This window comes from Paenibacillus lacisediminis (assembly GCF_046567315.2).
The window spans coordinates 1-57,671 of the sequence record NZ_JBKIAX020000020.1 but is presented as its reverse complement, the minus strand read 5'-3'; the positions used below and the strand labels follow the sequence as shown (position 1 = coordinate 57,671).

The following is a 57,671-nucleotide window of genomic DNA, read 5'->3' as shown; positions in this document are numbered from 1 at the left end:
TGCATCTCACTTACTCGTTAATAGACTAGAACATTGTAGCATAGAACTTGCGAATCCGTGAGCAAAAAAGAACTCCTTCCCCAAAAACCCGAGAAAGGAGTCTTCCCAAACTTTCTTAATGCGTAACCATGGAACGAAAATCGCCCCGGCTCGATTGGTCCGCGTGGTAGAACACAACATCCCCGTCCATCAGCGAAAGGGTCCGTCCATACAGATCGGCCACGCTGCGCTTAAACCCTTCCATCCCGTACCACTGGTTCATCAGCGGGGCATCGATATACTGAAGGTGGGGCTTATCCGTGTTCCCATCCCGCACCGTCTCGATGTTGAAGTTCACGACAATGTATCCATCCTTCAAAAAAACCGCCGACTTGTCCGTAAGCCCGCCGTGCGTCCGCCCGTATTCGGCCACATTCGTACCCGCCGCCACCGCGTACAGGTCAGCCGGCAGGCTGTATTCCCCGTACCATCTTTGCACCGCGGCATTGGCCCGGGCTGGATCGACGCTGAACGGCAGATCCGTTTTGGGTCCGATCAACGTCCGCACGCCTTCCGGCAGCCGCAGCAGGCTGAAACTGCCCACGGCCGTCCGCTGCTTCGTCGTTTTGCGGATAAAGTTCTGCACGAACTGGCTTCGCCCGATCCCGGCCACCTGGCTGAACGTATAGTTGTGATCGTATTTGTACAGCGCCGTATCGGTCAACTCTTCGGTCGGCACATTCCGCAACCGCTCGTTCAAAACGACATAGCGCCGCACTTTGTCGGAAGGTGAGCCGATTTTGACGTAGCTTTTGCTGCTGGTATGGTAGTACAAATCGACGGGAGTCCGTGTACCTTTTTTTGCATCGATAAAATAAAACGCCGGTGTAATCACGATCTGATCCTGCGCCCCAAACATATTCCCTTTCGTTTTGAGGTCAAATTTGAAATGGTAGCCCTTTTTGATGACAGCGTTGCTGTACAACGGATGGCTGCCTGGACGGATCGGCAGCGTGTAACGGCTCGTATTGCCGCGTGCCGCTCCATCAATCCCGTTCAAACCTACCCAATAAGACGCGCCGGTCGGCGTTCGCCCACCTTTTTCGGACCGGAACACATTTTCCCAGTTATAGTCGGCTATATCCGTCACGTGAAAATCGTACACGCGCCCGATCGCATCCACCGGCACGGTATCGTAAGCGATATGATGCTTGAGATTCAGGTTGGCATTAGTTTGATCCGTGGCCCCGGATGGCGCATTGTGCGCGATCGTGCGAAACTCGACGTCATAAAAGCCTTCATCCACCCACACCGGCAAGAAAAACGCAAACGACTCCTTGCTTTTGTCCACTTCGATCCAGGTATGTTTCGGATAAAAAGCCGATTTCGTTCCATCGTACACGTCAAACGGGAAACGCACCTGCTTGCTGCCTATGTATTTGAGGTAGTCCCGGTTCCCATAACCGAGATAGTTCGCATGCTGCCCACTGTTTGGCATCTCCACGGTAAAAGGCCGATCGAGAATAATCGCGGAACGCCCCTGGGCTGGAGCCGTTTTTTGGTTGTGAGCCCGGTCGTCCGAGACGCTGGGATAAATCACAACCGGTGTATGCACAGTCACCGAATTGATCCCGTAGATTGGGAAGTCTTTACTCACGTCCCCATCGGTACTCCCGGTCATGATTTCGTAGTAAATCCTTCCGCTGCTCGGCTGGTCCGCTTTGTTCGTTTTGCTGGTTGGAATGGCATGGTTTGGGCTATACAGTACATCGTTATTAATGATGTCCGCTTCCGGAATTTCACCCGGCATTTCCGTTTGCCCCTCTGCCCAGCCGTCATTGATAATTGTTTGACCTTCAAATTCCAGTAAATCATTTCGGACAAGCAGCTTGGGCGCACGTTTACTGCCTTCTGCTTCCATTTCCCCTCGCTCGTGTGTATCGTTTTCAATATCCGGCCTTTTAGTTCCGCCATCGATGTCCTTATCCCTCAGTACAATGGTTTTAATCTGTGGTGGGGGTTGGATATGGGTAGTGTAAGCCGCTAATACAAAATCGGGCGGATCATATCCAGTTGGCAAAATCGAGATTCCACCACCATCAAAGGCATAGTTCAAAAGCGTCGACCTGACTATCTCATACAACTGAAATTCATCTACTGCCCAGTAAGCATAGGGCTTCGTAACCTTAACATCATAAGTCAACGTTACATCTTCAGACTTGTGCTTATAGCCGACACCGAATACGTATTCTACCCAACGCAGATTAAAATCTCTTTTTACTGGCACAGTAAAGGTACAAGTCCCTACCATTTTATTGTATTTGTAGTTATACAAATATTCTTTCGCTGTGACATTACCATACAAACTTTCCGAGGTCGGTATGCCATCCGCTACATCGAATCGTTCATTTCCCCGGCTGTCTGCTTTAATGACTGCGCTTGCGTTAGGGTTAAAATCCTCGCCGGCCATAGATCGCTCAGGTGATGGATTCGTACATTTTACGCCTGGCGGCTCTTCCGGGTCTCCAGGACCCTCGGGATCCCCGCCAGTTCCGACCGTAATCGTGGCCGCTCCATACAGCCAGTACGGTCCTTTTTTCCACTGTGCGGTGATCGTAGCCGTTCCTTTGGACTTGGCGGTCACTTTCCCTGAAGCATCTACAGTAGCCACCGCATTATTGTCAGACGTCCATACCGTTTCGGAAGCCGTCGTGACGTCATACCAATTGTCATTCCAATCCGACATATTATACTCCAGCGTCGCTACCTGAGCTTTCATCTCCTTGGTCTGACCCACCGCCAGCGCGGCGTTGTCCAGCACGCGCATTTTCTTTTTCTCAACCACGTACCCTTTGTAATTGACGAGCATTGGGATATAATACTCGGCCATAAACTTGTCCGCCCCGTCAGCGCGGGTGGCGTATTTGTATTTTGAGTTAACTGTTAGGGGGTATCCTGTTGAAACTTTAATAGTTGCCGTAATGCTTCCAGCTTGAAATACTGGTTTTACGCCGACGGGTTCATAGCTATTTTCGTTCTTCCAATCCATATCTTCAATCATTAACTCTTTAATGTAAGCCTTGGAAAATGGGTTATTCTGACTGTCAACCATAGAAGAGGGGGCATAACTTGTCATATCCAGTTCAAAATCTGTGCGCTTTATTAATGGTAATGCGCTTACTCCACTGCTATGGGTGCCAGTCTCTATACGGGTTCCGTCACCAAATGTAGCAACCCAAATATCGGTATCGCTTTGAACCCAAATGACCTTTGGCAAAGCATCGGCTTCCCCTTTCACTTCCACTTTTACAGATTGCATTTGCGCCGGCCCATCGGGAGTAACCTCTATCCCTTCACTTGGGTATCCATTAGTAAAAGCAGCATAGGAATAGTCAGTAAACGGGATAATAAATAAAATCGACAAAAAAGAAGCAACAAACCGTTTTTTCATATTGAACCGCTCTCGATCAATTCTTTTTTATTGTTGCAAAAGAGCCATCGTCTGTCGTGATTTGGCCGCCACTTGATTCGGTATCCAAGTATCTTTCAACCCACAAAGTAACCTCTTTATTGATATACTTTTCAAAAAATTCCTTTGGCTCCAAATACGGCAGTGTATGATATCCATACTTTTGCATAAGATTTTCATTTACGACTCTGCTCCCCCTGACTACACCATCCCCCACTCCAGTCATATAGTGGTCAAGGTCAAACTCTTTCGTTTTCGGATAAATAGTAATCTGAATATACGCTCTAAATGCACCTGCCTTATCCAACCTACTAATATAATCCGTCTCATCAACAAACAACGGCGCATAGATACTCTCAATATCCTTGAAATCTTCAGTATCAACTACAATATAATTGTGCAGCTTTAGACTGCCAGCGTGGTTTCGGAATGTGAGCGTTTTTTCCACCACATCGTTTAAAGAGGTATTGCCGGTTGTAAACGGGCTGATCGTTTCCAGATTGGTCCGCTCCGTGCCGACCTGGCGCAGTTCCTTAAGGCCAAGGAAGCTGTCGGCCTTTTGGCCGCTTACTCGTTCCAGATTCATCAGGATCGTGGAAGCTTCCGCCCGGGTTGCGTTTTTGTCCAAGCCGAAGGAGCCATCCGGATAACCGCTCATTAATTTTGTTCCTAAAGCTACGGCGATATAGGAGGACTTGGTTTGCGGTATGCCAGGGTTAAAATATTCCTTCACCGGGATCACCGTGGTCTTCGTATCCTCCAAAGCTTGCTTGTAATCCGCATCGGCCGCCGCCAGCCCCGAGGTCATCCATTTTGACATTTCAAACCGGGTAATCGGCGTACTGGGCCTAAATCCATTCGAATAGTCGCCGGGCTGAATAAATCCGCGAGACACGGCGCGCTCCACCTCGGCTTCGCTCCAATGACCTGTCAGATCGGAAAACGTATGACCGGCCCCGGCAGAAGCTGCTTCAATTGCATCCCCCTTTGCCACTCGCGCCAACAGCGCGGCAAATTCGGCCCGGGTCACGGTTGCGTTCGGTTTAAAGGTTCCATCGGCATAACCTTTGAAATAACCTTTAGCGACCGCCGAATCAATCGCGTTTTTTGCCCAGTGGTCGTTTTTTACGTCCTTAAAGATGGTTGCGGCCGCATCCGCCGTATCCACTGTCGTTTGAAAACCGAACAGAATAAAAGCGCTTATCAAAGTCCCGGCCAACAGAAATGACAGCCATTTTTTCATCGAATTACCTTCACCCTTTCTTTCTATTCCTTTACACTAATCACAGAAAATACTCTTTCTAAATTATTCGCCCCATTTTCACCGCCTCCTCCCGTAACATACCTTTTTTGTGAAAATACCCCATTTTAGGCAACAAAAAAAAGCACACCTCGATCATCGATTTACGATATCAAGGTGTGCTTCACCTGTTTCCATTATATTACACTTTGCGGATTCGTAAAGACTTTTCACGAAAAAAATTCAAAGGCACCTCATTCCGCCCTGGAATAAGATGCCCATAAATTTCACTGCATGGAGGGTTATGTACCCGAAGCTTACCCGAACCAGCTTTTGATCATGATGGCGTCGGACACCAGAAACACGAGCAGGCTGATAATGCCGAAGCCGATGGCAAACAGATTTTTCTTCGGACGTTCTTTGAACAAGCGGACCACGCCGATCAAAATGATCACGGTGAACAAAATCATAAAAATATCGAATCCGTTAAACGTCGTTGTCGTTTCTCCCGCTGCGGCGAGCAACATCGCGAAACCTCCTCTTGAAATCCACGAAATTACATATCTTCTTCTATGTTATCTTCCCGCCCCGCCGGATGCAAGAGGAAAGACAAAAAATTGTCAAAAAAAATAACGCCAATGGTACGATTTTCACCCCACTTTACGGATTTGTTCATTGACATCTTCATTATTACCTGAACTTTGCTTTTCCATAAGGAAGTCTTATGTCCAAAAGTCCTTGTATCAGTTTACGCTCCTGCATAACTATGGTACCATAATGTTACTTATATCATAGTTATTCTGTCGGAATTATAGATTTGATCATACAAGGAGGGTAACGCATGGCATATGAGCCGATTTGGACAAAAGAGCCGGAGAAATTAAACAAATTCGAATTCGTTAAACTGGAAAAAGACGGCCTGGACGTCATTCGCACCATTATCGAGGAATACGCAGTCCAAGGGTATGACTCCATCCTGGCGGACGACATGGACCGCTTCAAATGGGCCGGCGTATATCAGCAAAAACCGAAGGACGGCCATTTTATGATGCGCGTGCGAATCAACACCGGGATTATGAATACCAAGCAAGCCCGGGTGTTAGGTGAAATCGCCAAGTTGTACGGACGCGGGCTTGTAGATGTCACGACCCGTCAGGCGATTCAATTCCACTGGCTGCGCGTGGAGAATTTACCGGATATTTTTAAGCGGCTGGAGGAAGTTGGCCTTTATTCGTTTGAAGCCTGCGGCGACTGCCCGCGCACGATCGTCGGCAACCCGCTTGCCGGCATCGATAAGGATGAACTGATCGACACAACGGACATCGTGGAAGAAGTGAACACCTTTTTCCTGCTGAACCGCGATTTTTCCAATCTGCCGCGTAAATACAAGATGTCCATCTCTTCCAATATTTATAACAACGCGCAGGCGGAGATCAACGACCTGGCCTTCGTCCCGGCTGTCAAAGTGATCGATGGCGAAGAGGTGGTCGGTTTTCACGCATTCGTTGGCGGCGGTCTTTCGGCCAAGCCGCATCTGGCGAAACCCTTGGACATTTTCGTGAGACCGGAGGAAGTGCTGAAGGTGGCGGTCGGCGTGACGACGATTTTCCGGGATTACGGATATCGTGAGAAACGCCATCAAGCCCGCCTGAAATACCTGGTTGCCGATTGGGGCCCGGAAAAATTCAAAGACAAGCTGATCGAATTGATCGGCGACCTGCCTACGCGCGGCGAAGACAAAACGGTGGGCTGGCAAGCCGCCTATTTCGACGGCGTCCATCCGCAAAAGCAAGCAGGCTTGAACTACTTCGGCCTGAATGTCCCCGTCGGCCGTCTCAATGCGGATGAGCTGGTACAGTTGGCCGATGTGGCGGACCAATACGGTGAAGGGAAAATCCGCACCACGATGTCCCAGAACATTTTGCTCAGCGGCATTCCGGACGATAAAGTGGAGGAAGCGCTGAAAGCTCCTGTTCTGCAGCGGCTGACACCGTTTCCGAAGCCTTTTATGAGCCGCACCGTCTCCTGCACGGGCAATGAGTTCTGCAATCTTGCGATCGTGGAAACAAAACGCCGCGCCGCCGAGGTCGCCGAATATTTGGACCGGAACGTCGAACTGGACGAAAAAGTGCGCATCCATTTCATCGGTTGCCCGAACGCTTGCGGCCAAAAACATGTCGCCGACATCGGTCTTCAAGGCTCATTGGTAAAAACGCCGGAAGGCATGGTCGATGCATTCGACATCGCCGTGGGCGGCACTTTGGGCGGCGGGCCAAACGGACCGCAGGCGCAGTTTAACCAAGCTTTGAAAGGCCGCGTCAAAGGCGATCAAGTGGCTCAAGTGTTGGAGCAACTCCTGCTGTTCTATAAAGAGCAGCGCACCGCCGGGGAATCTTTCCACAGCTTTGTGCTCCGGGTTGGCGCTCCCGCCTTCCAGGAGAAACTTAGCAGCATTTTAGCGGCCGGGGTTGCTTCGTGACCCATTCTAATTCCTGCTCTTGATTTGTAACAGAAATAGGTCGATTACCTCCCAAATGGTGCGGCCTATTTCTTTTTGTTTTCACTAGAAAAGACAGTCCCCCGACCATCGATTCAATCGATCACTGGGGAACTGTCTTATTTCAAAGTTAGCTTGCTTATTCGCTTAACCCACTTCCCGGCTCTCCACTTCCAGCTTTTCGAGCTCCTTGGTGCGTTTCGTGTCGCGCTCTAGAACCGGGGCCAGGTAACGGCCGGTGTAGGAGTTTTCCACCTTCACGACCTCTTCCGGCGTGCCTGTGGCGATGATCGTACCGCCGCCGCTGCCTCCTTCCGGACCAAGGTCGATGAGGTAATCGGCCGTTTTGATAACGTCCAGATTATGCTCGATGACCAGCACCGTGTCGCCGGAATCGACGAGACGATGCAGCACCCTGAGCAGCCGGTCGATATCGTCGACATGCAGCCCGGTGGTCGGTTCGTCCAGGATGTAAATCGTCTTGCCGGTGCTGCGGCGGTACAACTCCGAAGCCAGCTTCACGCGCTGAGCCTCCCCGCCGGACAACGTCGTCGCCGGCTGTCCCAGGTTGACGTAGCCCAGCCCGACGTCAAGCAGCGTTTGCAGCTTGCGGTGGATTTTCGGGATGTTTTGGAAAAATTCCGTCGCATCCTCCACCGTCATCTCCAGCACATCGGCAATGCTTTTGTTTTTGTATTTAACTTCCAGCGTTTCGCGGTTGTAGCGTTTGCCTTTGCACACCTCGCAAGGTACATACACGTCCGGCAGGAAGTGCATTTCAATCTTGATAATACCGTCGCCGCGGCAGGCTTCGCAGCGGCCGCCTTTAATGTTGAAGCTAAAGCGTCCTTTCTTGTAACCGCGCACCTTCGCTTCGTTCGTCTGCGAGTACAGGTCGCGGATGTCGTCGAATACACCGGTGTACGTGGCCGGGTTCGAACGTGGCGTCCGTCCGATCGGCGACTGGTCGATGTCCACGACCTTATCGACGTGCTCCAGCCCTTTGATTTCCTTGTATTGACCAGGACGGACTCTCGCCTTGTTCAAGTCGCGAGCCAGCGTTTTTTTCAAGATTTCGTTCACCAGCGTCGATTTGCCCGAACCGGATACCCCGGTCACGGCCGTAAATACGCCGATCGGGAATTTGACGTTGATGTTCTTCAGGTTATTCTCTTTCGCTCCCTTGATCTCCAACCAGCGTCCGTCCGGTTTGCGCCGCTGCAAAGGCACCGGAATGAACTTCTTGCCGCTCAAGTATTGGCCTGTCAGAGAACGAGGATCATTCATTACTTCCTTCGGCGTTCCTTGCGAGATCACCTCGCCGCCGTGAATGCCCGCGCCCGGTCCGATATCAATGATGTAATCGGCGGCCAGCATCGTGTCTTCATCATGCTCGACGACGATCAGCGTGTTGCCGATGTCGCGCATATGCGCCAGCGTGGAGATCAGCCGGTCGTTATCCCGCTGGTGCAGGCCAATGCTTGGCTCGTCCAGAATATACAGCACGCCCATCAGGCTTGAGCCGATTTGCGTCGCCAACCGGATGCGCTGCGCTTCGCCGCCGGACAACGTGCCTGCCGCCCGGCTGAGTGTCAAATAATCGAGCCCGACGTTTACGAGAAAACCAAGCCGATTGTTGATTTCTTTCAGGATCAGGTGGGCGATTTGTGTTTCTTTTTCGCTAAGCTCCAGCCCGCTGAAAAACTCCATCGCTTCGCCGATCGACAGCGAGGTCACATAAGCCATATTTTGCTCGTTGACCGTGACGGCGAGGGTTTCCTTCTTCAATCGATGGCCTTTGCAGCTGCCGCAAGGTTTGCTGCCCATAAATTCCTCGATGAACTCGCGGATGCCTTCCGAAGCGGTTTCCCGGTACCGGCGCTCCAGATTCGGGATGATCCCTTCATACGTCACGTAAGCGTCCTTGCTCATCCCGAAATCGTTTTGGTAACGGAAGCGGATTTTCGTATCACCCGTTCCGTACAGCAGCTTGTCCATTTGATCCTTCGTCAATTCAGACACCGGCACATCTTGCGGAATGCCGAAATGTTCGCAAACGGATTTTAAAAACTGCGGATAGTAATTCGATGTACCTCCGGCCCACGCTTCAAACGCACCGTCCTCGATCGTCTTCGACGGATCGGGAATAAGCAGATCGGGGTCGATGATCATTTTGACGCCAAGCCCGTCGCATTCCGGACAAGCTCCAAACGGGCTATTGAACGAAAACATCCGCGGCGACAGCTCTTCGATGCTAAAACCGCAGATCGGACACGCAAAATTAGAGCTGAACCGCAGCTCCTCCTGGCCGATGATGTCGACCAAAATTTGGCCGCCGGACATTTTCAGCGCCGTTTCGATCGAGTCGGCCAACCGGCTGCGGACATCCTCCTTGACCACGATCCGGTCAACGATAACTTCGATGGAGTGCTTTTTGTTTTTTTCCAGTTCGATGGTTTCCGACAAATCGCGCTGCTCGCCGTCAACCCGCACCCGAACAAAACCTTGTTTGGCGATTTCGCTGAACAAGCTTTTATGCTCGCCTTTTTTCCCGGAAATGACGGGGGCTAAAATTTGCAATCTCGTGCGTTCGGGATATTGCATAATGCGGTCGACCATCTGCTCGACCGTCTGGGACGTAATCTCGATGCCGTGCTCCGGGCAGTGCGGATGCCCAACCCGGGCGAACAGCAGGCGGAGATAGTCGTAAATTTCCGTCACCGTTCCGACGGTGGAACGGGGGTTGCGGCTCGTCGTCTTCTGGTCGATAGAAATCGCCGGAGACAAGCCCTCGATCGAATCGACGTCCGGCTTCTCCATCTGTCCCAAAAACTGCCGCGCATACGCGGACAACGACTCGACGTAACGGCGTTGTCCCTCGGCGTAAATCGTATCGAAGGCAAGCGAGGATTTGCCCGAACCGCTTAAGCCCGTCAACACCACGAATTTGTCGCGCGGAATCGTGATGTTGATATTTTTCAAATTGTGCGCTCTGGCGCCTTTGATGACTATATTCTCACTAGCCACGCTTTCATCTCCCTTTAAGGTAGTTCAAAAATCGTCTTTTGATCACGAAGCTAATTTCTAAGATGATGATTCGGCGTCGAATCTTGAATTCAGGCCGGGCCTTCCGTTGCTCACGTACCCAAAACGTACGCTCCGCTACTCAGTCCCTAGCTTCATCCAACCTTCTCGGTGCTGAAAAGCCGATTTTTGAACCTTTATTTAACTGAGGTAGTTCAAAAATCGTCTTTTGATCACGAAGCTAATTTCTAAGATGATGATTCGGCGTCGAATCTTGAATTCAGGCCGGGCCTTCCGTTGCTCACGTACCCAAAATGTACGCTCCGCTACTCAGTCCCTAGCTTCATCCAACCTTCTCGGTGCTGAAAAGCCGATTTTTGAACCTTTATTTAACTGAGGTAGTTTAAAAATCTTCTTCTGGTCACGATGCTAATTTCTAAGATGATGATTCGGCGTCGAATCTTGAATTCAGCCGGGCCAAGCATATGCTTCTGAAGCTGTTTTCCAAAAATAGCGGAACATTATGTTCTTATTTTCCGATTTGAACTTGTTCATCCCCATTAGCGGCATTTTTTGTCCTTATTTTCAATGAATGGAGCGAAAATTGGCCATTTCCCTGCGACTGGAGAAAATAACGGCATTAAATGCCTTTATTTCACTCGACATGGGGGATATCGGTAAAATAGCGACATTTTTTGTCCTTATATTTTCGCCAGAGCTTTTCAACAAGGCAACTTTTGCAGTTCTTCACTCCACAAGAGGCGCCGCCGCCATATTTTACATCGGTGCCAAAAAGCATATTTTAAGCATCTATTTAAAACTGAGGCAGTTCAAAAATCCGCAAAATCGGATTTTTGAACTGCTGACTCAAGCTGCTTTATCCTTTAATTCCCATCCGTTGCCGCTTACTCCGCCTTGAGCTCCAGAATCGCGTCGCGCAGCTCGGCGGCCCGCTCGAACTGGAGGTTTTTGGCCGCTTCCTTCATTTCGGCTTCCAAGCGGCGGATCATCGCTTCGCGGTCGCGCTTGGACATCTTGACCTTGGCGGCGTCGGCCAGATACTCGCTCTTGCTTTCCGCCACCTTGGTCGCTTCGATAACGTCGCGAACTTTCTTGCGGATCGTCTGCGGCGTAATGCCGTGCTTCTCGTTGTAAGCGATCTGGATGCTGCGCCGCCGCTCGGTTTCCTTAATCGCCTGGTCCATCGATTCCGTGATGCTGTCCGCGTACATCAGCACCCGGCCATCCGAGTTCCGGGCCGCCCGCCCGATTGTCTGGATTAAGGAGCGCTCCGACCGCAGGAAACCTTCCTTGTCGGCATCCAGAATCGCCACCAGCGACACCTCCGGCAAATCCAGCCCTTCGCGCAAGAGGTTGATGCCGATCAGCACATGGAACGTGCCAAGCCGCAGGTCGCGCAAAATGCTCATCCGCTCCAGCGTTTTAATATCGGAATGGAGGTATCTTACCTTGATGCCGATTTCTTTTAAATAGTCAGTCAAATCCTCGGACATTTTCTTGGTCAAGGTCGTCACGAGCACGCGTTCGTCTTTATCGATACGGTCGCGGATTTCGCCGATCAGGTCGTCGATCTGCCCCTTCGTCGGCCGCACCTCGATCACTGGATCCAAGAGGCCCGTCGGCCGGATGATCTGCTGCACCATCGTATTGCAATGCTCCAGTTCGTAAGGCCCCGGCGTCGCGGATACGTAAATCAACTGCTGTGCCTTGCCTTCGAACTCCTCGAACCTGAGCGGCCGGTTATCCAGCGCTGAAGGCAGGCGGAAGCCGTGCTCCACCAGCACCGTTTTGCGCGCCTGGTCACCGTTGTACATCGCCCGAATTTGCGGCAGCGTCTGGTGGGATTCGTCAATCACGATCAGGAAGTCGTCGGGAAAATAGTCCAACAGCGTATACGGGGTAGCCCCCCGCTCGCGGAATGTCAGCGGCCCGGAATAGTTTTCGATCCCGGAGCAGAAGCCGACTTCCTTCATCATCTCAATGTCGTACCGCGTCCGCTGCTCCAGCCGCTGAGCCTCCAGGAGCTTTCCTTTCGAGCGCAGGTCCTCCAGCCGCTCCTCCAACTCACGCTCGATATTGGTAAGCGCGATCCGCATCGTCTCCTCCTGCGTAACAAAGTGGGATGCCGGGAAAATCGCCACATGCTCGCGCTCGCCGACCAATTCGCCGGTCAGCACGTCAATTTCCGTAATCCGTTCGATTTCATCGCCGAAAAATTCCACCCGAATGGCGTGCTCCCCTTTGGAAGCCGGGAAAATCTCCAGCACATCTCCGCGCACCCGGAACGTACCGCGCACGAAATTGATGTCGTTCCGCTGGTACTGGATATCCACCAGCCGGCTCAAAATCTGGTTGCGCGGCTTCTCCATCCCGATCCGCAGCGACAGCACCAAATTGCGGTATTCCATCGGCGAACCGAGACCGTAGATGCACGATACGCTCGCCACGATAATGACGTCCCGCCGTTCAAACAGCGAACTCGTCGCCGAGTGGCGCAGTTTATCGATCTCTTCGTTGATGCTGGAATCTTTCTCGATATAGGTATCGGAGGAAGGAATATAGGCTTCCGGTTGATAGTAGTCGTAATAGCTGACGAAATAGTCTACCGAGTTGTTGGGGAAAAATTCTTTAAACTCACTGGCCAACTGCGCCGCCAGCGTCTTGTTGTGGGCGATGATCAGCGTCGGTCTGCCAATCTGCGCAATCGTATTGGCGATCGTAAACGTCTTGCCCGTTCCGGTTGCGCCAAGCAGCGTTTGATGCCTTTTCCCGGCGCGCACGCCCTCAACAAGCTGTTTCACCGCTTCCGGCTGATCCCCTTGCGGAGTGAACTCGGAGACGAGCTCGAATTTATTATCGCTAAATACAATTTCACTCATTGTCCAACATCACCCTATCGTCTAAAATGAAATACTAGAGGAGGATCCGACAAGTTACTCCATAATTCTACCTAGTCTTATCTATATATAAATGAGACCAATTTCCTAATCGTGTCCGTTCATTAAACAGGATCGGTCATGATTCCGATGAATAAACTATACACCTTCCTTAATTTACAAAATAGGAATGCGTGTTCCCATGTATTATACCTTTTTCATCTTATAGATGCAAACGGTAAGTTGAAGAATAGGAGTTGTACACACTCGATGGATATCGCAACGTTACTTGGCATCATTATCGGTTTAGCCGCCCTGATCGGCGGTTTTTTGTGGGAAGGCGGGGAGCTTGTCGGGCTCATGCAGATCACTTCCGCCCTTATCGTGTTTGGAGGTACGATCGCCGCAGTTATGATCAGCTTTCCGGTCTCCAAGCTGCGTACGGTGCCGAAGGCGCTGGCGCTCGCGTTCTCTGCCCGGCACCAGGACTCGGGTGAACTGATCGAAGACATCGTCGGCATGTCCATGGTCGCCCGGCGCGAAGGGGTGCTTGCCCTGGAAAAAAGAGCGGCGGATTACCCGAATCCTTTTTTGCGCGAAGGGATTCAGCTTGTCGTGGACGGAACCGAACGGAGTATGGTCCAGCAAATCATGAACCTTGAAATCGACGCTTTGGAAAAAAAATATGAAGGCTACGCCAAAGTTTTTGAAGCGGCCGGCGGTTACGCGCCAACGATGGGCATCATCGGCACGGTCATGGGCTTGATCCACGTGCTCGGCAGCCTGAGCGAACCGACGGCGCTGGGGCCGTCGATCGCACTTGCTTTTACCGCCACGCTGTACGGGGTGGCCAGCGCCAATTTGATTTTCCTTCCGATCGCCTCCAAAATCAAAGCGCGCAGCGAAGAGGAAGTGGACCGGATGGAAATGATGATCGAGGGCATTTTGTCGATTCAAAACGGGGACCATCCGCTGCTGGTGCGCCGCAAGCTGGAATCGTATGTAGCCGACGCCCGGACCCCGGGTCAGGGGACGGAGGCCGCGCTCGGCCTGAATACGCGGTTCAACGCAGATTCCCGGGAGAATGAAATATGATTAGCCCGGGATCGCCGAGCGGCAATCACAAGCCTGAGGTTCCGGGTCATGGGAGACAGCGGCGGCAGCGCCGCGCGGTACAGCAGGATGCCAAGGACCGCTGGATGATTACATACGCGGATCTGATCACGCTGCTGCTTATTTTTTTCGTCATCATGTACGCGATGAGCCGGCTCGATGTGGAAAAATACGAAGTCGTCACTCAGTCCCTGCAAATGACCTTCAGCAATGGGAACTCCATTCTGGATAAAGGCGCCGGCATCACCGGTTCGTTAAACAGCTACAACGCCAAAACTCCGGCCTCCACCGCCCAGAATGGCAAAGGTAGCGGCAGTGCGGGCCAGAACGGCAGCAGCGGGAACGGCGGCCAGCAAGCGTCCGCTCAAGCCAGTTCCGGCCAGGCTCCGCTCACCGAACGCGAGCTGGCGTTCCGCAAGCAGGAGGAAGAACTGAGCAACCTGATGCAGTTGATCGAGGCGTACATTAAGGAGAACAGTCTAGAGGATCAAATTCATGTGGCCGATCTGCCGAAAGGCATCTCAATCACGCTTAGCGATCGCTTCCTGTTTGACACTGGCAAAGCGGATTTGAAAAGCGGTTCGGCCAAAACGCTGTCCAAGCTCGCCAGCCTGTTCGGGCAGCTCGACACCGTCATCAGCATCGAAGGCCATACGGACAGCCAGCCGATCGGCCGGTCGTCCAAATTCAAGGACAACTGGGAGCTGTCGGGGGCCCGCGCATTGTCGGTGCTCCGCTTTTTTGTCGACAAGGAGCAGCTCGATCCGCAGCATTTCCAGTACGCCGGCTACGCCGACACCCGCCCGGCCGCCGACAACGACACCGCCGCAGGCCGCCAAAAAAACCGTCGCGTAGAAATCACCGTGCTGCGGCAACTGCAGCAGTGATAGAGGGGCTTCCGGCACAAAGACCGCCGAAGGAATTCACACCGGCGGTCTTTTGATGCGCCAAAACAATGCTCTGCCGGAAATAGAGACAATTTATGTCTTTATTTCGAGATTTCTCCCTTCCTGACGCAAATATAGAGGAGATTTTTTCCGTTATATGAGAACTAGGCTTGGAAAAAGCCTCCGTTCGCCCCCAACTTTCTATATATAGAAGTAAAAAATCCCTCTATTTTTGCTGCTCCCCTTTTTTTCACAAAAATAAGACCCTTTTTTACCGTTATTCCCATGACTTTCATAAAAACGCATGAAAACCAACGCAAGGAAGGTCAAGCATGGGTTTAACAGCGCTGGAATGCGGGGCTTAAAGCCGCTATTCGGGAACTTGACACTTTTCGGGAATTTGAACGTGCTGAAGCTTTGCGTGGAAGGAAACTGTAGATCACTCCCACCACTTTGCGATAAGAGGAAGAGAGGGAAACCCCACGAAAGGCAAAAGTGCAGGCGAATTTCGTCGAACTTCCTCGAAATGGGCGCCTCAACTGCAAAAGCGCATTTCATTTCCGGTCAAAAGCTGCTTTTTTATCGGATAGTCTCAAAAGAGATGCACTTTTGCATTTCAATCGCTCTAAAGTGGCAATTTACGGAATATAGAATGCACTTTTGCAGTTGATCCCATCGGGCCGTCCTTCTTCCCATGACAATTTTAAATCTTAGAAACACACGCCGTTCCGATGCTTCCCCCTGTCCCCGGGTTGCCGCAATCGAAACGGCGTAGTCAAAAAATCAAGCCAGTTTAATAGTGAGCACGGGATCTATACCGACGGCAGCTGCTCCTTCATGCGTGTGAACTTCTAGCACGACATCAATTCCTTCAGGAACGATAATCGGCGTTATGACCGGAAGTCCGGCTTCAACAATCCGGGCGATATCAAACTCCAACAGCAATTGCCCCGCCTTGATCCGGTCTCCGGTCTCTACCCGGGGCGTGAAGCCTTCCCCTTTAAGCGAAACTGTATCGATGCCGATGTGAATCAGGAGTTGAGCGCCGGAATCATGTTCAAGGATTACGGCGTGTTTAGATTTGATCAGTTGCGCGACAACTCCATCAAACGGAGCATACACTTTTCCTTCGGACGGCTCAATCGCAACTCCCTCGCCCATCATCCGCTCGGCAAATGCCGGGTCGGGCACACGATCAAGAGGTACCGCCATCCCGTTGACCGGCGTGGTTATTACTAAATCCCCGGCTTGTTTTTTGCTTTTTTTGGTCCAAGGCAACATAGACTTCATTCCTCCGCTTTCATAAAATCAAAAATAAAAAAGCCCAAAACGAAATAAAGAGGATCGCTCTTTATCATTCGTTTTGGGCATTGCCTGCTAAAAACAGTAACAAACCCCGATATTTTAGAGGTTGCTCAAAAAGTTGTTTTTCCTGTAAACCCGACTTTTTGATCTCGCACTTTATTGGCAAACTTATCTTACTTGAATGCGTTTTTCTTGTCAAACCGTAAGATAGATTCCCGAAAAAAATGAACCACGGTTAACCGTCAAGCATCCGCCGTACAGCGGAATCCGGCATTTCCGGACGAGCTGTCAGGCGAGTTCCGGCTCCGTGCCGCAACCCGATACCGATTGCAATAAGAGTGGTGGCACAGATACGAACCGCCCCGCATGGATTTCACGCTCCCCTTGGACGGCCCTTTCGGATTTACGTTGTCTTGGGTCCGGTGGTAACGCACGTCAAACCAATCCGCGCACCATTCCCAGACATTCCCCGCCATATTGTACAGACCGTAGCCGTTAGGCTCGAACGCATTTACCGGAGCGGTCCCCGCGTATCCGTCCAACGCCTCGTTCTGAACGGGAAATTTCCCCTGCCAGATATTGCACATATGCTTGCCTTCGGGGGTGAGTTCATCCCCCCATGGATATTTTTTCTGCACCAGCCCGCCGCGCGCGGCATATTCCCATTCGGCTTCCGTCGGCAGCCGTTTGCCGGCCCAACGGCAATATGCCTCCGCATCATGCCAAGAGACATGGACCACGGGATGATCCATCCTTCCTTGAAGCCCGGAAGCAGGCCCTTCGGGATGCTGCCAATCGGCCCCCTCGATCAGCCGCCACCACGGCGTTTGCATGACAACATTCGTCGTATCGGCCAGCACATCCGGCGGCAGGAACAGATGAAATACAAACGAGTTGCCGAATTTCTCCGCATCGGTACGGTAGCCTGTAGCCCGGACAAACTCGGAAAACTGCCGGTTGGTTACCGCGTAGGAATCTATATAAAACGGGGACACCGTCACTTCCCTTACCGGCCCTTCGCCATCCGTAGGGAAGCCTTCTTTGTCGTCCGTGCCCATCAAAAACGTCCCGCCCTCCAAGCGGATCATGTTGCTTTGCACTCCCGCCGCCTTCACTTCAGCCGCTTTAGGGCGCCCGCCGTTCGCTGAAAATGCCGCGGCTCCACTGCCCGACCGGACAGCACCCGGTTTTGCACGTTTTGGAGCACAGCAAGAAGGTGTGGCTTTGTTATGATCTTGGTCCACGTCCTACCTCTCCTTTCTGAGCTGATAAAGCTAATCTGCGCTGGTAAAGCTAATGTTATTATATCAGCTTAAATTCATTTTGAAAGAAACTTAAATAAATTATTTTCTAGCAACCGGGTTGATTTTTGGGGAAATCCAAGATTATAGTATACCTAATTCCGTTTTGGCGGCATGAACTGACTGTTCTCCGGGAATATTAGCTTTAATTGACGCCTGGATATGGTTGTTTATACCAAAACGAACTAAAGACTAGGAGCAAGATTCATGAAAATCAGCCGTGTTCTGAACAATAACGCCGTTGTTGTAAAAGAAGAGGACAGCGAGAAAATTATTATGGGGGCGGGAATCGCGTTTCGGAAAGGGAAAAACGATGTCATCGATCAGAGCAAGATCGAAAAGATCTTCGTTTTGAAGGAGGAGGGCCACAAGTTCCAGGAGCTTCTCAGCACCGTTCCCGAAGCTCATATTTCCGTAGGGGAGGATATTATCTCCTATGCGGAGCAGCAGCTCGGCATGAAATTGAGCGATCACATTCATATTTCCTTAACCGATCACCTGACCTTTGCCATCGAGCGTTTGAACCAGGGCATCGAAGTCCGGAACAAGCTGATGAACGAAATCCGCATTCTTTACCACGAAGAATTTAAGATCGGGCAGTGGGCGCTCCGCCATGTCCAGGAGAAGCTGGGGATCACCTTTCCCGAAGATGAAGCGGCTTTTATCGCCCTGCATATCCATACCGCCAAAATGGGCGACGCCCATATCGAAGACTCGATCAAAAAAGCGCTGATTCTGTAGGATGCCAGCGATTTTATGCTTAAGGATCTGGGCGTAAGCATCCGCAGCGACAGCATTTCCTATCATCGGCTGCTGACGCATCTGGAATACGCCATCCACCGCTTTTACGAGAATAAACCGTTTCATACGCTGGACGACGATATGCTTAAAGTCATTAAGAAGAAATATAAAAAAGGTTACAAAACCGCGCAAAGTGCCGCAGCTTTTCTCCAACAAAAGTACGGCGTTGCTTTTCCGGAATCGGAAATGGCGTATATTGCCCTGCATTTGCAGCGCATCCTAGAAAATATTTAAGGCTTGACGAAAAAATTTTAACCGTCTACAATGTAACCGTATCCAATGAATTTCATATCGGGGATTGTTACTGGAAAGCAGGCAAGACCTAAAATGTTTAAGAGCGCTTAAAGCCTTTTTACTCTTGAACGTTTTAGGTCTTTTTGTTTTCCCGGAATCATTCACAACTTAGAAAAGAGGGGACCATTATGCTTAAAAGCTTGTTCAGCAAATTCCAGGTCTTCGGCAAAGCGATCATGCTGCCGATCGCCGTACTCCCTGCCGCCGGGCTGCTGCTGGGGATCGGGGGAGCCTTCACCAACCCCAACACAATAGGCAACTATCCGTTTCTTGACCAGCCGTGGCTGCAGGCTATCTTCACCATTATGAGCTTTGCCGGGCAAATTATTTTCAGCAATCTGCCGATTATTTTCGCCATCGGGATTGCCGTCGGACTGGCGAAAGCGGACAAAGGCGTAGCCGGGCTTGCTGCGCTGCTGGCTTATCTGGTGATGAATGCGTCGATTAACGCGCTTTTGGTGGTTACCGGGAAGCTGGCCAAAGAAAAACTTGCCGACGTAGGCCAAGGGATGATTTTGGGCATTCAAACGCTGCAAACGGGCGTGTTCGGCGGCGTCATCGTCGGCCTGTTGACCTACTATCTGCATAAAAAGTTCGGCAAAGTCAAACTGCCGCAATGGCTCGGTTTTTTCAGCGGCTCCCGGTTTATTCCGATCGTTTGTTCCTTCTCGGCCGTACTGCTGGGGATGGTCATGTTTGTCGTCTGGCCGCCGGTACAATCCGGGATTGCCAGCATGGGCGGCATCGTCGACCGCACGGGTTATTTCGGCACCTTTATGTTCGGATTCATTGTAAAATTGCTGGGGCCGCTTGGACTTCACCATATTTTCTATCTCCCGTTCTGGCAAACGGCGCTCGGCGGAAGCATGGTTGTGAACGGGGTTGAGGTGCAGGGAGCGCAAAATATATTTTTCGCCCAGCTTGCGGATCACAATACCCAACAGTACTTTGTCGGCGTCTCCCGCTTCATGAGCGGAAAATATTTTCCGATGATGTTCGGTCTGCTTGGAGCAGCGCTGGCCATGTATCATACCGCCAAACCGGAAAACAAGAAAAAAGTGTTGGGCCTCCTGCTTACCGGAGCGATCACTTCCTTCCTGACGGGAATCACGGAGCCGCTGGAATTCGCCTTTTTGTTCGTGGCGCCCTTGCTTTTTGTGATTCATGCCGCGCTATGGGGAGTCGCCTATATGCTGGCTCACATCCTTAACATCACGGTCGGCATGACGTTCTCCGCCGGGCTGATCGACTTTACGCTGTTCGGCATCCTGCAGGGCAACGCCAAAACGAACTGGATTCTGGTACCGCTTGTGGGAATTGGCTTTTTCATCGTTTATTATTTCACATTCCGTATTTTGATCACAAAGCTCAACCTGAAAACCCCAGGCAGAGAAGATGAAGACATATCCGGCGATGATCCTGCCGCGGCCGGTTCGTCCGGAAATGCCGATCAACAGACAGTGGCGATCCTGTCGGCGCTGGGGGGCAAAGCCAATATTGAAGATTTGGACTGCTGCGCAACACGGCTTCGTGTTACGGTCCGGGATGAAACCCAAGTATCCAAGGAAGAGCTGCAAAAGACCGGTTCCAAAGGCGTCATTGTAAAAGGCAACGGGGTGCAGATTATTTACGGCCCGCATGTCGCCCTGATTAAAACGGAGCTGGAGGAAATGATCCAATGATAAAGGAGCTGTCACCGCAATGAAGCAACCGAACATTATCTTCATGATCTCGCATGACACGGGACGATACCTTAGCTGCTACGGCCATCAAGTGCCGACCCCGGAGCTTGACGAGTTGGCCGAAAAGGGGATCCGCTTCGAGCAGTATTACTGTCCGGCCCCCCAATGCAGCCCCAGCCGCGGCAGCATCTTAACCGGCAAATATCCGCACAATAACGGTCTGATCGGGCTGGCCCACTTAAACTTTCATATCCGCGAGGACGAGTCCACCTTGCCGATGGAATTGAAAAAAGCCGGTTATGAAACCGCGCTGATCGGCTTCAGCCATGAAACGATCGGTGCAACCGAAAAAGGAACCTACAGTTCAACCTACAAGCTGGGGTATGAGCGATATATGGAAGTCGAAGGCTCCAGAGCCCCCGGCGTAGCGGACGCGGCGATCGAATATTTGCGGGAAAAGGCTGCAGCGGCCGAGGGAGGCCGCCCGTTCTTCGCCAATATCGGTTTTTGGGAGACGCACCGCTCTTTTGACGAATATGACGATATCAAAGACGACATAGACAACGTGCAGGTACCTTCTTATTTGCCGGACACCGAAAATATCCGTTTGGACTTTGCCCAATTTCACGGTTCCGTTAAAGTGCTTGACGAAGCCGTAGGCCGGATTAAGGCCGCGCTGAAGGAGACGGGGCTGTTAGAGAATACGCTGATTATTTACACCACGGATCATGGCATCGCTTTTCCGCGGGCGAAAGGAACGATGAAGGATGCCGGACTGGAGACGGCCCTGATCATGTACGGGCCCAAGTGGATTCAAGGAAACGGCAGAGTCATCGCCGAGCTTCTGTGCAATATCGACATGCTGCCGACGTTGCTCGAGCTGGCGGGTGCACCGATTCCCGAAGACATCGACGGCATCAGCTTCGCCCCCCTGCTGCGGGGCGATGAGGCGCCGACCCGGGAGGAATTTTTCTGCGAGCTGACCTGGCATGACAAGTATCACCCGATGCGCGGCATCCGTACGGACCGCTACAAATACGTTAAGAATTTTATTGACGGTCCGAAAATTTACATGCCCGTAGATATCCATCGCAGCATTTCCGGTCCGGACGTGCGGGAGCAGTTTTATGTCGCCAACGAACCAGAGGAGCTTTACGACCTGGAAAAAGACCCGCTGGAATATACGAATCTGATCCACGATCCCGGCTACGCGGAGATTGCCGAAGAACTGCGCCGCAAAGTAGAAAATTGGATGACATCCACGAACGATCCGATCTTAAAAGGTCCGGTTGCCGGAACCGAATCGGCCAAATGGGCCGAGGAAGCCCTTCACGGCAGAGTTTACGTGCCTAGGAACAGCGGAAACAAATAATATGAACGCAAACAAGGAGTGTTCGGGAATAACCCGCCGACTCCTTGTTAAGTTTCGGCGCGGCCACCTTAATCAACCCCGTTTGTCTACACGCTTAACTCTTTTTTTAGTAAAGAGTAGTGGTATTGATCGCAAACTGAACCGTCGCTAAACCAATAATGCTCCCTGTAAGCGCCCTCGAATTTAAAGCTAAAACGCTCCAATAGCTTGATTGAAGGTTTATTGTTAGCTGCAGTCGTGGCATAGATTTTATGTAAATTTAGTTGTTGATCATGGAACACTTCTTCCAAGAATAGCTGAACCAAGCGGCTTCCCACGCCCTTCCCCCTATGCAAAGGTGGGATATAATAGCCAAATTCCGCACTGCGATTCCTCGGATTGTAATCAAAAAGACTTATTTTGCCGACAACCTCGTTCCCCTCTACATCTATTAACACGTAATGGATTTGTCCATGGCTTAGACCGGCAGTCATCTTCTCTTTAAAAACCTCGTAACTATCCATTTCTCTGATCGGACGGCAAGTATGGTACTCTTTTTCAGTCTCGTCGGCAGCCCACTGAAAAATCACAGGCAGATAGGTAGGCGCGTTGGCCTCGGTTAACTTTAATAGTTTAAATGTCATTTTCTAGCACGTCCTTGTTCTCCTCTTGAAATTGAAGCCTGTCGCCCTTGAAGTCCTTTTTTGTTCCTCATTCGGATGATGTTGGCCTTTGTTCTCTTACACCATCACGCCATCCACGGTTCGCATGGTATCTTTAGTAGGTATTAGACATTTGATTCCGAAATCCTCTAGTGCCAAGCTGTACGGTCCGTTGGAGTTCAATTTTTGCGAATTCCCCATCCTTGTTGCCTGAACATGGAAATAACGTTAAACTATATTTGAATAGGTCGTGAAGCACACGCCGTTTCGATGTATCTGCCCTGTCCGGGTTGATGTGTCGAGGCGGCGTTTTTTGTTTTTACTAGTTGATAAGGGAGTTGAAATTTGGATGCGGTTTGAGCAAGTTTTTGAGGAATGGATGCGGCTCAATATTGCCGAAGAGACAAATCACAGACGGATCGAAATACTTGAGCATGGTTTGGGGCACGGAACAATGGAGTTTTTACGCCTAGTCTGGTTTCCTGCGGTTGGGAATTTCGATCATTTGTATCCGGAATGGGAGGTGCGGGATTTCACCAACGGCTACCGTTATTTGGATCTGGCATATATGCCGGACATGGCAAAAGGAGGCATTGAAATTCAAGGATATGGCCCACACGCGAGGGATCTCGATGTAAGACGCTTCAAGGACTTATGCTGGCGCCACAGTTTGTTGGCACTTGATGGCTGGACTTTTTTGCCGATTGCGTACTTGTCGATTACGGACGAACCCAAGCAATGCCAGCAGTTAGTGCTCTCGTTTATCGGAAAATTTGTTGCCGTCGATGCGCAATCAGACCTAAATTGGTTGGAGGCGGAATCGGTTCGGTTCGCACGCCGTATGTTGCGCCCCTTTACGCCTAACGAGTTGTCGGAACATCTCCGAATATCGGTTCGTCAAACCAGACGCATTTTGTTGGAACTGGTCGATAAGCAAATTTTGATTGTAGCCGGTGGAAATGTCCGATATCGCACGTATCAGCTTAAGTGGTAAGCTAGTTACACAAAACCTGCAAGGCTAGCGATGCAAGCCAATTTGGGAGTAACGTAGGGTGGACATAAGACCAACGTGTGACTGCAAGTAGGCGTGATGGTTAGTGTGTTGATTGATGCGTTGATTGAAGCGTTGATCGGTGTTGATTAGTGCGCAACTTATGTACTCATAGCATTCAACTGGCGTAAAGTTAAAGTGTCGGTAAAGGTGAGGCGAAGTATGCCTTTAACGGACGGCCAGTAATGGACGGTCCCTAACGGACTGGAAAGACCTTATTTGTTATTTCCCGCGTCATTTCCCAGGCTAAAGGACAGAGGAGATCTTATTGAGCGCCAAACTCGTGATTTAGCATCAGTTTGAGTGAAATAAGTGCAGCTCAGTCCGTTAGCGTAAAAAAACAGGTGTTTTCAGGCAAATAAGGGCTGCTGTGTCCGTTAGGGCAGCCGATCCAAAAAACCTCCTGGATGGACACCATCCAGGAGGTTTTTTGGCGACGCGCGTGGAGAATATTACACGTTAAGACAAAACCGTGCAACGGCCTCGGGGCCGGGCACGCGCCTACCACGGCGGGAGGAATCACAGGCATAGGGCGCTCCCGCCGCGGGCGCTACACCTCGGCGGCCGGGCCATCCGCCGCCGAGCCGCCCTGCCGCTGCGCCGCCCGCGAAGCCGGCGCAGCGGCTCCCGCGCCGGCCCCGCCCGCTTCCGCCGGGCCCGCGCCCCCCGCGGCGGCGGTGCTTCCGCCACCGCCGCCGCTCGCACGAGCGCCCCGTACCGCGCGGGCGCTCCGCCGCGGGCGCACAAGCTGCAGCAGCGACAACGGCTGCAGCCGCACCGCCGCCGGCGCCAGCTCGTCCGGCGCCAAAATCGCGCCGAGCTGGTGATGATCGCCGGCGTAAATCGCCCGCTGGAGGAACTTGCTCTCGCCCGCGAGATTCCGCACCTCCAGCTTGCAATAAGCCGGGTTGATCCGCAGCGCCGCATGCAGATCTTCCTTGGTCGGCACCGGCGTGCCGTTCACTTTGACGATCGTTTCGCCGGCCCGGATACCAAGCTCATCCGCCGGGCTCCCCGGCAGCACCGCGAGCACCTTCACCCCGCCCTGCGGGTTCACGAACAGCGGACTGCGTTGCTGCTCCTCGTAGCGGCTGTACCAGACGAGCCCTTCGTGCAGCAGAAACGCCGCCAGCGCCGCCACCAGCATCAGCGGGCTCCACCACGCGGCGGCCAGCGCCAGCACCAGTACGGCCGCGCCGTACGCCAGCAGTCGCCCGGACGACACACGGGCCTTGTCCTTCGGCAGCAGGCCCATCGTCATCTCCGAGAATCCAATGATGATCGGCAATCCAATCATCCCGAAACCGCCCTGCCAAGCTTCTCCGCCAAAAAACGGCGTCCACGGCAGCACATTTCCCGTCGTCTCCATCGGGACCAACAAAAACAGCGGCACCGCCCACAGGCTCTGCATTTGGTAGCCGCCGACCAGCTTGCCCCGCTTGCCTTCATAAAACAGCGGACCGGCAAACGAAGCCCCCTGCCAGCGGACAAGCAGCCCTTCCGCAATATGCAGCAGCCCAACCAGGCATAGCAGCGCCGGAATATTCAGCTCTCTCACAATGCGCACGATTTCGGCGGCCCATCCCGTCCCGGCAAAGCCCGGAAACAGGTTCAGGCCAAACTGCACGATCCCCAGCAGCCCAACCGAGTAGGCAAGGCATAAATACCGGACACGGAACAGCAACAGTACAATCGTCACGACCCATATACAGACGATGCCTTCCAGCGTCAGATCCATTCCGAGGAAGGCAAATAGGACGGATACCGCAATGCCCGCCAGCAGGCCGGCTATAACGGTACGCCACGTTTGGGCGCCCCAGCTATGCAGACGCGTATGAAACAACTTGCGCTCCAGCAGCACCTGCCGGCGATAAAGCAGCGCGATCATGATGATGGAAATATAGTAAAAAGGCTGCAAAAACAACTGCGCTACCGCTTCCGCCAAACTCCACAATCCTTCAAGAATGAGATCCAAGGGGTGTTCACGCTCCTTTTCGCAACAAGCGGACAACTTCGGACCGTTTCCCGAAGCGTCTTTTTCTAGGTGTATTTGTAATCTGTTCAAAATGCAAACAAGCAAAGAAAAAAGAAGGCCTAAGTTTCAGCCTTCTTATGGATTCGACGCTTACGAAGCGATTTCCTTCCGGATTTCCTCTACCGCCCTTTTTAACTGCATATCGTTTTTCGGATCGCGGATATGCTTGATGACGCTGTTCTCCAGCGCTTCCGCCGTTTTGGCGTCCAGCACGCCGGTCGGCTCCATGTTTTGGCTTGTTTGGAAATTCTTCAAGGCGCTCTCCGTCTTCTTGTCGAAGTATCCGTCCTTGCGCCCGGGGTCCAGTCCCAAACCATTCAACATCGTTTGCGCGCTTTTGATGTCGTCGCCCAGCATATCGTATTTGAACGTTTTTTCTTTATTGATCGGCGCTACCGAAAAATAATCCGGCTGCGACACAGCGACGTCCGGCTGAATGCCCTTTTTGTGAATCCACTCGCCGTTTGGCGTCAGCCACTTGGCGATCGTAATTTTGAGCATGCTGCCGTCGCCCATCTCCTGCGTGTAGCTCGATTGAACCGTACCTTTGCCGTACGTCGCCTCGCCAACCAGCTTCGCTCCGGCCGATTCCTGCAGCGCCCCGGCCAAAATTTCCGAAGCGCTGGCGCTGCCCTTGTTCGTGACAACTACGATCGGATACTTTTTGCCGCTGCCGTTCGACAAGGTCTGATCGCGGCGTTTGTTTTTATCTTCGACCTGCACGATAACCTTGCCTTTCGGCACAAATTGTTCGGACATATCCTCGACGACGCTCAGCACGCCGCCCGGGTTGTTGCGCACGTCGATGACCAGCCCTTTCATCCCCTGCTTCTCCAGAGAAGCCAACTCCTCCTTGAAGCGCTCCGCCGTGTTCATCGAAAACTCGGTGACCTCGATCACGCCAACGCCGCCGTCCTCCATGCGGGAATATACCGTTTCCAGGGCGATATCGGCGCGGACGATCGTAAACTCGAGCGTTGTTTCCGAGCCGGCCCGTTTTACCTTGATTTTAGCTTCCGTCCCTTTCGGGCCGCGGATTTTGGCCACCGCTTCATTCAGACTAAGCCCCTCAAACGATTCGCCATTCACCGACAGCAAAATATCCTTCGGCTGAATCCCGGCCTTTTCGGCTGGGGAGCCTTTGATCGGGGACACGACCACCACGTTGCCGTTTTCCATCGACACTTCCGCCCCAATGCCGGTAAAAGAGCCTTCAATTTGCTCCGAGAACTGCTGCGCCGTGTCCGGCGCCATATAGGACGAGAAAGGATCTCCCAACGCGCCCATCATACCGTCGATCGCCCCGTCCACCAGTTTCTTCTGATCGACGTCTTCGACATAATTCTTTTCCACCAAGGCCAATGCCTTTTCGATTTTCGCGATGCCGGCTTTGCTGTTTTGCCCGGTGCTGTCGGCAAACAGCCCGCTGCGCAGCGGCGCCGAACCGGCGAAACTCCATTCGCCCGTCAAAGTTAAGGTCAGCAGGCAGCTGACCAGCATGGACACCACGACCAGTAATGTAACGGTACGTCCTTTAAACATAAATAAATTCACCGCCTCCGATTGATCGGCCAAACAGTAGGTAAGGCCCAGCAAGTCCAAAAATGGAACGTCCCATAGTATATGTTCTGTCCATGATAAATATTTACCAATCCCGCATGAACAACGGAAAAACGGATAATCCGTCCCGGCCGGGCGGTATCCGTTTTTTTCTATTCCATCATAACGCTATTTTATTATAAATACGGCATCGGGTCTACCGGGTTCCCGTTAATCCGTACCTCAAAGTGGCAGTGAGGCCCCGTGGAATTACCGGTGCTGCCGACTTCGGCGATTTTTTCGCCTTTTTTGACCTTCTGTCCTGTTTCGACTTTAATCCCGCCATTGCGGATATGCCCGTACAGCGTCCATACGTTGTCGCCATGGTCGATGATTACCGCGTTTCCGTAACCGCTCCACCATTCGGCGACGATCACGACGCCATCTTCCGCGGCATGAATATCGGTCCCTTGTGGTGCCGCAAAATCCACCCCGGTATGCTTCTTCCTCACCCCGGTAATCGGATGGATTCGCGTTCCGTACCCTGAAGAAATCCGCGCCCCGTTCACCGGAAGACCAAACTCGCCGCCGTTCCCCTTAAAACCGCCGGAACCCGAGGAGCTTTTTCTGTAAGTATAGACCTGCGCCGCCTTGAGCTTGTTCTTCTCCTTTTCAAGGGCAGCCCGTTTGGTCGCCAACTCAACCAGCAGCTTTTCCTGTTCTTCGCTGATACCGTCGGATTCTTCGATCTCTGAACTATATTGGGCGATCAGTTGCTGTTTCTCTTCTTCTTTGGTCTCAAGCTCGCTTTTGCGGTCCTCGGCATCGGCATACAGCTGTTTGACCTTCTTATAGTCCTTCTCAAGCTGCGCCTGCTGCTTCGCGATCAGTTCCTTGTCCCGTTTATGCTCCTCCAGCAAAACTTGGTCCTGATTAATAATCGCCTGCAGCGAATCGGCGCGTTCCAGAAAATCCGTAAAACTCGTCGAGGACAGCAATACATCCAAATAGGAGACCGCCCCGTCGGTATACATCAGCCGAACCCTGGTATCCAGCAAATGCGAGCGCTCCTTGATCCGCGCTTCCGTTGTTTCCATCTGCTGCCCGGTGTTGCGCAAATCCTCTTTCGTTTGATCGATTTCGACGGCAATCTTCGTTAACTGGTTGCTGACCACTTCAATTTGCCCCAGCAGCTGTTGGAGGTAATTCCTGTTTTTATTGACGTAATGCTGTGCTTCCTGCTTTTGGCCGGCGGCCTTTTCCTGCGTCTTTTTGGCTTCGGCAGCCTGCTGCTGAAGCTGTTTCAGTTCTTTGTCGATTTGGCTGATCGTTTTGGCGGAGCCTTCGCCAGGCTGGAAGATCAAAGCGGCTAAGGACACTACGGCGATCGTGGTTACCCATTTCTTCAACTTCGTTTCCCCATCCTTCTTATAGATGTTGTCAAAAATTCAACTTTTGATCGCGAAGTAACTCTGGGAGTGAGACCGACATCGAATCTTGAATTCAGCCGGTCGCTCCGTTGCTCACGTAGGCCAACCAGCAAATGCTTACGAAGCCGTTTTCTCCGAAAACGTTCAGCTCCGCTACTCACTCCCGGCTTCATCCGACCTAAAGCGTTTTGAAAAAACGCACTTCGTAAGCATCCGCTTCGGCGCTGAAAAGTCGAATTTTTGACTCGGATTATAATTCAACTTCAACTTCTTATCGCAAAGCTTGCTCGCACTACACCTTCAAAAACTTACGGATCGACATCGTGCTGCCCCAAATGCCGATGAGCAGGCCCAGGCCGACGATCAGTCCGCCGAGCTCCAGACCGATTTCGCTGACCGGCACGAGCCGGAATGCCAGCGTAATGTCCGCTTTCACGGACTGAACCAGTTGATCGTAGCTGAAGTACAAAATCGCTACCGTAATGAGCGAGCCGATCAAGCCAATCAGTGCGCCTTCCACGAAAAACGGCCAGCGGATGAACATGTTCGTCGCACCAACCAGCTTCATGATACCGATCTCGCGGCGGCGGGCCAAAATGGTCACGCGAATCGTATTGGAGATGAGAAACATCGCCATCAAACCGAGGCCCGCTACAAACGCAAAGCCGATGTTGCGGATCAAACGCGTGATTTTGAACAATTTCTCGACCGTACCTTGTCCGTAATTGACCTTATAGATCGGGTCACCGTCATATTTATCGTTAAGCGCCTGGATCTTGCTGGCCACAAAGGGGATCGTCGTCGGTTCGACAACTTCCACCTGGAACGTATCGGGAATCGGGTTCGTCTTTTCGTTGTAGCCCTCCAGCAAATCCTTGCCTTGTTCCCCCAGCTTTTCCTTGAAATCCTTCAAACCCTGCGCTTTGGGGATCAGGGTCACCCGGCTGACTTCGGCCATCGAACCGATATCATTGGAAAGCTGATTGCGCACAGCTTCGGTGACGTTGGAATTCAGGTAAGCCTTGATCTGTACCTGGCTGTCCGCTTCGTCGACAAACGAGTTGACATTGAGCACTAACAGGATAAACACGCCGAGAATCAGCAGCGAAACGATGATGGAAGTAATCGACGCCACCGACATCCAGCCATTGCGGAACACGTTTTTAGCGCCTTCTCGCAAATGCCGGAAGAAGGTGCTAATAGTCATAACCGTATTCCCCTCTCAGCTGGTCTCGCACGATGTTGCCGTGTTCGATGGCAATCACGCGCTTGCGCATGGTGTTGACGATTTCTTTGTTATGGGTGGCCATGACGATCGTCGTGCCGCGGAAATTGATCTCATCGAGCAACTGCATGATACCCCATGACGTCTCGGGATCCAGGTTGCCGGTAGGCTCGTCCGCAATGATGACGGACGGACTGTTGACGATCGCTCTCGCAATTGCGACGCGCTGCTGCTCGCCGCCGGAAAGCTGGGAAGGATCGCGGTTTGCTTTATTTTTCAGCCCAACCAGTTCGAGCACTTCCGTCACACGCTTTTTGATTACTTTTTTGGGAGCTTCGATAACCTCCAGAGCAAACGCAACGTTTTCGTACGCCGTAAGCTTTGGAAGCAGGCGAAAATCTTGGAAAATGACGCCGATATTTCGGCGAACATACGGAATTTTGCGGGGTTTAAGCTTGCCGATGTTAAAACCATTGACGGAAATTTGCCCTTTGGTGGGCACCTCTTCCCGGTATATAAGCTTCATAAAGGTCGACTTCCCCGCACCGGAGGGTCCAACCAGATAAACGAATTCATTGCGGTCTATTTTGACCGATACCCCTTTCAGGGCATGGGTTCCATTCGGATACGTCTTCCAGACATCCTGCATCTCTATCACTTCATCACGTCCTAAACCTTGATTCCGAAACCTTATTTTCTAAACATTAGACAGCCCTAATTTACATTCGACACGTTCTTGCCAAATCCTTTAAAACCTGAGCAATTTCATTTTAGTCCGATTTACATTGTAACAAAGATGTTACTTTTTGAGTACCCGAAAGTTTCCTGATTTCCATCATATATATGGTTGTACAAAGATTTTTCCAGGGAAAGTAAAGATCAAACCGTTGAAGGAGCACGATATGAAAAAAATTCATGTGGCGATGATCGCCATCGGATTGGTCATATTTACCGGCTTACTGCTGCTCGGCGGGCTGCATTTATATGCAGGTCAGGGCACGATTCCTCGGGGGACGGTTGTAGCCGGTCTCCCGCTGGGTGGCCGCCAGAGCGCTGATGCGCTGGGGCTGCTGGATGAAGAGATTGGCCTGGTGTTGAAGAAAAAGGTGATTTTATCGGCAGGTGAAAGCGAAAAAACACTAACCTGGCAGGAGACCGGAATCTCCTTCGACACCTCCTCCTTTCGTGCGGCTGTCCGGCAGTTGGGGACCGGAACGCTGTGGGAACGGGTGCAAACCCGCAAGAATTTCCCAAATCAGTGGGAGCTCAGGATTACTTTAAATGAAAAAAAGCTGCATGCGGTCTTTCCGTCCTCCTGGGAAAAGTCTCAATTCGGCGATCCTGCGGACGCGGTCCGAACGATTACGCCTGACGATCAAATCCGCTACTTGCCCGAAAAAACGGCGCTGCGTGTCGATTGGGAACGCTTTGCGCCCGCGCTGGCTAAATCCGCTGAAACGGAATGGAACCGCAGGCTCGCTGACCAGCGGCAGCAGCCCGAGTCCGGAGATGGGGCCAGCCCTGGAGACGGGAACGCTCCCGGCGAGATGGGCCCAGGCGAATATGCCCCCGGCGCTTCCGCTCCCAGCCGCCTCGTTGTCCCGCTGCGCACGGTTCAGCCGAAGGTTACGGCAGCAACCTTGAAAAAAGAAGGCATTCGCCGCAAAATCGCGCAGTTTTCCACCGGGCTGCTGACCAGCGGCGCGGGTAGAATCCATAATGTCGATGCGGCCGCGCGGAGCATTGACGGCAAAGTGCTGGCACCGGGCGAAATTTTCGATTATGGTAAGGTGGTGGAATACGCCGAAAAAACGTACGGTTTTCGCGAAGCGCCGGTTATTTTTGCGGGCAAGCTTGTGCCGGGGGTGGGAGGCGGCATCTGCCAGGTATCCAGCACATTGTACAATGCGGCGGTGCGCGCCGGGCTTGATATCGTCGAGCGCCGCAACCATTCCGTGCCGGTCAGCTATTTGCCCAAAGGACAGGATGCTACGTTCGCACAGGGCCACATCAATTTCCGCTTTAAAAATACATCCGGCCACCACCTTCTGATCCGCGCAAAAGTCGAAAACAAACGGCTGACCATCAAGTTGTTTGGCGATCTGCCCGAAAACGTCACCTATACCATCGACTCGCGCACAACGGAAGTGATCCCCGCGCCGAAAAAATACGTCGTTAACGGAGCGCTCCCTGCGGGAAGCAAGGAACTGGTCTTGCAAGGAAAACGGGGATACGTCGTCGAAACGTACCGGATTAAAAAAGTCGACGGCCGCACCGTGGAACGGATTCGCATCTCCGAAGACATCTACCCGGCGCAGCCCGCGGTCATCGCCGTTGGCGGAACCGAAAACTTTTCCGGAAGCAACGGCAGTACTTCGAGCAAATCCGCCCCTAAGCAAATTTTGGAGGACGGGGTGCAAGGGCCAAATTTCCGCTGATGTAGGCGAGATTGTATCCCCACCTCCTTCGGAGCAAGTTGTGGTGACGCGAATTATACGGCGGTTGCCGCGAATCAGGTTGTGGCAGCCGCAGGCTTTTCGCACCACACACAAGTTCTTAGTTCGCGATGTTGTGCTGCATGTCAGCGACCATAAACTATGTTGCGGTAGTCCCGGATTAAGCAATAACGAAAATTAGCGGAATTTTATGGCGTTATTTGAAAAATTCATCCCCTGGAGCAAAAATAGCGGAAATAAATGGCGTTATTTTGCAATCTCCCGCATAATAAGGCACCTGCATAGCCCGTCTCCATAAAATAGAGACATTTTATTCCGTTATTTCCCCGGAAATTGTCTCCTTCGGTCAAATAGAGACATAAAAGGGCGCTATTTATCAGCGGAACCAGCCAATCGCTTGTCCCACTCCGCTTTTTCCCCTTTCGCTCGTCCCCTTCGCTCGTCCCCTCCACTTGTCCCACTCCACTCGTCCCCCGCCCCTCTTCCCATCTCAGCCACATCGCACACCTGACACACCTGGCATACGTGACTAGATCACAAATCGCTTGCCCTCCATACTGAGCCGATAGGACCGAATCCGCTCGCTGCCTCTAGCTGGCTCAATCCAATTTTTACTTGCCATTTGGCGGAGCCACTTTCTTGCCGTTTTGTTCTCCACCCTCATATGCCGGCAGATTTCGCCTGGGGTGAGCGGGTGTCCCGTCCGCAGAAACAAGCGAATAATTTCTTTCTCAACGTAATCGATCTCCGGGACTGGCTTCCCTTCGCCAAGCCATCTCCCCATAAACTGCTGCAGCGTCTGCTGGCAGTAGCGCGGACTATCCTTCACATCGTCGTAGGTAAACCGCAGCACTTTCCAGCCATCCAGAATCAGGTCGTTTTGCCGCCGGCAGTGATCCGAAAACTGCAGCCGGCTGATGTTGCGCAAGTGGGGCCCATACCCGTCAATCTCCACTGCCAGCAGCAGGCCGGAACGGATATAAGCAAAGTCGAGATAACGATACCCGTCCTTAAAATCATTGACTTCATATTCCGGGTGCAGATGCTCCAAACTCCAGAATGACGGCCACCATACTTTTTCCACAAACAAACTTTCCGCGTGGCCATGCCCCTCCTCAAGCCTTCTTGCCCGCTCGCCTTGACGCGAAGCCAAATGCCTAGCGATCCATTGTAAATACAACTCCTCAAATGCCATTGATCACACCTCCATGAAAAAATAAAACGCCTTTCGTCTACGACAACGTTCGTAAACAAAAGGCGTGCGCTTCACGGCCTGACTTGCTGCCGACTGGCTTCTGGGTCCCCGTTAACCGCCGCAGCAATTTAGATATTAACTTTGTTAATATTTTACCATATTACGGAAAGTACGCAATAGCAGGTTACCGAAAACATCGGAAATCGGCGCTTGACAGCTAGCTACTGAAATGACAAACCGTCGGCCTTCAAAATAGCGGAACTTTATGTACTTATTGTTCGGAGCCAGGCATGCTCATCCCCGTTAGCGGCATTTTTTGTCCTTATTTATCTATGAGTACACCTGAACGGGGACATTTCCTTGCGATTCGAGAAAATAGCGGCATAAATTTCCTCTATTTCTCTCAAATGGCGGGTATCGCCGTTATAGCGACATTTTTTGCCCTTATGTTTTTCACTGAAACTTCTTAAGCGAGCATTTTATTTAAGGTTTAACAACCGTATCAAGTAAAGTATACTGGAGTAAGCGTGTCTATGTGACAAAAACCGCATCAAAGGTACAATATAGGATTCAAACTACAAATAGCGGCTTCACGATTCGTTTTTCTTCCAAGGAGGGTTCAACATCAATGCATAAAACAACGACCGTTTCAGGGGGAAAAGCCGCCGGGGATCAAACCGCCGGAGCGCGCAGCGCCTCGGCCGGGCTGTTTGTCGCCGCCGTACTGCTAACCGCCGCCACGCTGCGTTCGCCGATCACCGGGGTCGGCGCCATGATCGGCCAAATCGAGGCCGCCACCGGCTTGTCCCATACGCTGTCGGGCATGCTGACGACGCTGCCGCTGATCGCCTTCGCCGTTTTCGCGCTCGCCGCGCCCAAATTGTCCGTTTGGTGGGGCATGGAGAGAACGCTTTTCTATAGTATGGTACTCATGACTTCCGGTGTTATCATCCGCTCGCTGCCCTCTGTTGCGGCGCTTTTTGCGGGAACCGCGCTGATCGGGGTAGGGATCGCCGTGTGCAACGTGCTGCTTCCGGCGCTGATCAAGCGGAATTTCCAGCAGCACGTTGGGATGATGACCAGCCTGTACACCTCGTCCCTCAATCTCTGGGCGGCGATCTCCTCCGGCATTAGCGTTCCGCTCGCCGCGACCGCCCTGGGATGGCGAGGAGCACTGGGCAGTTGGGCCTTGCTAGCAGCGGTAGCGGCTTTGGCGTGGGTTCCGCTGCTTCGCCGCCGCCCCGCGGGCTCTAGCGAGGCCAAGACCCGGCATTCCCGGACGACGGCAAGCGTTCCCGCACGGCGAGGCGGAATTTGGCGTTCCAAAACAGCCTGGCTCGTCACCATTTTTATGGGCTCACAGTCGATTATGTTTTATGTGAGCGTTTCGTGGCTGCCGGATATTTTGCAGGTGAAAGGGATGAGTCCTGAAAAAGCAGGCTGGATGCTTTCGCTGATGCAGATCGTCAGCATGGGCGGCTCTTTCCTGATGCCGCTCATCGCCGCTCGGACGGATAACCAAAAGTTGTTAACCGCAGCTTCGTCGGCCCTGTTTTTCATTGGATTCGGCGGTATCTGGCTTGGTCCGGCGGCTCTCACCCCGCTGTTTATTATTTTGCTCGGTATCGCCAGCGGTACGACGTTCAGCCTGGTGATCGTCTTTTTTTCGCTGCGGTCGCGTACGGCGGAGCAAGCCGGACAACTGTCCGGCATGGCTCAATCGGTCGGATACCTGGTGGCGGCGTTTGGGCCGGCATTGTTCGGTTATATTCATGACGTCAGCGGAGGGTGGAACGCGCCGCTGGCCGCGATCATCGCATTTTCGGTGCTGACTACCCTGTTCGGGTATGCCGCCGGGCGCAAGGGTTTTGTCGATACGCGCTGAAAAAACAAGCGTCCGGGATCGTACGTCAGACTGCACGCGTTTCGGTTAATTCATGTACTAAAAAACTGTCCCCAGATCCAGGATCTGATCAGGACAGTTTTTTGTTGTGCTGCCACGAGCGGCGTTGTTTCTTTCACTCATGATCGCTGCCTCCGCCCTTCAGGCATTCTTTTACTTCTGAGTGCGAATCCTGATGATACTGTTTCGTATATTCCACGAGTCCGATCCGGCAGCCGGGACCAATCGTCACATCACCTCCGCGCACGACGCCACAGACCGTATTCTCCAACCGGATCACATCGCCTTCGATAACGTTGGCCTGCAGTTCCGGCGTTCCCTATGACTTCTGCAAGGGCATTAGCCCCCAGGAAATTTGCGGCGCAACGCTGATCCGGCCGCCTACGATTTCTGCGGCACGGGCGGGACCAAGCAGCCACAGCTCCACCTGATCGGCATTGATGGTCCCTTCGGTCTGGACGGCCCCTTTTACGCGGAAATGCTCCGCCTGACAGCCGCGCCGGACCGTGCATTTTCCCGTGATTTGAATGTTGTCGCCGGAGATGCCTTCCCCGATTCGAATATCGCCGTTAAGCCGTGATTTGACGACGCGCAGTTCCCCGCTGATGTCCTTGACCTTGCTTGCTGGACCGGCCAAACTCAGGCTGATCTGTCCTGCGTTAAGCATCCCGGCGACCTGGATATGTCCGTGAATGTCCATTTCTTCAAATTCGGCGCTGCCTCCGAGCTTCATACCTCCGTTGATCTCGGCCCGTTCGCCCGACGAGGAGCCTCCGGCCTGCAGCATCCCGTTAATTGTTAACGTCGTGAACTTAACGTCCCCGCTCAGTTTGAGAATACCGTCCAGCCGGAAATCTCCGCCGCTCATACCGCAGGTTCCCGGCCCGTTGCCGTTTAACCGGAAGCGGCCGGCCTCCAGGGAGCCGCCTTTTACTTTCAGTGTACCGCTGGCGGTTAAAGCCGAGCAGCTGATATCCCCGTTTAACGTAGCGATTCCGTCGGTTGTCACATTGCCGTATACGCCGCCTGACGCCTACCCGGCACCGCTGATCCGCAAATCCTTCAACTTGGGCTGCTCCATTTATCCTTCACTTCCCCCCACCAATAATTTCAATTCCTCCGTACACCGCGCAAGCGATAACCTTGCCACCGTCCTGACGCTGCGATCGACGTAAATTTCGCTGTCGCCCGGCACCAGAATAAACGCCGCACACCCATTTTGCGGATCAAGTGAATGCCGCATTCTCCGCCGGTCAGAGCGGGAAGCCGCTCTTCCAGCGTCCGCACGAGCAAACACCCCTCCTCCAGCGAAATATCGCCGCTCAGCAGCAGTTTATCCAGCATGTAAACGACCAGGATTTTATCAAAACCGAACATCGGCGACTCCGCTCCCGGAACACTAGGCAAATGAGAACCATCACCGCTGGCGAAATTATTGTCGTTCAATCCCATACGTTGGATGCGCGGAAGGGATGTCTAACGGACCTCAGCGACCTTATCCATCTATTTCCCGAGTATTTCCCAGCCTAACGGACCCACATGACTCTATTTCGCTCTAAACGAGCTCGCCCGGGCCGATTCGAGGTAAATAGGGGCATCTCTGTCCGTTACATTTTGCAAACCTCCGTTTTTCCGCAAATAAGGGCTCTGGGGTCCTTTAGCCTTCAGCCCCCCCCCTTCTCCTCACTTCTATACCTGCCTCTTCAGCCTCTACCCGGCCTGAATTTTTTTGGAGTTCCGGCTTTAATCAAAAAAAACGTGCGGCCCTTTCCTTTGCAGGAACAGAGCCGCACGCAGCGTTATGGGTATGAGTTTAAAAGAATGCCGTTTAAAGCTTAAACCGTTCGATTTGCGCATTGACATCGGCGGCCATCCGCGCCAGGCCTTCCGAAGCCGAGGAGATCTCTTCCATCGAAGCGAGCTGCTCCTCGGTGGCGGCGGTTACGCCCTGGAAGCTTTCCAGGCTTTTCGCCGAAGTTGTCGCGATCTGCTCGACCGAACTTGCGATTTCGTCCGCGCTTGCCGACATCTGCTCGGTAATGGCCGACACTTCATGGATTTGCTCCGAAATGCGCTGCGTCGAGCGCTCGATTTCGCGGAACGCTTGCTGGGCTTGTTCGGTAACGGACATGCCCCGGTCCACATTCGCGTTGACATCTTGCTTGATCATTTGGTACGCCTTGCCGGTAAGCTCGGTCATCTGTTCGATATGCTCCTGAATGCGGTCCGCCGTAGCGCGCGACTGCTCGGCCAGCTTGCGCACCTCGCCCGCCACGACCGCAAAGCCGCGGCCTTCTTCGCCGGCCCGGGCCGCCTCGATCGCCGCGTTCAGCGCCAGCAGATTCGTTTGCCCGGCGATGTCCGAAATCGAGCCGCTCATCTCGGCGACTAAAGAGCTAAGCTCGTTCATCTGCTGCATCATCTCCGCCGATTCGCGGGTGGAGCGGCGAATTTCTTCCATTTGCAGCCCGACCTGAGCAACCTTCTCGCTGCCGTTCTGCACATCGGATACCGTCTGCGAAGACGACTGGACAATGGTAGACGAAGCTTCGGCGATTTTGCGAATACCCATGGACATTTCATCCATTGTTCTGGCGCTCTCGGCCGAGGACGAAGCCTGACTTTCCGCATCGCCCGACGCCTCTTGCACCAGTTCGACGACATGCTCGACCGCTTTCGCGTTTTGCTCCGTTCCGGCCGTCAGTTCTTCGCTCGAAGCAGCGAGTTGACTGGCGGTTTCGGACATTTCCTGCACCATGGTGCGCAAGGAGGCCAGCATGCCGTTATAATTCGTGGCCAGCTCTCCAATTTCATCCTTCCGCTTGGTTTCGACGTCTTCGTTTAAGTAGCCTTCACTAACCCGGCGCGCCGAGCGGTTCAACCGTTCGATCGGACGGGTAATGCTGCGGATGACGAAAAACAGCACGATACCGGCAACCACCAGTGAAATCCCTAAAACGATCAGGGATGTCCATAAAATCGGCATTGAGGCCTCGCTAAATTCCTGTAGTTCCAAGACGCCGACGACCTTGAATCCCGTAAGTTTGTTCGTTGTGAAAAATACGCTTTGCGGCAAATCTGTCTTCGGGTTAACATACTCCATAAATCCCGATTCCGTCCCCTGAATTTTGGCGATTTGATTTCCGCTCGCTTCTTCTCCAATGCCGTTTGTCGGATGCGACACAAACTTGCTGGTCCGGTCCATGATATAAATGTACCCGTTTTTGCCCAGACGTATCGTTTTAACCATTTCGTTCAACTGAGCCAAATCGAGGGAAACCGTGATCGCACCCTTACCATCCGCCAACGCGCGGCTAATGAACAAATTGTAGTGGCCGGTCGTAGACGAAGTGAATGGGTCGATGATTACCGTCTCCTTTGGAGCCTTCATTGCGGCTTTGTACCAGTCTCTATCCCGCGGGTCATAGTCCTGCTTGCCGGGATCCGGCGCTTTCATCCACGCCCCGTTTTGATTCCCGGCGGTCAGGACCTCCAGCTCGGGATGTTTCTCCATATATAATTCCAGCAGTTCCTGGACTTCAGGCGACTTCGCGTCGATTTGCGCCGAATCAATTTGCATTACCAATTGTTCGACGTTGCGGCTTTCCGCTTCGATGATTTGATTCAGCGTTTCATCCAGCAGGTTTACGTTCGATTTGACGCTTTCCTCCATTTTGGAGCGCAGTTGCCCGCTGGCGCTGGTATAACTGGAATACGCGACAACTAGGTTCGGGATGATCAGCAAGACGGCAAAAATAAGGAGCATCCGATTACGCAATGTCCTGACTTCAAATAAACTAAGCAGACGGTTCCAAAAAGCCTTCATTAAATTCTCTCCTTTGCGGTATGTGTAAAAATTAAAAGTAAACTGAATTGATAGGGATGACGTTTGATTGAGGAGGGAGTTAAAGATCATTCACATAAAGTGGCATAATCTATATTTCGACAATTTACAGCACTTTTTATAGAGCATTTCTGAAATTTCAATGAAAAAAATTATATTCCCTTTCATTTTTTCACACAAAAATGGGATGGTTTAGGAGTGCCGCTCGCTCACAAAAAAAGCAACCGCTCGTCAATGACGAGGGCTGCTTTCGATTAACCGGATCATCACAGCATCTACCGGCTAATTATTTGCTTTTGTCCGCGTACTCCTGTACCCATACCCGGCCGCTTTCCAGCTTCTGCTCTGCGCGTTCGATCGCCGCGGCGACCTGCTGTGAAGCCGTGCCTCCATAAACATCCCGCGCATTTACTACGCTTTCCGGCTGCAGCACCTGATAGATGCTGTTGTCGAACAGCGGCGAAAACTGTTTGAATTCCTCCAGCGTAAGGTCCAACAAATATTTGCCGTTTTGGATGCAGTACAGCACCGTTTTGCCGATGACCTCATGCGCCTGACGGAACGGCAGGCCTTTGTTCGCCAGGAAGTCGGCGATGTCGGTCGCATTGGAAAAGTCCTGGTTCACCGCTTCGCGCATCCGCTCCTTGTTTACCTTCATCGTGGCGATCATCGGAGCGAACAGCTGCAGTGCCCCCTGCAGCGTGGCGACCGTGTCGAACATGCCTTCCTTGTCCTCCTGCATGTCTTTGTTGTACGCCAGCGGCAGCGACTTGAGCACGGTGAGCAGCCCCATCAGGTTGCCGTACACCCGCCCCGTCTTGCCACGTACCAGTTCCGGAACGTCCGGGTTTTTCTTCTGCGGCATGATGCTGCTGCCCGTGCAAAACGCATCGTCCAACTCAATAAAGCGGAATTCGGTGCTGCTCCACAGCACCAGCTCTTCGCTGAGACGCGACAGATGCATCATCAAAATCGAAGCGTCCGCCAAAAATTCGAGAATAAAGTCGCGGTCGCTGACCGCATCAAGGCTGTTTTCATAAACGCCGTCAAAATGCAGCTGCGCGGCCACGAAATGCCGGTCGATCGGGAACGTCGTCCCCGCCAGCGCCCCCGCCCCCAACGGCAGTACATTGATGCGCTTATAGCTGTCCTGCAGGCGTTCGATGTCGCGCTGGAACATGGATACGTACGCCAGCAAATGATGGGCGAACAAAATCGGCTGCGCCCGCTGCAGATGGGTATACCCGGGAACGATCGTATCCTGGTTCGCCTTGGCTTGTCCCAGCAGCGCCTCCTGCAAATCCTGCAGCAGGGCGACGAACTCGACAACCCGTTTGCGCAGGTACAAATGCATGTCCGTCGCCACCTGATCGTTCCGGCTCCGCCCGGTATGCAGCTTCCCGCCGACCCCGCCGACCTCTTCGATCAGCTGTTTTTCGATATTCATGTGAATATCTTCATCCGACACGGAATACTCCAGCTCGCCGCGCCGGATTTTGTGCAAGACGGCATGCAGGCCTTCTTTTATTTTCTCTACGTCCTCCTCGGACAGAATCCCGCATTTGCCCAGCATCGTCACATGCGCCAGGCTCCCCTGCACATCCTCCTCGGCCAGCGCTTTGTCAAACCCGATGGAGGCGGTATATTCCTCGACTAAACGGTTGGTCTGCTTCGTGAAGCGGCCTCCCCACAGCTTGCTCACCTGATCCACTCCCTTATCTGCTATAGAAGTAACTTATAAAGCTCGTTCAACGACCTTACTTGCTTTTGTTCTGTTCCACGCCGGAGCTTACTTTAAGCCGCAGGGCGTTCAGATGAATAAAGCCCGTCGCATCGCCTTGATCATACGCCTGGGTCGGATCTTCCTCCATCGTGGCGATGTCCGGATTGTACAGGCTGACCGGGCTCTTAACGCCGGCGGCGATGATGTTGCCTTTGTACAGCTTCACGCGCACCGTGCCCGTCACGTTCTTCTGGCTTTCGGTCACCAGCGCCTGCAATGCCAGGCGTTCCGGGGCAAACCAGAAGCCGTTGTAAACGAGCGTGCTGTAGCGTGTGATCAGGCTGTCACGCAGGTTCATCACTTCACGATCCATCGTCAGCGACTCCATTTTGCGGTGAGCCGTGAACAGGATCGTGCCGCCCGGCGTTTCGTATACCCCGCGGCTTTTCATGCCGACGAAGCGGTTTTCCACCATGTCGACACGGCCGATGCCGTGTTTGCCGCCAAGTTCATTCAGCTTCTCCATCACAGCCAGCGGATCCAGACGTTCACCGTTCAGCGCCACGCAGTTGCCCTGCGCGAATTCCAGCTCCAAATATTCCGGCTGGTCCGGCGCATCCTCCGGCGACACGCTGAGCAAGTACATATCTTTGTTCTCCGGCGCGGCCGCGTCAAACCACGGATCCTCCAGCACCCCGCTCTCATAGCTGATGTGCAGCAGATTGCGGTCCATCGAATACGGCTTCGCCGCCGAGGCTGTCACCGGGATGCCGTTCGCTTCGGCGTAAGCGATCATTTGCGCGCGGCCCGGGAAGCGGTCGCGGAACTCGGAAAGCCGCCATGGCGCGATCACTTTAATCTCCGGCGCCAGCGCCGCGGCGGCCAGCTCAAAACGCACCTGGTCGTTGCCTTTGCCGGTAGCGCCGTGCGCAATCGCCGTCGCCCCTTCGGCGCGAGCGATCTCAACCATACGCTTCGCGATCAGCGGGCGCGCAATGCTCGTTCCGAGCAGGTACTGTCCTTCATACAAAGCCCCTGCCTGGAACATCGGGAAAATAAAGTCTTTAGCGAACTCCTCGCGCAGGTCGTCGATATATACTTTCGAAGCGCCGGTGGCCAGTGCCTTCGCTTCCAGCCCATCCAGCTCTTCCTTCTGGCCGATGTCGGCGGTGAACGCAATGATCTCCGCGTCATAAGTTTCTTTTAACCATTTCAGAATAACCGACGTATCCAGTCCCCCGGAATAGGCCAGCACGATTTTTTCTTTTGCCATGATCCTGATATCCTCCTCATTGATTGTCAAAGCGAAACCCGGGCTCCCCCGGGCATCTCCCAAATTATCCGAGCAAAGCCGCCATCAGCGCTTTTTGGGCATGGAGCCGGTTCTCGGCCTCATCAAAAATAAGCGAGTGCGGGCCGTCGATCACGCCTTCGCTGACTTCTTCGCCGCGATGCGCCGGTAAACAGTGCAGAAACACGTACTCCGATTTGGCGTATTTTACCAGCTCTTCGTTGACCTGATAATCCTTAAAAGCGAGCTCCCGGGTTTTTTGCTCCTCCTCAAAGCCCATGCTGGCCCACACGTCCGTATAAATAGCGTCGGCGTCCTGCACGGCAACCTTAGGATCGCGGACCACTTCAATCTGCGCACCCGTCGCTTTGGCGATTTCTTGCGCGTCCGCCACGATTTGCGGATCCGGCTCGTAGCCTTCCGGGCTCGCCACCGACACATGAACCCCAAGCTTCGCCCCGCCGATCATCAGCGAATGGGCCATGTTGTTGCCGTCGCCGATGTAGGCCAGCTTTAGCCCTTGAAGCGTTCCCTTATGCTCATAAAGCGTCTGGAAGTCGGCCAGCACCTGGCACGGGTGAGCCAGATCGCTCAGGCCGTTAATGACCGGCACAGTGGCGTAGCGGGCCAAATCGACCACTCTGTCATGGCCAAACGTACGGATCATAATGCCGTCCAAATAGCGGGACATCACTCCGGCCGTATCGGCGATCGTTTCGCCGCGCCCGAGCTGGATATCGTTTTTGCTCAAAAACAAAGCATGACCGCCCAATTGATAAACTCCCACTTCAAAAGATACCCGCGTCCGCGTCGACGATTTTTCGAAAATCAGCCCGACGGTTTTGCCTTTGAGCGGTTGGTACACCTCGCCGTTCTTCTGTTTGCGCTTGAGTTCGACGGCCAGGTCAATCAAATAGTGAAGCTCTTCCGTAGTATAATCGGTTAATTCGATAAAATCACGTCCGCTCAGGTTAATGCTGCTGCGTTTCGCCTGCTCCAGCAAACTCATCGGTTATTTCCCCTCCTTGGCGGTATATGCTGCGATCACGTCGGCCAGCGTAGCTACGGCCTGATCGATTTCGTCCTTCGTCACTTTCAGGTTCGGCAGCAAACGGATGACGTTGGGTCCGGCCGTGACGAACAACAGGCCATGTTGCTGGCCAAGCGTCACGATATCCGCGACCGGTCCGGCGCATTCGATGCCGATTAAGAGACCTTTGCCGCGGACTTGCTTCACAAACGGAACAGCTTGGAACGTTCCCTCCAGGCGGCTGACCAGGTAACGGCCCATCTCGCCTACGTGCTCGGGAATCCGCTCCTCCTTCATCGTTTCGAGCGTGGCGATGATCGCCGCCGCCGTCACCGGATTGCCGCCGAAAGTGGAAGCATGGGTTCCCGGCGTAAACGCCTCGCGCAAATACTCCTTCGCCAGCATCGCACCGGCCGGGAGACCGCTGGCGATACCTTTCGCCGAAGTGAAAATGTCCGGCTCAATGCCGTAATGCTGATGAGCGAACCATTTGCCGGTCCGGCCCATCCCGGTTTGCACCTCGTCGATGATCAGCAGCAGCCCCTGCTCCCGGCACAGCGACGCAACCTCCTGCACAAAGCCGTGATCGACCGGGTGTACGCCGCCTTCGGCTAGAACCATTTCCAGCATCACTGCAGCGGTGTGCGGGCCGATGGCTGCTTTGAGCGCGTCCAGGTCATGCAGCGGCACGGTTTTGAACCCAGCCGGCAGCGGCAGGAAGCCGTCCTTCACCTTTTGCTGGCCGGTGGCCGTCAGCGTCGCCAGCGTCCGGCCGTGGAACGATTGCTCGAACGTAATAATCTCATAACGTTCCGTTCCCTTAACCTTCTGATGGTATCTGCGCGCCAGTTTGATCGCCGCTTCGTTCGCCTCCGCGCCGCTGTTGCAAAAAAACACCACATCGGCGCAGCTGACTTCGGTCAGCATCCGGGCCGCCGTCTCCTGCTGCGGAATATGGAACAGGTTGGAGACATGCCACAGCTCGTCGAGCTGGGCTTTCACCTTGGCCTTCACTTTTTCCGGCGCATGTCCTAAGCTGGTTACGGCCAAGCCGCTCATAAAGTCCAAATAGCGGTTGCCTTTATCGTCCCACAGCCAGCTCCCCTGGCCTTTAACAAGATGAATCGGATACCGGGCGTAGCTTGGGAAAACCGTGCTGGGGGTGGAGCCAAAGCTCGCACCGGAGTTGGTGCTTGCGCCGGGGCTTCCGGCCGCAGAGGTATTTCCGGCTGTAGCGGCATCCCCCGCTCCTCCGGCGGCAGCGTTCGCAGGTTTCCCCGTTTCTTTCACATCACTTTGTGCCATAAACTTTTTCACTCCTGTCTATGATTGAGAAATAAAATCGATCGGCTCGCTGTGCAGCCCCTTTCGCGGCGCCACACGCAACATAACGGTAAAAAATGTCGTTATTTCGGCGATATCCCTCACTTTGCGTGAAATAGAGGAAATTTATGTCGTTATTTTCCCGAATCGCAGAGAAATTACCCTTTTTCACACCGTTCCTTGGAAAATAAGGACAAAAAAGTCCGCTAATGGGGATGAACGTGCTCGAATCGAAAAATAAGAACTTAAAGTTCCGCTATTTTGACGGGTCCGCGTTATCTTAGCGCAAACAGAAACAATGGCGCTACTGCATCCGGACGATTTTGGTGCCGATCTTTTCGCCGGACAACACTTTCCCCAGCACGCCGGGTTCGGCGCCGTTGACGATGACGACTTCTTTGACTTTGCCGCTGATGCAGTCCACCGCCGCGCGAACCTTCGGAATCATACCGCCGTAAATTTCCCCGGCCAAAATCATGTCCTCGATCTGCTGCACAGTAATCGTCTCCAGCACGCGCTTTTCCCCGTTCACGGTCTTCATGATGCCGGGGACATCCGTCACGACGATCATCCTCGACACGCCCAGTTCGGACGCTACCGCGCCTGCGGCGGTATCGGCGTTGATGTTGTAGCGCTGGCCGTCCGGGCCGACGCCGACGGGGGCAATGACCGGCATGTAACCGAGGTCCAGCACGCCGGCCACCAAATCGGCGTTGACGCGAGTCACTTCGCCGACTAGGCCTACCTCATGGCTTGCCGCCACCGGCTTCGCCTGCAGCAGGCTGCCGTCCACACCGGACAGGCCAAGCGCCTTACCGCCGGATTTGGCGATCCGCCGCACGATCATTTTGTTGATGCTGCCGGACAACACCATTTCCACCACATCAAGCACTTCTTCCGAGGTATAGCGCAGTCCGTTTACGAACTTGCTTTCGATCCCCAGCTTGCCGAGATTTTCCGAGATCGCCGGCCCGCCGCCGTGCACGATGACCGGCTGAACACCGTTCTCCTGCAGCTTGACGAGATCGCCAAAAAAAGAATCCGGCAGCTCCGCAAGCGTGCTGCCTCCGCATTTCATGACAAACATCCGCCCTCCGGAAAGCTTACCCGCGGCATCCGGGGCGCTGTTTACTGCCGTTGTCATCGTCAAAAGCTCCTTTCCGATCCGCCAGATTTCAAAATTAGGTGAAGCGCAATAGCAATAGCAATATGAGCTTATCTTAAATCATCGGTCCGCATCCAGATTAAGTCCGGTAAGCGGCGTTGATCCGTACGTAATCGTAGGTTAAATCACAGCCCCAGGCAGTCGCTTCCCCCTTGCCGTTATGCAGGGCAACGAAAATATCCACGGTGTCGCCCTTCAGATAGGCGAGCGCTTCATCCTCGTCGAAAGGAATCGGCCGCGAGCCCGACAGCACAAGGATGTCGCCGAGCTTGATGTCGACGGTCTCGGGGTTGATCGGCTCGCCGGCGCGGCCCGCCGCCGCGATAATACGGCCCCAGTTGGCGTCGGCGCCAAACACCGCGGATTTGACCAGGCTCGAGCCGACGATCGTCTTGGCGATCGCGCGGGCGGACGCATCGCTGACCGCTCCCGTGACCGTCACTTCGACGAGGCGCGTGGCGCCTTCGCCGTCGCGGGCGATCGACTTGGCGAGCGTCTCGCACACGTACCGGAACGCGGCGGCGAAGGCGTCCCAGTCGGCGTGACCCGGCGCAAGCTTGCTGTTACCAGCCAGGCCGCTCGCCATCGCCAGCAGCATGTCGTTCGTGCTGGTATCTCCGTCGACCGTGATCATATTAAACGTCAGATCGGTCGTCTCCCCCAGCAAGCTTTGCAGGGCCTGCGGCTCGATCGCGGCATCGGTCGTCACAAAGGCGAGCATCGTCGCCATGTTCGGATGAATCATGCCCGAGCCTTTGGCCGCCCCGGCGATCGTCACCTCGTGCCCGCCTGCGTCGAGCTTGACGCACACCTCTTTTTTCACGAGGTCGGTCGTCAAAATCGCCTGGCAAAAGCCCTCGGCGCCCTCGCCGCTTGCCGTCAAAGCCGCCGGCAAACCGGCGATGCCGGCGGAAACGAGGTCCATCGGCAACAGTTCGCCGATGACCCCGGTCGAGGCCACGGCGACCTCGTGCTCGCCGAGCCCAAACGCCGCGGCGGCCGCGGCGCGCATGGCGTACGCGTCGGCTTCGCCTTGCGCGCCGGTGCAGGCGTTGGCGTTGCCGCTGTTGACGACGACGGCCCGCAGCCGCCGCCCTTCAGACGCGATACTCTCCCGCGTCACCTTCAGCGGGGCGGCCTGGAACACGTTCGTCGTGTACACGGCCGCGGCCACCGCCGGCACCTCGCATACGATCGCGCCGAGATCGTTGCGCGACGTCTTTTTCAAACCGCAATGCAATCCGCCGGCCCGAAAGCCCTTTGGAGAGGTAATGCTTCCCTCAGGCGCTGTGCGAAATAAACTAACTACTCCCATGACGTTCTCCTTTCCATCTCCTCAGCCAATTTCGATACTTTCGCTTATGCGCGCTGTTCATTTTCGAGGAGGCCGAAAGCCCCGCCAATCTTGAACTTTATTTACGGATAAACCGGGACGTAGTTTAGTCCGGCCGTTTCGTCCCAGCCCATCATCAGGTTTAAATTTTGAATCGCCTGGCCCGCGGCCCCTTTGACCATATTGTCGATCACGGAAATGATCGTCAGCCTACCGGTCCGCCGGTCCGCCGCAAACCCGATGTCGCAATAATTCGAGCCGAACACTTCTTTCGTCGCCGGCCATCTGCCATTTTCACGAATACGGACAAAAGAACGCCCCTTGTAAAACTGCCGGTACAGCTGAATCAAATCGTCCTCCGTATATGCACCCTTCAGCCCGGCGTACATCGTGCTCATAATTCCCCTCGTCATTGGCGTCAGATGCGTCGTAAACGTCACCGTCACCGGCTCGCCGGCGACCTGGGACAAAATTTGCTCGATTTCGGGAATATGCTGGTGTTTATTCACTTTGTATGCTTTTAAATTTTCATTGATTTCCGCATAGTGCGTCGTCAGGCTTGTGCTCCTGCCCGAACCGGACACGCCTGATTTGGCGTCGATGATGATGCTGCCCGGATCGATCCAGCCCGCGCTAAGCGCAGGGATCAAGCCAAGCAGGGTCGCCGTCGGGTAGCAGCCGGGGTTGGAGATTAGCCCCGCGCCGGGCACCTCATCGCCGTATACTTCGCTAAGTCCGTAAACCGCCTGCTCCAGCAGCTTGCTGTCCGGCGCCTCATGTTTATACCACGTTTCATACACGTCTCCGTCTTTAAGCCGAAAATCGCCGGAAAGATCGATCACCTTCAGCCCGGCCTTCAGCAGTTCAGGCACCAGCTTGCCGCTGACGCCGGACGGCGTTGCGGTGAATACGACCTCCGCTTTGGCGGCGATTTCCTCCGGCTCCACCGCGTCCAAAGGCTGGACGATAATATCCGACAAATGCGGAAACCCTTCCGAGATCGGCGCTCCGGCGCTGGATGCCGAAATGACCGAGACAATCTCTACCGCCGGATGCCCCCATAAAAAACGAATCAGCTCCACGCCGCCGTACCCCGTAGAACCGACAATCGCAACTTTTACCTTTTCCCCGTTCACCTGCTTGCCCTCGCTTTCTTCTCCCGCCTGTTTCTATCAAACCAACAACCCGGAATGTATAAAACCGTATTAAATATGTATTATTATACGAGTGAACTTATATAAATACAATCCCATTCCAAAAAATTTACACAGCAATGTTAGGAAACGCCGGTCTTAACGACTTGGACATATTAAAGTATAGTAGATAGTAAATCATAAACAGCAGGATTAAGGAGGAGTACATGATGACAACTGTAGCTTTTATTTATGCCCATCCCGATGATGAGACGTTTGGCTGCTCGTATCTGATCCGGCAAATCGCCGATGAAGGGGGCCGTGCGGTGCTGCTGACGGCAACCCGCGGGGACGCGGGAAAGACCGGGAGATTAGGGGCCATGACCCGGGATGAGCTGGCCGCCAAAAGAGACCTGGAACTGGAGAAAGCCGCGAACATATTAGGCATCTCCACGGTGGAGCAGCTAGGAATGGGAGACGGCAAGCTGAAGGAAACGGATTCGGCCCTGCTGCGGGAGAAAATCGCCGATTTTTTGCGGCGCCATCAGGCCGAAATCGTCGTCACGTTTCCGGAGGACGGCATTTCCGGGCACCAGGATCATATCGTGATCCATTATGCCGTGAATAATGTGATATTTAGTGGCCAGACGCCTACGGTACAAAAGTTGTACTATAACCAATTCGGATCGTTTGATTCAAATAAGTCGAGCGTACTGCACGTGGAAGCCGCCGGCCGCTGGGATGCCAAACGCCGGGCGCTTGAGGCCCATGAATCGCAAATTCTCAGCGTTGAGCGGGTATTCGGCAAATTAGGCCCCCATGTTCCGCCGCACCTCCGGTTGGAGTCATTCGAACTGGCCTGGGAGCGGGGCGTCCGGTTTCCGTTAAAAACCGAGCAGTCCATCTATGATGGCTTGATTTGAATCTGACATTTCTTTTGCAAACGAAAAAAAGGACTTAAACGGCTATCGAGTACTGTCAGAAAGACAGACCACGTCTCTCCAAAACCCGTTGAAATGTAAAAGTGCAGGCGATTTTCGTCGCATTTCCTCGAAATGGGCAGCCCAAATGCAAAACTGCAGTTCATTTCCGGTCAAAAGATACTTTTTTATCGAGCAGCCCCAAATGAGATGTACTTTTGCATTTCAAGCGCGCCAAAATGTGGATTTACGGAATACCAAATGTACTTTTGCAGTTGATCCATTCAAGCTGTCCTCCATAACAAAGAAAGGACTCCTCACTGAGCATCAACTTAAAGCTTACTAAAAAAATCCCCTATAATTAGCGAGTTACTTTAACCGCTAATTATAGAGGAGTTTTTTCCTACCCTCGCTTAAACCCTTCTCCCAAAACCTCATGGGCATTTGTGATGATGACGAAGGCGGTGGGGTCCAGCGTCTGCACGAGCGTTTTGAGCCGGGTGACCTCGCTTTGCCCCACGACCACCATCAGCACGGTCCGTTGATCGCCGGTATATCCGCCGCGCCCGTCTAGCTTGGTGAGCCCACGGTCCAATTGCGACAGCACAGCCCCCGATATTTCCTCGGTCTTTTCGGCGATGATATAGGCCACTTTCGTGTAGTTGAAGCCAAGCTCGATCGCGTCGATGATTTTGCCGGTAATGTATAGGCCGATCAAAGCGTATAGCGCCTTTTCCGGCGACAGTATAAACATGGCCAGGGCAATCACGGTGCCGTCCATCAGGACGACGCAAACGGATAGGCTGAGCCCGCTGTACTTCTGAATGATTTGCGCAAGCGTAGATAAACCTCCGGTCGATCCGCGGCCCCGAAAAACGATACCAAGCCCCAGGCCTACGCCGATCCCCCCATACAAAGAAGCGAGCAGCGGATCGGTCGTCGGGACCGGAAAATCTTTGGTCAGAAACACGAATAAAGGCAAAACGACCGTACCTAGCAAAGAGCGAATCGCGTAATCCCGCCCGAGCAGTAAATACCCCGCGACAAAAAGAGGAATATTCAGCGCCCACTGGGTATACGCCGGCTCCATGCCAAATAGCGCTTGAACGATAATCGAAATCCCCGATACGCCGCCCGAGGCGATGTGGTTCGGGACGAGAAATAAGTTGAAGGCCAGCGCCGTGATCAGCGATCCCACGAGAATCATAGTCGTGTCGATCGCATGGCGTACCGGTCCGGTTAAAGGAATATAATCCCCAAATCTGCGTTTGCGGGTTTTAGGCGGCACCGTGGCCCCTCCTTATTTGATCGCTTCTTAAACTATTATGTATGCACCCGAAAAATAAAAACCCACCCGATCAAGGCGGGACAAGCCCTTCGCCTGAGGTGGGTTTTCGGTTCTATAGTTGAATGCGGCACAAGGACGAAATTAGGCCTCGGAGCGAATTTGGCTGCGTAAATATCCGTCGATAAACGCGTCCAGGTCTCCGTCCATGACCGCGCCGATGTTGCCCGTCTCCACCGAGGTGCGGTGATCTTTCACCATGCTGTACGGATGGAACACGTAGGAACGGATCTGACTGCCCCAGGCGATATCGGATTGCTCGCCACGGATTTCGTCCAGTTCCTTCTGCTGCTCCTCCAGCTTGCGCTCGTACAGCTTGGAACGAAGCATCGTCATGGCGCGCTCGCGGTTTTTGATCTGGGAGCGCTCGTTCTGGCACGTCACCACGATCCCGGTCGGAATATGCGTAATCCGCACCGCCGAGTCGGTCGTGTTGATGTGCTGGCCGCCAGCGCCGCTGGCACGGTACGTGTCGATCTTCAAGTCCTCGGGACGGACTTCGACATCGACGTCTTCGCTGATCTCCGGCACGACATCGCAGGACACAAACGAGGTGTGACGCCGCCCGGAAGCGTCAAACGGCGAAATCCGCACCAAGCGGTGTACGCCTTTTTCCGCCTTCAGATAACCATAAGCGTTGTACCCTTTGATCAGCAGGGTTACGCTTTTGATCCCCGCTTCGTCGCCGGGCAAATAGTCCAGCGTCTCTACCTTGAAGCCGCGTTTCTCGGCCCAGCGGGTGTACATCCGCAGCAGCATTTGCCCCCAGTCCTGGGATTCGGTGCCGCCCGCGCCAGGGTGAAGCTCCAGAATCGCGTTCATTTTGTCGTAAGGCTGATTAAGCAGCAGCCCAAGCTCGAAATCCTCCAGCTTCCTCACCATAGCGGTAACGGACTCGGAAATCTCCGCTGCCAGCGACTCGTCGCCTTCCTCCTCGGCCAACTCGGCCATCGTTTCGATGTCGTCGTATTCCCCCTGCAACGCCAGGTACTGGTCGACGGAGGATTTCACGGCGTTCATCTCGGCGATGAGCGCTTGGGCCTTCTCGTTGTCGTCCCAAAAATCCGGGGCCGCCATTTTTTCCTCGTAGTTGGCGATCATCTCTTGCTTAAGATCTAAGTCAAAGAGACCCCCTAAGGTTGGATAATTTCTTGGCGATTTCGCGCATATCATGCTTTACGTTGGCCTCGATCATGTTAATCACCTTTCCTTAAGCGTTTTGTCCGTGGCAGTGCTTGTATTTCTTGCCGCTGCCGCATGGGCAAAGATCGTTGCGGCCGATTTCCTCGCCGCGTTTGACCGGGTGTTTCTCGGCCGGCTCGCCGCTCGTGGAAATTTTGCTCTCTTCCACAACCGCCTGGCGCTCCTGGTTCGATTCCACCTGCGCCTTCATAATATATGTCGCCACTTCCTCCTGGATACTGGCAATCATCGCGTTGAACATCTCATAGCCCTCAAATTGGTACTCGCGCAGCGGATCCGTGCCTCCGTACGCCCGCAGATGGATGCCTTGACGCAATTGGTCCATCGCATCGATATGGTCCATCCATTTGCTGTCTACGGCGCGCAGGGCGATAACTTTCTCGAATTCGCGCACCATTTCCGGGCCGATCGCCTGTTCACGAGCTTCGTATTTGGTCAAAACGCGCTCAAAAATAAGCTCCACCATCTCAGGCGGCTCCTTGCCCCACAGGTCATCCTTGGAAATAGCCCCTTCTTCCAGCAGCTTGCTGTTGACGAAGTCGGCCACTTCCTGGAGCTCCCAGTTTTCCGGAATTTCGTCGGCGGTATGCGCTTCGACCACCCGTTCGATCACCGGTTTGATCATATCGAGGATGATTTGCTTGATGTTCTCCGATTCCAGCAATTCACGGCGCTGCTTATAAATGATTTCGCGCTGCTGGTTCATCACATCGTCATATTGCAGGACGACTTTCCGCACGTCGAAGTTGTTGCCTTCGACCCGTTTCTGCGCGGATTCGATCGCCCGGGTAATCATTTTGCTTTCGATCGGCTGGTCTTCCTCGAAACCGAGGCGGTCCATCATATTCAGCACGTTGTCCGCCCCAAACCGCTTCATCAACTCGTCGCCCAGCGACAGGTAGAATTGGGTCGAACCCGGGTCGCCTTGACGTCCGGCACGGCCGCGCAGCTGGTTATCGATCCGGCGCGATTCGTGGCGTTCCGTACCGATGATATGAAGGCCGCCAAGATCGGCAACACCCTCGCCCAGCAAAATGTCGGTACCGCGGCCCGCCATGTTGGTGGCGATCGTTACGGATCCGGCTTGACCGGCACGCGAAATGATTTCCGCTTCTTCGGCATGGTATTTGGCATTCAGTACTTTATGCTGAATGCCTTTACGTTTCAGCATATCCGAAACGCGTTCGGAGTTTTCGATCGACACCGTGCCGACGAGAACCGGCTGATTGTTTTTGTGCCGCTTCACGATTTCCTCCACGACCGCCTTGAACTTGCCGTCTACGCTCTTGTAAACGACATCCGCCATGTCGGCCCGTTGGTTCGGCTTGTTGGTCGGGATCTGCAGCACTTCCAGACCGTAAATTTTCTTAAATTCCTCTTCCTCTGTTTTCGCCGTACCGGTCATCCCGGCAAGCTTGCGGTACATGCGGAAGTAGTTCTGGAACGTAATCGTGGCCAGGGTCATGCTTTCGTTCTGTACCTTGATGCCTTCCTTGGCTTCGATCGCCTGATGCAAACCGTCGCTGTAGCGGCGGCCCGCCATCAAACGGCCCGTAAACTCGTCAACGATCAGCACTTCTTCGTTAGAAACGACGTAGTCGACGTCGCGGCGCATAATCACGTTAGCCTTAAGCGCCTGCACCACATGGTGGTTGAGGGTCACATGCTTCTGATCGTACAGGTTGTCAACGCCAAAAGCCCGTTCCGCTTTGGCAACCCCTTTTTCGGTAAGCGCCACGGCCTTCACTTTAATGTCTACGGTATAGTCGTCTTCCGGTACGAGCGTCTTCACGAAGCGGTCAGCGGCATAGTACAGCTCCGTCGATTTTTGCGCCTGACCGGAAATGATCAGCGGCGTCCGCGCTTCATCGATTAAAATGGAGTCGACTTCGTCAATAATGCAAAAATAAAGCGGACGTTGCACCATCTGCTCTTTATACAGCACCATGTTGTCGCGAAGGTAGTCAAATCCGAACTCGTTGTTCGTTCCGTACGTAATGTCGCAGGCATACGCCTCCTGTTTTTGGTGGTGCTCCATGCCGTTCAGGTTGAGTCCAACCGTCATGCCCAGGTAGTTGTAGATCTGCCCCATCTGTTCGCTGTCACGCTGTGCCAAATAGTCATTGACGGTGACGACATGCACACCTTTCCCCAGGAGCGCATTCAAATAAACCGGTAGGGTCCCGACCAGCGTTTTCCCTTCACCGGTTTTCATCTCGGCAATTTTGCCTTCGTGGAGAGCGATACCGCCCAGCATCTGCACATCAAAGTGGCGCATGCCCAGCGTGCGCTTGGAAGCTTCTCTTACCGTAGCATACGCTTCAGGAAGGACTTCTTCGAGCGTTGCACCGTTTTCGATCCGTTCGCGGAATTCCGCCGTTTTCCCTTGTAATTGCTCGTCCGTCAATGCTTCAAATTGCGGCTCCAATGAATTTATATAGTCCACCGTCTTCATAAGACGTTTGACATCACGTTCATTCGTGTCGCCAAAAATCTTTTTTACTAATCCCAGCATGATTTACCCCTTTCACGCATAAACAGATGATTTGCCTAAATTGTAACAGTTTGTATGGGTCGCCGCAACACGCGCAATCACACCTCTATTACGCTAAAGCGGCCATGTATACGAATAAAGAGCCTTATCCCCGAGGGATAAGGCTCGTTTCCTTTACGTTCGGGATGCAGGAATTACCACCTCATTCACCTAATCTTCAAAAAAGAATGGAGAAATCAAGAGGTCAACCCTGTTCGATCAAACCGTATTTGCCGTCGTTCCGTTTGTAAACAACATTCACTTCACTCGTGTCGATGTTGGAGAAGACAAAGAAATTATGGCCTACCATGTTCATTTGCAAAATCGCTTCTTCCACATCCATCGGCTTTAGGGTGAAGCGTTTGGTCCGGACGACTTCCAGTTCCTCGTCGCTTTCATCCACGGCTATGGAACCGCCGTTTCCGTTTTCGGCGAACAAGCCGATCTTGACGCCTTTCTGGCGCAGCTTACGGTTGATTTTCGTTTTGTGCTTGCGGATTTGACGCTCCAGCTTGTCCACAACCGCATCAATCGATGCGTACATGTCATCGCTGCGGTCCTCCGCGCGAAGCACAACGCCGGTAAGAGGAATCGTCACCTCTACCGCGTGCAAACCTCGTACCACACTTAACGTGACAGTACCGTCTGAGGTAGGGGGTGCATCAAAGTACTTGTCTAGCCGGCTGAGCTTCTTGTCTACGTAGTCACGCAAGGCCTCAGTCACTTCAATCTGCTGTCCTCGAATACTAAAATTCATAGGGCACTCCTCCTTTGCTTTGCACCCTCATTATAACACAGGTGTTAAGGCAAAGTAAAAAGAGTTAAGGGAGTGTAAAGACCCCTATCAATTCAGCGCACGAACGGTCGGCGCTGCTTCGATCCCGGCGGCATAGTAATAATTCAGCACGCTGTAGAAATCGATCGCCTTTTGGGTATTCAGGTCGTAGACCAAAATATGCGGGCCATAGCCTTCGAGATCCTCTTCATCCAGATATCTTGGCGTTCTTTTGCCCAGCGTGTCGTCAAATGTGCTCTCATAAATATGATCAGGTCCGGATTGATAATAAGCCGCATGGTGCATAAACGAGGTGCCTTCGTTGAGATAAATCAAAATCGCATTGTTGGAGCTTGCGTAAGCGGACGAATAGCTCACCGGCGCCGAAACCGAGGCGATTTTGACGTTAAATACCTTGTGAGTCCGTGAGTTATACCCGCTTCCCCATGAGAAATAGAATTCACGTGTCCAGTCGAGATGCGAATTGTAACCCTGGGTGTTCCCGACCAGAACGCCGCTGGAGTAGATGTTCCCGTTAGCATAGGAAGCCACTACATACTTCAATGAATCCGAGATGGAGAGCAGGCTTGAATAATCGGCCGGATTCGCCGCGTTCATGCGCAGAGTATAATTATCCCCGACGCTGCCCTGCGAATAAACCCGGAACACATAATCCCCTGCCGGCAAGTTTTTCAGCGCGATCTGCGTTTGCGCATACGCACCTACACTTGTGGGATAGGCTTGTCCGGTGCTCCAATCCACAATATACAATTGTGCGAGGTAATTGCTATTGCCCGACAACAATTTCAGCACCATGCTTCTGTCCGTATTGACGCTGAAAAACCAGAAATCGTCAGGATCATCCACCTGAAGCGAGTCGGTAAAATCCATCAGCGAGCCGCTCACATCATAAACCGCATTGGTGACGATAGGTTTTTCCACCGCGATGCCCAACTTCTTGTCGGGATCAACCCCATCAAACGTCTTCAAGTCCGTTTCCGCAGTTTCTAAAGATGAAGCCCCAGGCAGCTCTAACGCCGAAGCGTCAAACGCTTGGAGTTTTGCCTCCGGCAGCTTCGTCTCCACGTTCAGTTCATCGGCCGACACCGCCGATCCGCACAACCCAAACATCACGAACAACAACACCAACACCGTTAGCACCTTACCGCTTCTGCTCTTCCTTTTCAGCATCTCATCTTCTCCTCTTTTCCGTGAGATTTGACTAGCTTGAACTTTAGAGCTTGCGGTGAAATGAACATATACGACGGTGACTGCTAAAATATAATATTATATCCATTTCACTATTTTTATAGTAAATTATTCCTTCCTGTTTGGCAATATCTGGATTCCCTGTTTTTCCCTCCATTTTTCAAGCAGGATCATTAGTATCCCGCCGCAGATCGCCCCTGCGGTATCAATCAGCACATCCTGAAACAACGCCGTGCGCCCGGGCGTGAGCATCTGATGCAGCTCGTCCGAACAAGCATAAAGGAACGAAATCAGTACCGTAATGAGCAAACGTCTGGGCCGCCCGCCGGATTTCAACGCGTACATCAGCAGCAGTCCCAATAACCCGTAACACGAAAAATGCGCGCTTTTCCGGATAAAAAACTCGATAAAACCCGCCGCCCCCAGGCTGCCAATGCTTATCTCGTGCCCTGCATAATGAAAGGCAATCCCGCTAAAGCGCTCGGCAATCGACCGATCCGAAATCGCCTTTTCGATGTCGGGTCGCAGGTCCTGTTCCTCATACGACTGGGAAGAAAATCCGAAAATAATCGCCATGAGCACAAGCGCGGGGATCCATCTGTACAACTTGCGCAATGAGTTCACCTCTTTCAACGATAAGCAAAAATAAAACCCCAGGTTTCCCCAGGGTCTATTGCTAGCGAATCTTTAATTGTTAACCATCGTACCGTGCTATGTAGGTCGGCTATGCCGGATGATTATAATTTGATTACGTTAGCGGCTTGCGGTCCACGAGCGCCTTCAACGATTTCAAACTCGACGGATTGCCCTTCCTCCAAAGTTTTGAAGCCTTCGGATTGGATTGCGGAGAAGTGTACGAATACGTCGCCGCCTTCTTCAGTTTCGATAAACCCGTAGCCTTTTTCTGCGTTGAACCATTTAACTTTACCTTGCATGCACTAACATTCCCTTCATTTTCAAATAAGCGTGTGACCCCAATAAACCAAGCCCCACATTTCTGACTATACCACCCGACTTATCCAGTGTCAATTACCAAAGAAAAGGTTTTACTGTAAATAATTTGTAAAAAAATGTCGATTGGTGAACTTTGGAGTCAGATCTGTTAATAAATAATACCCCACACAGGAACAAATGAAACACAGCTCCTAAAAAAAGCCTGACGGCGTCCTTTAATGGCTTTGACTTCTACTTTAGAGCGATTGGAGGCACGGGTTCCCACTCCTTTTTCGGTTCTTTGAGTAACCTCCCCATTCTTTCATGAACACATAGCGCCAAGTACCTTGGCCGTTTCCATCTGTAGCCTACATCCAGTGGACGTTGCTCTAACGGACACCAGTGACCTTATCCGCCCATTTCCCGGGTATTTCCCAGGCTAACGGACACACATGCACTAGCCATGCAAACAACCTGACATGAAAAGTTGAAATTATGGTCCAATTACTATTTTGGTAATTAATGAAATATATTTACAGGTTTGTTTCGGTCTTAGATTCAAAAAGGAGAATGTC

At 53.0% G+C, this 57,671-nt stretch carries 42 protein-coding genes and 1 pseudogene; 11 read left to right on the top strand and 32 right to left on the bottom strand.

Going from position 1 to position 57,671, the window contains the following annotated elements:
- Nucleotides 1-115: 115 nt before the first annotated feature.
- The 3 genes from ACLD72_RS27490 to ACLD72_RS27480 all read right to left on the bottom strand — a co-directional run bounded on the left by ACLD72_RS27490 (nucleotide 116) and on the right by ACLD72_RS27480 (nucleotide 5,215).
- Nucleotides 116-3,091 (bottom strand): DUF5704 domain-containing protein, encoded by a 2,976-nt coding sequence (locus tag ACLD72_RS27490; protein ID WP_458476261.1) that lies wholly within the window; start codon nucleotides 3,089-3,091, stop codon nucleotides 116-118.
- 355 nt (nucleotides 3,092-3,446) lie between these two features.
- Nucleotides 3,447-4,691: an S-layer homology domain-containing protein gene (locus ACLD72_RS27485; RefSeq protein ID WP_411003910.1), complete on the bottom strand. Its 1,245-nt coding sequence runs from the start codon at nucleotides 4,689-4,691 to the stop codon at nucleotides 3,447-3,449.
- A 314-nt stretch (nucleotides 4,692-5,005) separates the two neighbouring features.
- Nucleotides 5,006-5,215 carry a DUF2759 family protein gene (locus ACLD72_RS27480; protein WP_251592018.1) on the bottom strand — a complete coding sequence of 70 codons (210 nt, stop codon included), beginning with the start codon at nucleotides 5,213-5,215 and terminating at the stop codon, nucleotides 5,006-5,008.
- 314 nt (nucleotides 5,216-5,529) lie between these two features.
- On the opposite strand from ACLD72_RS27480, the gene ACLD72_RS27475 reads away from it, so the two are divergent.
- The gene (locus ACLD72_RS27475) at nucleotides 5,530-7,167 is read left to right on the top strand and encodes a nitrite/sulfite reductase (RefSeq protein ID WP_411003911.1); all 1,638 of its coding nucleotides are present in this window, start codon (nucleotides 5,530-5,532) and stop codon (nucleotides 7,165-7,167) included.
- A 165-nt stretch (nucleotides 7,168-7,332) separates the two neighbouring features.
- Here the strand turns inward: ACLD72_RS27475 and uvrA are convergent, their stop codons facing one another.
- A complete protein-coding gene (gene uvrA, locus ACLD72_RS27470; RefSeq protein WP_411003912.1) occupies nucleotides 7,333-10,212 on the bottom strand; it encodes an excinuclease ABC subunit UvrA in 2,880 nt (959 codons plus the stop codon).
- A gap of 589 nt (nucleotides 10,213-10,801) precedes the next feature.
- Here uvrA and ACLD72_RS27465 point away from each other — a divergent pair.
- On the top strand, nucleotides 10,802-11,128 hold the full coding sequence (locus ACLD72_RS27465) for a hypothetical protein (protein ID WP_458476260.1): 327 nt from the start codon (nucleotides 10,802-10,804) through the stop codon (nucleotides 11,126-11,128).
- Here the strand turns inward: ACLD72_RS27465 and uvrB are convergent.
- Nucleotides 11,115-13,109 (bottom strand): excinuclease ABC subunit UvrB, encoded by a 1,995-nt coding sequence (gene uvrB / locus ACLD72_RS27460; RefSeq protein WP_411003435.1) that lies wholly within the window; start codon nucleotides 13,107-13,109, stop codon nucleotides 11,115-11,117. The two genes, ACLD72_RS27465 and uvrB, sit on opposite strands and share 14 nt — an antisense overlap.
- A 267-nt stretch (nucleotides 13,110-13,376) precedes the next feature.
- On the opposite strand from uvrB, the gene ACLD72_RS27455 reads away from it, so the two are divergent.
- Nucleotides 13,377-14,201: a flagellar motor protein gene (locus ACLD72_RS27455; protein WP_411003434.1), complete on the top strand. Its 825-nt coding sequence runs from the start codon at nucleotides 13,377-13,379 to the stop codon at nucleotides 14,199-14,201.
- Nucleotides 14,198-15,106, top strand: coding sequence for a flagellar motor protein MotB (locus ACLD72_RS27450; protein WP_411003433.1), 909 nt, complete (start codon nucleotides 14,198-14,200; stop codon nucleotides 15,104-15,106). The genes ACLD72_RS27455 and ACLD72_RS27450 overlap by 4 nt, the downstream gene beginning before the upstream one ends.
- Before the next feature lie 783 nt (nucleotides 15,107-15,889).
- Here the strand turns inward: ACLD72_RS27450 and ACLD72_RS27445 are convergent.
- Together ACLD72_RS27445 and ACLD72_RS27440 are read right to left on the bottom strand one after the other, a co-directional pair.
- Nucleotides 15,890-16,387 carry a PTS glucose transporter subunit IIA gene (locus tag ACLD72_RS27445; protein ID WP_411003432.1) on the bottom strand — a complete coding sequence of 166 codons (498 nt, stop codon included), beginning with the start codon at nucleotides 16,385-16,387 and terminating at the stop codon, nucleotides 15,890-15,892.
- A 266-nt stretch (nucleotides 16,388-16,653) separates the two neighbouring features.
- Nucleotides 16,654-17,655, bottom strand: coding sequence for a formylglycine-generating enzyme family protein (locus tag ACLD72_RS27440; RefSeq protein ID WP_411003431.1), 1,002 nt, complete (start codon nucleotides 17,653-17,655; stop codon nucleotides 16,654-16,656).
- A gap of 264 nt (nucleotides 17,656-17,919) precedes the next feature.
- On the opposite strand from ACLD72_RS27440, the pseudogene ACLD72_RS27435 reads away from it, so the two are divergent.
- The 3 genes and pseudogenes from ACLD72_RS27435 (at nucleotide 17,920) to ACLD72_RS27425 (ending at nucleotide 21,861) form a co-directional block, all read left to right on the top strand.
- Nucleotides 17,920-18,747, top strand: a pseudogene (locus ACLD72_RS27435) (PRD domain-containing protein).
- Nucleotides 18,748-18,935: 188 nt separating this feature from the next.
- Nucleotides 18,936-20,489 carry a PTS transporter subunit EIIC gene (locus tag ACLD72_RS27430; protein WP_411003430.1) on the top strand — a complete coding sequence of 518 codons (1,554 nt, stop codon included), beginning with the start codon at nucleotides 18,936-18,938 and terminating at the stop codon, nucleotides 20,487-20,489.
- Nucleotides 20,490-20,508: 19 nt separating this feature from the next.
- Nucleotides 20,509-21,861 carry a sulfatase gene (locus tag ACLD72_RS27425; RefSeq protein WP_411003429.1) on the top strand — a complete coding sequence of 451 codons (1,353 nt, stop codon included), beginning with the start codon at nucleotides 20,509-20,511 and terminating at the stop codon, nucleotides 21,859-21,861.
- A gap of 86 nt (nucleotides 21,862-21,947) precedes the next feature.
- Here ACLD72_RS27425 and ACLD72_RS27420 read toward each other — a convergent pair whose 3' ends face one another.
- Nucleotides 21,948-22,484 (bottom strand): GNAT family N-acetyltransferase, encoded by a 537-nt coding sequence (locus ACLD72_RS27420; RefSeq protein WP_411003428.1) that lies wholly within the window; start codon nucleotides 22,482-22,484, stop codon nucleotides 21,948-21,950.
- Nucleotides 22,485-22,851: 367 nt separating this feature from the next.
- Here ACLD72_RS27420 and ACLD72_RS27415 point away from each other — a divergent pair, with 367 nt between their 5' ends.
- A complete protein-coding gene (locus ACLD72_RS27415) occupies nucleotides 22,852-23,496 on the top strand; it encodes a transcriptional regulator (protein ID WP_411003438.1) in 645 nt (214 codons plus the stop codon).
- A 607-nt stretch (nucleotides 23,497-24,103) separates the two neighbouring features.
- Here the strand turns inward: ACLD72_RS27415 and ACLD72_RS27410 are convergent.
- The 5 genes from ACLD72_RS27410 to ftsE form a co-directional block, all read right to left on the bottom strand.
- The gene (locus ACLD72_RS27410) at nucleotides 24,104-25,528 is read right to left on the bottom strand and encodes a PDZ domain-containing protein (RefSeq protein ID WP_458476258.1); all 1,425 of its coding nucleotides are present in this window, start codon (nucleotides 25,526-25,528) and stop codon (nucleotides 24,104-24,106) included.
- Between the two features lie 150 nt (nucleotides 25,529-25,678).
- Nucleotides 25,679-27,130: a S41 family peptidase gene (locus ACLD72_RS27405; RefSeq protein ID WP_411003437.1), complete on the bottom strand. Its 1,452-nt coding sequence runs from the start codon at nucleotides 27,128-27,130 to the stop codon at nucleotides 25,679-25,681.
- A 194-nt stretch (nucleotides 27,131-27,324) separates the two neighbouring features.
- Entirely contained in the window at nucleotides 27,325-28,536 is a 1,212-nt protein-coding gene (locus tag ACLD72_RS27400) for a murein hydrolase activator EnvC family protein (RefSeq protein WP_411003426.1), read from the bottom strand.
- Between the two features lie 313 nt (nucleotides 28,537-28,849).
- Nucleotides 28,850-29,764 carry a permease-like cell division protein FtsX gene (gene ftsX / locus ACLD72_RS27395; RefSeq protein ID WP_251592001.1) on the bottom strand — a complete coding sequence of 305 codons (915 nt, stop codon included), beginning with the start codon at nucleotides 29,762-29,764 and terminating at the stop codon, nucleotides 28,850-28,852.
- Entirely contained in the window at nucleotides 29,754-30,440 is a 687-nt protein-coding gene (gene ftsE, locus ACLD72_RS27390; protein WP_128630133.1) for a cell division ATP-binding protein FtsE, read from the bottom strand. Before ftsE ends, ftsX begins: the two co-directional genes overlap by 11 nt.
- A 244-nt stretch (nucleotides 30,441-30,684) precedes the next feature.
- Here ftsE and ACLD72_RS27385 point away from each other — a divergent pair, with 244 nt between their 5' ends.
- Nucleotides 30,685-32,220 carry a VanW family protein gene (locus ACLD72_RS27385; protein ID WP_458476257.1) on the top strand — a complete coding sequence of 512 codons (1,536 nt, stop codon included), beginning with the start codon at nucleotides 30,685-30,687 and terminating at the stop codon, nucleotides 32,218-32,220.
- Between the two features lie 547 nt (nucleotides 32,221-32,767).
- On the opposite strand, the gene ACLD72_RS27380 is transcribed toward ACLD72_RS27385, so the two are convergent.
- Complete coding sequence (locus ACLD72_RS27380; protein ID WP_411003423.1) at nucleotides 32,768-33,433, bottom strand: DNA-binding response regulator; 666 nt, start codon at nucleotides 33,431-33,433, stop codon at nucleotides 32,768-32,770.
- A gap of 628 nt (nucleotides 33,434-34,061) precedes the next feature.
- Here ACLD72_RS27380 and ACLD72_RS27375 point away from each other — a divergent pair.
- A complete protein-coding gene (locus ACLD72_RS27375; RefSeq protein ID WP_411003422.1) occupies nucleotides 34,062-35,318 on the top strand; it encodes a CynX/NimT family MFS transporter in 1,257 nt (418 codons plus the stop codon).
- A gap of 133 nt (nucleotides 35,319-35,451) precedes the next feature.
- On the opposite strand, the gene ACLD72_RS27370 is transcribed toward ACLD72_RS27375, so the two are convergent.
- The 11 genes from ACLD72_RS27370 to argC form a co-directional block, all read right to left on the bottom strand.
- The gene (locus ACLD72_RS27370; protein ID WP_458476256.1) at nucleotides 35,452-35,616 is read right to left on the bottom strand and encodes a hypothetical protein; all 165 of its coding nucleotides are present in this window, start codon (nucleotides 35,614-35,616) and stop codon (nucleotides 35,452-35,454) included.
- A gap of 39 nt (nucleotides 35,617-35,655) precedes the next feature.
- Entirely contained in the window at nucleotides 35,656-36,345 is a 690-nt protein-coding gene (locus tag ACLD72_RS27365) for a hypothetical protein (protein ID WP_411003420.1), read from the bottom strand.
- A gap of 101 nt (nucleotides 36,346-36,446) precedes the next feature.
- Nucleotides 36,447-36,788 carry a DUF4004 family protein gene (locus ACLD72_RS27360; protein ID WP_458476255.1) on the bottom strand — a complete coding sequence of 114 codons (342 nt, stop codon included), beginning with the start codon at nucleotides 36,786-36,788 and terminating at the stop codon, nucleotides 36,447-36,449.
- Nucleotides 36,789-37,164: 376 nt separating this feature from the next.
- On the bottom strand, nucleotides 37,165-39,162 hold the full coding sequence (locus ACLD72_RS27355) for a methyl-accepting chemotaxis protein (RefSeq protein WP_411003418.1): 1,998 nt from the start codon (nucleotides 39,160-39,162) through the stop codon (nucleotides 37,165-37,167).
- Between the two features lie 304 nt (nucleotides 39,163-39,466).
- A complete protein-coding gene (argH, locus tag ACLD72_RS27350; RefSeq protein ID WP_411003417.1) occupies nucleotides 39,467-40,882 on the bottom strand; it encodes an argininosuccinate lyase in 1,416 nt (471 codons plus the stop codon).
- 55 nt (nucleotides 40,883-40,937) lie between these two features.
- Nucleotides 40,938-42,176, bottom strand: coding sequence for an argininosuccinate synthase (locus ACLD72_RS27345; protein WP_411003416.1), 1,239 nt, complete (start codon nucleotides 42,174-42,176; stop codon nucleotides 40,938-40,940).
- Between the two features lie 64 nt (nucleotides 42,177-42,240).
- On the bottom strand, nucleotides 42,241-43,203 hold the full coding sequence (gene argF / locus ACLD72_RS27340) for an ornithine carbamoyltransferase (RefSeq protein ID WP_411003415.1): 963 nt from the start codon (nucleotides 43,201-43,203) through the stop codon (nucleotides 42,241-42,243).
- A 3-nt stretch (nucleotides 43,204-43,206) separates the two neighbouring features.
- Nucleotides 43,207-44,529, bottom strand: a complete 1,323-nt coding sequence (locus tag ACLD72_RS27335; RefSeq protein WP_411003414.1) for an acetylornithine transaminase — start codon at nucleotides 44,527-44,529, stop codon at nucleotides 43,207-43,209.
- 322 nt (nucleotides 44,530-44,851) lie between these two features.
- Nucleotides 44,852-45,691 (bottom strand): acetylglutamate kinase, encoded by an 840-nt coding sequence (gene argB / locus ACLD72_RS27330; RefSeq protein WP_411003413.1) that lies wholly within the window; start codon nucleotides 45,689-45,691, stop codon nucleotides 44,852-44,854.
- 100 nt (nucleotides 45,692-45,791) lie between these two features.
- Nucleotides 45,792-47,027, bottom strand: a complete 1,236-nt coding sequence (gene argJ / locus ACLD72_RS27325; protein ID WP_411003412.1) for a bifunctional glutamate N-acetyltransferase/amino-acid acetyltransferase ArgJ — start codon at nucleotides 47,025-47,027, stop codon at nucleotides 45,792-45,794.
- A 101-nt stretch (nucleotides 47,028-47,128) separates the two neighbouring features.
- A complete protein-coding gene (gene argC / locus ACLD72_RS27320) occupies nucleotides 47,129-48,181 on the bottom strand; it encodes an N-acetyl-gamma-glutamyl-phosphate reductase (protein ID WP_411003411.1) in 1,053 nt (350 codons plus the stop codon).
- A 227-nt stretch (nucleotides 48,182-48,408) separates the two neighbouring features.
- Here argC and ACLD72_RS27315 point away from each other — a divergent pair, with 227 nt between their 5' ends.
- A complete protein-coding gene (locus tag ACLD72_RS27315; RefSeq protein WP_458476253.1) occupies nucleotides 48,409-49,101 on the top strand; it encodes a PIG-L deacetylase family protein in 693 nt (230 codons plus the stop codon).
- A 400-nt stretch (nucleotides 49,102-49,501) separates the two neighbouring features.
- Here ACLD72_RS27315 and ACLD72_RS27310 read toward each other — a convergent pair whose 3' ends face one another.
- The 7 genes from ACLD72_RS27310 to ACLD72_RS27280 form a co-directional block, all read right to left on the bottom strand.
- On the bottom strand, nucleotides 49,502-50,386 hold the full coding sequence (locus tag ACLD72_RS27310) for a YitT family protein (RefSeq protein ID WP_411003409.1): 885 nt from the start codon (nucleotides 50,384-50,386) through the stop codon (nucleotides 49,502-49,504).
- 141 nt (nucleotides 50,387-50,527) lie between these two features.
- Nucleotides 50,528-51,638 (bottom strand): peptide chain release factor 2 gene (gene prfB, locus ACLD72_RS27305; RefSeq protein ID WP_411003408.1). Its coding sequence is split into 2 segments (ribosomal slippage): nucleotides 50,528-51,565 and nucleotides 51,567-51,638, totalling 1,110 coding nucleotides; the frame shifts between segments, so codons are not numbered across the junction.
- Nucleotides 51,639-51,653: 15 nt separating this feature from the next.
- On the bottom strand, nucleotides 51,654-54,161 hold the full coding sequence (gene secA / locus ACLD72_RS27300) for a preprotein translocase subunit SecA (protein ID WP_411003407.1): 2,508 nt from the start codon (nucleotides 54,159-54,161) through the stop codon (nucleotides 51,654-51,656).
- A gap of 223 nt (nucleotides 54,162-54,384) precedes the next feature.
- Nucleotides 54,385-54,936, bottom strand: coding sequence for a ribosome hibernation-promoting factor, HPF/YfiA family (gene hpf, locus ACLD72_RS27295; protein ID WP_251591975.1), 552 nt, complete (start codon nucleotides 54,934-54,936; stop codon nucleotides 54,385-54,387).
- Nucleotides 54,937-55,023: 87 nt separating this feature from the next.
- Complete coding sequence (locus tag ACLD72_RS27290) at nucleotides 55,024-56,145, bottom strand: hypothetical protein (RefSeq protein ID WP_411003406.1); 1,122 nt, start codon at nucleotides 56,143-56,145, stop codon at nucleotides 55,024-55,026.
- Nucleotides 56,146-56,271: 126 nt separating this feature from the next.
- Nucleotides 56,272-56,787 carry a VanZ family protein gene (locus tag ACLD72_RS27285; RefSeq protein WP_411003405.1) on the bottom strand — a complete coding sequence of 172 codons (516 nt, stop codon included), beginning with the start codon at nucleotides 56,785-56,787 and terminating at the stop codon, nucleotides 56,272-56,274.
- A 113-nt stretch (nucleotides 56,788-56,900) separates the two neighbouring features.
- Entirely contained in the window at nucleotides 56,901-57,098 is a 198-nt protein-coding gene (locus ACLD72_RS27280) for a cold-shock protein (protein ID WP_007132290.1), read from the bottom strand.
- Nucleotides 57,099-57,671: the final 573 nt, after the last annotated feature.

Coding starts and splice junctions, on each gene's coding strand:
- ACLD72_RS27490 (WP_458476261.1), bottom strand. CDS start 3,091: ATGGTTGACAGTCAGAATAACCCATTTTCCAAGGCTTACATTAAAGAG.
- ACLD72_RS27485 (WP_411003910.1), bottom strand. CDS start 4,691: ATGAAAAAATGGCTGTCATTTCTGTTGGCCGGGACTTTGATAAGCGCT.
- ACLD72_RS27480 (WP_251592018.1), bottom strand. CDS start 5,215: ATGTTGCTCGCCGCAGCGGGAGAAACGACAACGACGTTTAACGGATTC.
- ACLD72_RS27475 (WP_411003911.1), top strand. CDS start 5,530: ATGGCATATGAGCCGATTTGGACAAAAGAGCCGGAGAAATTAAACAAA.
- ACLD72_RS27465 (WP_458476260.1), top strand. CDS start 10,802: ATGGAGCGAAAATTGGCCATTTCCCTGCGACTGGAGAAAATAACGGCA.
- uvrB (WP_411003435.1), bottom strand. CDS start 13,109: ATGAGTGAAATTGTATTTAGCGATAATAAATTCGAGCTCGTCTCCGAG.
- ACLD72_RS27455 (WP_411003434.1), top strand. CDS start 13,377: ATGGATATCGCAACGTTACTTGGCATCATTATCGGTTTAGCCGCCCTG.
- ACLD72_RS27450 (WP_411003433.1), top strand. CDS start 14,198: ATGATTAGCCCGGGATCGCCGAGCGGCAATCACAAGCCTGAGGTTCCG.
- ACLD72_RS27445 (WP_411003432.1), bottom strand. CDS start 16,387: ATGTTGCCTTGGACCAAAAAAAGCAAAAAACAAGCCGGGGATTTAGTA.
- ACLD72_RS27430 (WP_411003430.1), top strand. CDS start 18,936: ATGCTTAAAAGCTTGTTCAGCAAATTCCAGGTCTTCGGCAAAGCGATC.
- ACLD72_RS27425 (WP_411003429.1), top strand. CDS start 20,509: ATGAAGCAACCGAACATTATCTTCATGATCTCGCATGACACGGGACGA.
- ACLD72_RS27420 (WP_411003428.1), bottom strand. CDS start 22,484: ATGACATTTAAACTATTAAAGTTAACCGAGGCCAACGCGCCTACCTAT.
- ACLD72_RS27415 (WP_411003438.1), top strand. CDS start 22,852: ATGCGGTTTGAGCAAGTTTTTGAGGAATGGATGCGGCTCAATATTGCC.
- ACLD72_RS27405 (WP_411003437.1), bottom strand. CDS start 27,130: ATGTTTAAAGGACGTACCGTTACATTACTGGTCGTGGTGTCCATGCTG.
- ftsX (WP_251592001.1), bottom strand. CDS start 29,764: ATGACTATTAGCACCTTCTTCCGGCATTTGCGAGAAGGCGCTAAAAAC.
- ACLD72_RS27385 (WP_458476257.1), top strand. CDS start 30,685: ATGAAAAAAATTCATGTGGCGATGATCGCCATCGGATTGGTCATATTT.
- ACLD72_RS27380 (WP_411003423.1), bottom strand. CDS start 33,433: ATGGCATTTGAGGAGTTGTATTTACAATGGATCGCTAGGCATTTGGCT.
- ACLD72_RS27375 (WP_411003422.1), top strand. CDS start 34,062: ATGCATAAAACAACGACCGTTTCAGGGGGAAAAGCCGCCGGGGATCAA.
- ACLD72_RS27360 (WP_458476255.1), bottom strand. CDS start 36,788: ATGGGATTGAACGACAATAATTTCGCCAGCGGTGATGGTTCTCATTTG.
- ACLD72_RS27355 (WP_411003418.1), bottom strand. CDS start 39,162: ATGAAGGCTTTTTGGAACCGTCTGCTTAGTTTATTTGAAGTCAGGACA.
- ACLD72_RS27345 (WP_411003416.1), bottom strand. CDS start 42,176: ATGGCAAAAGAAAAAATCGTGCTGGCCTATTCCGGGGGACTGGATACG.
- argF (WP_411003415.1), bottom strand. CDS start 43,203: ATGAGTTTGCTGGAGCAGGCGAAACGCAGCAGCATTAACCTGAGCGGA.
- ACLD72_RS27335 (WP_411003414.1), bottom strand. CDS start 44,529: ATGGCACAAAGTGATGTGAAAGAAACGGGGAAACCTGCGAACGCTGCC.
- argB (WP_411003413.1), bottom strand. CDS start 45,691: ATGACAACGGCAGTAAACAGCGCCCCGGATGCCGCGGGTAAGCTTTCC.
- argJ (WP_411003412.1), bottom strand. CDS start 47,027: ATGGGAGTAGTTAGTTTATTTCGCACAGCGCCTGAGGGAAGCATTACC.
- ACLD72_RS27315 (WP_458476253.1), top strand. CDS start 48,409: ATGACAACTGTAGCTTTTATTTATGCCCATCCCGATGATGAGACGTTT.
- secA (WP_411003407.1), bottom strand. CDS start 54,161: ATGCTGGGATTAGTAAAAAAGATTTTTGGCGACACGAATGAACGTGAT.
- hpf (WP_251591975.1), bottom strand. CDS start 54,936: ATGAATTTTAGTATTCGAGGACAGCAGATTGAAGTGACTGAGGCCTTG.
- ACLD72_RS27290 (WP_411003406.1), bottom strand. CDS start 56,145: ATGCTGAAAAGGAAGAGCAGAAGCGGTAAGGTGCTAACGGTGTTGGTG.
- ACLD72_RS27280 (WP_007132290.1), bottom strand. CDS start 57,098: ATGCAAGGTAAAGTTAAATGGTTCAACGCAGAAAAAGGCTACGGGTTT.